The sequence below is a fragment of the Kitasatospora sp. NPDC101447 genome (assembly GCF_044767225.1).
Taxonomy (GTDB): Bacteria; Actinomycetota; Actinomycetes; order Streptomycetales; family Streptomycetaceae; genus Kitasatospora.
Genome location: NZ_JBIWNL010000014.1, coordinates 84,474 through 140,564, shown reverse-complemented (window position 1 = coordinate 140,564; position 56,091 = coordinate 84,474). Strand labels below are relative to the sequence as shown.

General features: G+C 72.5%; 56 protein-coding genes (1 of these 56 cut by a window edge). 29 read left to right on the top strand and 27 right to left on the bottom strand.

The genetic code is table 11. The features are described from left to right. Positions 1–494, bottom strand: partial view of an alpha/beta hydrolase gene (locus tag ACIRST_RS21560; protein WP_402803611.1) — the 5' portion only. It extends 103 nt beyond the left edge of the window; the window shows 494 of its 597 coding nt (coding positions 1–494); it begins with the start codon at positions 492–494; its stop codon lies beyond the left edge, outside the window. Positions 495–643: 149 nt separating this feature from the next. On the opposite strand from ACIRST_RS21560, the gene ACIRST_RS21555 reads away from it, so the two are divergent. From ACIRST_RS21555 to ACIRST_RS21545, 3 genes are all read left to right on the top strand, one after another. Further along, positions 644–1,126 carry a MarR family transcriptional regulator gene (locus tag ACIRST_RS21555; RefSeq protein WP_350523929.1) on the top strand — a complete coding sequence of 161 codons (483 nt, stop codon included), beginning with the start codon at positions 644–646 and terminating at the stop codon, positions 1,124–1,126. Next, positions 1,123–1,623 (top strand): MarR family transcriptional regulator, encoded by a 501-nt coding sequence (locus ACIRST_RS21550; protein ID WP_402803609.1) that lies wholly within the window; start codon positions 1,123–1,125, stop codon positions 1,621–1,623. The genes ACIRST_RS21555 and ACIRST_RS21550 overlap by 4 nt, the downstream gene beginning before the upstream one ends. 107 nt (positions 1,624–1,730) lie before the next feature. Continuing rightward, positions 1,731–1,964 carry a hypothetical protein gene (locus ACIRST_RS21545; RefSeq protein WP_402803607.1) on the top strand — a complete coding sequence of 78 codons (234 nt, stop codon included), beginning with the start codon at positions 1,731–1,733 and terminating at the stop codon, positions 1,962–1,964. 39 nt (positions 1,965–2,003) lie between these two features. Here ACIRST_RS21545 and ACIRST_RS21540 read toward each other — a convergent pair whose 3' ends face one another. Both ACIRST_RS21540 and ACIRST_RS21535 read right to left on the bottom strand, forming a co-directional pair. Further along, complete coding sequence (locus ACIRST_RS21540) at positions 2,004–3,131, bottom strand: serine hydrolase domain-containing protein (protein WP_402803694.1); 1,128 nt, start codon at positions 3,129–3,131, stop codon at positions 2,004–2,006. 151 nt (positions 3,132–3,282) lie between these two features. Beyond that, positions 3,283–3,729 carry an Lrp/AsnC family transcriptional regulator gene (locus ACIRST_RS21535; protein ID WP_350523926.1) on the bottom strand — a complete coding sequence of 149 codons (447 nt, stop codon included), beginning with the start codon at positions 3,727–3,729 and terminating at the stop codon, positions 3,283–3,285. Between the two features lie 93 nt (positions 3,730–3,822). Here ACIRST_RS21535 and ACIRST_RS21530 point away from each other — a divergent pair, with 93 nt between their 5' ends. The 6 genes from ACIRST_RS21530 to ACIRST_RS21505 all read left to right on the top strand — a co-directional run bounded on the left by ACIRST_RS21530 (position 3,823) and on the right by ACIRST_RS21505 (position 9,281). Continuing rightward, a complete protein-coding gene (locus ACIRST_RS21530) occupies positions 3,823–4,632 on the top strand; it encodes an LLM class flavin-dependent oxidoreductase (protein WP_402803605.1) in 810 nt (269 codons plus the stop codon). Further along, positions 4,629–5,063 carry a nucleoside deaminase gene (locus tag ACIRST_RS21525; RefSeq protein ID WP_402803603.1) on the top strand — a complete coding sequence of 145 codons (435 nt, stop codon included), beginning with the start codon at positions 4,629–4,631 and terminating at the stop codon, positions 5,061–5,063. Before ACIRST_RS21530 ends, ACIRST_RS21525 begins: the two co-directional genes overlap by 4 nt. Positions 5,064–5,114: 51 nt before the next feature. Next, on the top strand, positions 5,115–6,221 hold the full coding sequence (locus tag ACIRST_RS21520; protein ID WP_402803601.1) for a threonine aldolase family protein: 1,107 nt from the start codon (positions 5,115–5,117) through the stop codon (positions 6,219–6,221). 110 nt (positions 6,222–6,331) lie between these two features. Next, positions 6,332–6,910 (top strand): NADAR family protein, encoded by a 579-nt coding sequence (locus ACIRST_RS21515; protein WP_402803600.1) that lies wholly within the window; start codon positions 6,332–6,334, stop codon positions 6,908–6,910. After that, positions 6,907–8,028, top strand: coding sequence for a hypothetical protein (locus tag ACIRST_RS21510; RefSeq protein ID WP_402803598.1), 1,122 nt, complete (start codon positions 6,907–6,909; stop codon positions 8,026–8,028). Before ACIRST_RS21515 ends, ACIRST_RS21510 begins: the two co-directional genes overlap by 4 nt. Positions 8,029–8,096: 68 nt before the next feature. Next, the gene (locus tag ACIRST_RS21505; RefSeq protein ID WP_402803596.1) at positions 8,097–9,281 is read left to right on the top strand and encodes a hypothetical protein; all 1,185 of its coding nucleotides are present in this window, start codon (positions 8,097–8,099) and stop codon (positions 9,279–9,281) included. 166 nt (positions 9,282–9,447) lie between these two features. Here ACIRST_RS21505 and ACIRST_RS21500 read toward each other — a convergent pair whose 3' ends face one another. Then, positions 9,448–10,830, bottom strand: a complete 1,383-nt coding sequence (locus ACIRST_RS21500; protein WP_030233601.1) for a glycine--tRNA ligase — start codon at positions 10,828–10,830, stop codon at positions 9,448–9,450. 191 nt (positions 10,831–11,021) lie between these two features. On the opposite strand from ACIRST_RS21500, the gene ACIRST_RS21495 reads away from it, so the two are divergent. The 4 genes from ACIRST_RS21495 to ACIRST_RS21480 are packed head-to-tail and all read left to right on the top strand — an operon-like array spanning position 11,022 to position 14,198. Further along, positions 11,022–12,044: a metal ABC transporter substrate-binding protein gene (locus ACIRST_RS21495; RefSeq protein ID WP_402803594.1), complete on the top strand. Its 1,023-nt coding sequence runs from the start codon at positions 11,022–11,024 to the stop codon at positions 12,042–12,044. A 14-nt stretch (positions 12,045–12,058) separates the two neighbouring features. Further along, positions 12,059–12,823: a metal ABC transporter ATP-binding protein gene (locus ACIRST_RS21490; protein WP_350523919.1), complete on the top strand. Its 765-nt coding sequence runs from the start codon at positions 12,059–12,061 to the stop codon at positions 12,821–12,823. Then, a complete protein-coding gene (locus tag ACIRST_RS21485) occupies positions 12,820–13,752 on the top strand; it encodes a metal ABC transporter permease (protein ID WP_350523918.1) in 933 nt (310 codons plus the stop codon). The genes ACIRST_RS21490 and ACIRST_RS21485 overlap by 4 nt, the downstream gene beginning before the upstream one ends. Positions 13,753–13,787: 35 nt before the next feature. Then, positions 13,788–14,198 (top strand): Fur family transcriptional regulator, encoded by a 411-nt coding sequence (locus tag ACIRST_RS21480; protein ID WP_350523917.1) that lies wholly within the window; start codon positions 13,788–13,790, stop codon positions 14,196–14,198. Positions 14,199–14,304: 106 nt separating this feature from the next. On the opposite strand, the gene ACIRST_RS21475 is transcribed toward ACIRST_RS21480, so the two are convergent. From ACIRST_RS21475 to leuA, 4 genes are all read right to left on the bottom strand, one after another. Continuing rightward, positions 14,305–15,138 carry an isoprenyl transferase gene (locus ACIRST_RS21475; protein WP_350523916.1) on the bottom strand — a complete coding sequence of 278 codons (834 nt, stop codon included), beginning with the start codon at positions 15,136–15,138 and terminating at the stop codon, positions 14,305–14,307. 4 nt (positions 15,139–15,142) lie between these two features. Beyond that, positions 15,143–15,889, bottom strand: a complete 747-nt coding sequence (recO, locus tag ACIRST_RS21470) for a DNA repair protein RecO (protein WP_350523915.1) — start codon at positions 15,887–15,889, stop codon at positions 15,143–15,145. Positions 15,890–16,219: 330 nt separating this feature from the next. After that, positions 16,220–16,885: a TerB family tellurite resistance protein gene (locus ACIRST_RS21465; RefSeq protein ID WP_350523914.1), complete on the bottom strand. Its 666-nt coding sequence runs from the start codon at positions 16,883–16,885 to the stop codon at positions 16,220–16,222. Between the two features lie 237 nt (positions 16,886–17,122). After that, positions 17,123–18,919 carry a 2-isopropylmalate synthase gene (gene leuA / locus ACIRST_RS21460; protein ID WP_402803589.1) on the bottom strand — a complete coding sequence of 599 codons (1,797 nt, stop codon included), beginning with the start codon at positions 18,917–18,919 and terminating at the stop codon, positions 17,123–17,125. Between the two features lie 331 nt (positions 18,920–19,250). On the opposite strand from leuA, the gene ACIRST_RS21455 reads away from it, so the two are divergent. Both ACIRST_RS21455 and ACIRST_RS21450 read left to right on the top strand, forming a co-directional pair. Continuing rightward, positions 19,251–20,273 (top strand): M4 family metallopeptidase, encoded by a 1,023-nt coding sequence (locus tag ACIRST_RS21455; RefSeq protein WP_402803587.1) that lies wholly within the window; start codon positions 19,251–19,253, stop codon positions 20,271–20,273. Positions 20,274–20,401: 128 nt separating this feature from the next. Next, positions 20,402–20,668, top strand: coding sequence for a protealysin inhibitor emfourin (locus ACIRST_RS21450; RefSeq protein WP_350523911.1), 267 nt, complete (start codon positions 20,402–20,404; stop codon positions 20,666–20,668). Positions 20,669–20,812: 144 nt separating this feature from the next. Here the strand turns inward: ACIRST_RS21450 and era are convergent, their stop codons facing one another. The 15 genes from era to hrcA all read right to left on the bottom strand — a co-directional run bounded on the left by era (position 20,813) and on the right by hrcA (position 35,396). Further along, positions 20,813–21,742: a GTPase Era gene (gene era, locus ACIRST_RS21445; protein ID WP_350523910.1), complete on the bottom strand. Its 930-nt coding sequence runs from the start codon at positions 21,740–21,742 to the stop codon at positions 20,813–20,815. A 57-nt stretch (positions 21,743–21,799) separates the two neighbouring features. Beyond that, positions 21,800–21,967 (bottom strand): hypothetical protein, encoded by a 168-nt coding sequence (locus ACIRST_RS21440; RefSeq protein WP_402803585.1) that lies wholly within the window; start codon positions 21,965–21,967, stop codon positions 21,800–21,802. Between the two features lie 126 nt (positions 21,968–22,093). Further along, positions 22,094–22,447, bottom strand: a complete 354-nt coding sequence (locus ACIRST_RS21435; RefSeq protein WP_350523908.1) for a cytidine deaminase — start codon at positions 22,445–22,447, stop codon at positions 22,094–22,096. Positions 22,448–22,475: 28 nt separating this feature from the next. Beyond that, a complete protein-coding gene (locus tag ACIRST_RS21430; protein WP_350523907.1) occupies positions 22,476–23,021 on the bottom strand; it encodes a DUF4383 domain-containing protein in 546 nt (181 codons plus the stop codon). A gap of 26 nt (positions 23,022–23,047) precedes the next feature. Then, on the bottom strand, positions 23,048–23,284 hold the full coding sequence (locus ACIRST_RS21425; RefSeq protein ID WP_350523906.1) for a hypothetical protein: 237 nt from the start codon (positions 23,282–23,284) through the stop codon (positions 23,048–23,050). A 33-nt stretch (positions 23,285–23,317) separates the two neighbouring features. Further along, positions 23,318–24,643, bottom strand: a complete 1,326-nt coding sequence (locus ACIRST_RS21420; protein ID WP_350523905.1) for a hemolysin family protein — start codon at positions 24,641–24,643, stop codon at positions 23,318–23,320. A gap of 19 nt (positions 24,644–24,662) precedes the next feature. Beyond that, the gene (gene ybeY / locus ACIRST_RS21415; RefSeq protein WP_189917985.1) at positions 24,663–25,157 is read right to left on the bottom strand and encodes an rRNA maturation RNase YbeY; all 495 of its coding nucleotides are present in this window, start codon (positions 25,155–25,157) and stop codon (positions 24,663–24,665) included. A 14-nt stretch (positions 25,158–25,171) separates the two neighbouring features. Beyond that, positions 25,172–26,203 (bottom strand): PhoH family protein, encoded by a 1,032-nt coding sequence (locus tag ACIRST_RS21410; RefSeq protein ID WP_350523987.1) that lies wholly within the window; start codon positions 26,201–26,203, stop codon positions 25,172–25,174. A 410-nt stretch (positions 26,204–26,613) separates the two neighbouring features. Then, complete coding sequence (locus ACIRST_RS21405; RefSeq protein ID WP_402803583.1) at positions 26,614–27,537, bottom strand: ribonuclease Z; 924 nt, start codon at positions 27,535–27,537, stop codon at positions 26,614–26,616. A gap of 6 nt (positions 27,538–27,543) precedes the next feature. Beyond that, complete coding sequence (locus ACIRST_RS21400) at positions 27,544–27,897, bottom strand: histidine triad nucleotide-binding protein (RefSeq protein ID WP_350523903.1); 354 nt, start codon at positions 27,895–27,897, stop codon at positions 27,544–27,546. Between the two features lie 52 nt (positions 27,898–27,949). Next, on the bottom strand, positions 27,950–28,714 hold the full coding sequence (locus tag ACIRST_RS21395; RefSeq protein WP_402803581.1) for an RDD family protein: 765 nt from the start codon (positions 28,712–28,714) through the stop codon (positions 27,950–27,952). A gap of 205 nt (positions 28,715–28,919) precedes the next feature. Next, positions 28,920–32,186: a S41 family peptidase gene (locus ACIRST_RS21390; RefSeq protein WP_402803579.1), complete on the bottom strand. Its 3,267-nt coding sequence runs from the start codon at positions 32,184–32,186 to the stop codon at positions 28,920–28,922. A 132-nt stretch (positions 32,187–32,318) separates the two neighbouring features. After that, complete coding sequence (locus ACIRST_RS21385) at positions 32,319–33,068, bottom strand: 16S rRNA (uracil(1498)-N(3))-methyltransferase (RefSeq protein WP_402803577.1); 750 nt, start codon at positions 33,066–33,068, stop codon at positions 32,319–32,321. A 78-nt stretch (positions 33,069–33,146) separates the two neighbouring features. Next, entirely contained in the window at positions 33,147–34,289 is a 1,143-nt protein-coding gene (gene dnaJ, locus ACIRST_RS21380; RefSeq protein WP_350523899.1) for a molecular chaperone DnaJ, read from the bottom strand. 72 nt (positions 34,290–34,361) lie between these two features. Further along, on the bottom strand, positions 34,362–35,396 hold the full coding sequence (gene hrcA / locus ACIRST_RS21375) for a heat-inducible transcriptional repressor HrcA (protein WP_350523898.1): 1,035 nt from the start codon (positions 35,394–35,396) through the stop codon (positions 34,362–34,364). A 302-nt stretch (positions 35,397–35,698) separates the two neighbouring features. Here hrcA and htpX point away from each other — a divergent pair, with 302 nt between their 5' ends. The 5 genes from htpX to ACIRST_RS21350 all read left to right on the top strand — a co-directional run bounded on the left by htpX (position 35,699) and on the right by ACIRST_RS21350 (position 38,808). Continuing rightward, positions 35,699–36,619 carry a zinc metalloprotease HtpX gene (gene htpX, locus ACIRST_RS21370; protein WP_350523897.1) on the top strand — a complete coding sequence of 307 codons (921 nt, stop codon included), beginning with the start codon at positions 35,699–35,701 and terminating at the stop codon, positions 36,617–36,619. 34 nt (positions 36,620–36,653) lie between these two features. Continuing rightward, complete coding sequence (locus tag ACIRST_RS21365) at positions 36,654–37,238, top strand: hypothetical protein (protein ID WP_350523896.1); 585 nt, start codon at positions 36,654–36,656, stop codon at positions 37,236–37,238. A gap of 31 nt (positions 37,239–37,269) precedes the next feature. Further along, positions 37,270–38,097, top strand: a complete 828-nt coding sequence (locus ACIRST_RS21360) for a DUF3097 domain-containing protein (RefSeq protein WP_402803574.1) — start codon at positions 37,270–37,272, stop codon at positions 38,095–38,097. A gap of 79 nt (positions 38,098–38,176) precedes the next feature. After that, positions 38,177–38,410, top strand: a complete 234-nt coding sequence (locus ACIRST_RS21355) for a type II toxin-antitoxin system VapB family antitoxin (RefSeq protein WP_350523894.1) — start codon at positions 38,177–38,179, stop codon at positions 38,408–38,410. Further along, positions 38,407–38,808, top strand: coding sequence for a PIN domain nuclease (locus ACIRST_RS21350; protein WP_350523893.1), 402 nt, complete (start codon positions 38,407–38,409; stop codon positions 38,806–38,808). The genes ACIRST_RS21355 and ACIRST_RS21350 overlap by 4 nt, the downstream gene beginning before the upstream one ends. Here the strand turns inward: ACIRST_RS21350 and hemW are convergent. After that, the gene (gene hemW, locus ACIRST_RS21345) at positions 38,805–40,034 is read right to left on the bottom strand and encodes a radical SAM family heme chaperone HemW (RefSeq protein WP_402803571.1); all 1,230 of its coding nucleotides are present in this window, start codon (positions 40,032–40,034) and stop codon (positions 38,805–38,807) included. The genes ACIRST_RS21350 and hemW overlap by 4 nt on opposite strands. 78 nt (positions 40,035–40,112) lie before the next feature. Continuing rightward, the gene (locus ACIRST_RS21340; protein WP_350523891.1) at positions 40,113–42,035 is read right to left on the bottom strand and encodes an AMP-dependent synthetase/ligase; all 1,923 of its coding nucleotides are present in this window, start codon (positions 42,033–42,035) and stop codon (positions 40,113–40,115) included. Between the two features lie 356 nt (positions 42,036–42,391). Here ACIRST_RS21340 and ACIRST_RS21335 point away from each other — a divergent pair, with 356 nt between their 5' ends. The 4 genes from ACIRST_RS21335 (at position 42,392) to ACIRST_RS21320 (ending at position 48,433) form a co-directional block, all read left to right on the top strand. Next, entirely contained in the window at positions 42,392–44,125 is a 1,734-nt protein-coding gene (locus tag ACIRST_RS21335; RefSeq protein WP_402803569.1) for an ABC transporter ATP-binding protein, read from the top strand. Positions 44,126–44,259: 134 nt separating this feature from the next. Beyond that, positions 44,260–46,158, top strand: a complete 1,899-nt coding sequence (locus ACIRST_RS21330) for an ABC transporter ATP-binding protein (RefSeq protein WP_350523986.1) — start codon at positions 44,260–44,262, stop codon at positions 46,156–46,158. Positions 46,159–46,268: 110 nt separating this feature from the next. Next, entirely contained in the window at positions 46,269–47,180 is a 912-nt protein-coding gene (gene sigJ, locus ACIRST_RS21325; RefSeq protein WP_350523889.1) for an RNA polymerase sigma factor SigJ, read from the top strand. A 170-nt stretch (positions 47,181–47,350) separates the two neighbouring features. Continuing rightward, positions 47,351–48,433, top strand: coding sequence for an NAD(P)/FAD-dependent oxidoreductase (locus ACIRST_RS21320; protein WP_402803567.1), 1,083 nt, complete (start codon positions 47,351–47,353; stop codon positions 48,431–48,433). Positions 48,434–48,595: 162 nt separating this feature from the next. Here ACIRST_RS21320 and lepA read toward each other — a convergent pair whose 3' ends face one another. Next, positions 48,596–50,464 (bottom strand): translation elongation factor 4, encoded by a 1,869-nt coding sequence (gene lepA, locus ACIRST_RS21315; protein ID WP_350523887.1) that lies wholly within the window; start codon positions 50,462–50,464, stop codon positions 48,596–48,598. Positions 50,465–50,771: 307 nt separating this feature from the next. On the opposite strand from lepA, the gene ACIRST_RS21310 reads away from it, so the two are divergent. The 4 genes from ACIRST_RS21310 to ACIRST_RS21295 all read left to right on the top strand — a co-directional run bounded on the left by ACIRST_RS21310 (position 50,772) and on the right by ACIRST_RS21295 (position 54,368). Continuing rightward, positions 50,772–51,077, top strand: coding sequence for an antibiotic biosynthesis monooxygenase (locus ACIRST_RS21310; protein WP_350523886.1), 306 nt, complete (start codon positions 50,772–50,774; stop codon positions 51,075–51,077). A 174-nt stretch (positions 51,078–51,251) separates the two neighbouring features. Further along, the gene (locus ACIRST_RS21305; RefSeq protein WP_350523885.1) at positions 51,252–52,670 is read left to right on the top strand and encodes an acyltransferase; all 1,419 of its coding nucleotides are present in this window, start codon (positions 51,252–51,254) and stop codon (positions 52,668–52,670) included. A 189-nt stretch (positions 52,671–52,859) separates the two neighbouring features. Then, on the top strand, positions 52,860–53,129 hold the full coding sequence (gene rpsT, locus ACIRST_RS21300) for a 30S ribosomal protein S20 (RefSeq protein ID WP_329931122.1): 270 nt from the start codon (positions 52,860–52,862) through the stop codon (positions 53,127–53,129). Positions 53,130–53,702: 573 nt separating this feature from the next. After that, positions 53,703–54,368 (top strand): hypothetical protein, encoded by a 666-nt coding sequence (locus tag ACIRST_RS21295; RefSeq protein WP_350523884.1) that lies wholly within the window; start codon positions 53,703–53,705, stop codon positions 54,366–54,368. 112 nt (positions 54,369–54,480) lie between these two features. On the opposite strand, the gene holA is transcribed toward ACIRST_RS21295, so the two are convergent. Next, complete coding sequence (holA, locus tag ACIRST_RS21290) at positions 54,481–55,479, bottom strand: DNA polymerase III subunit delta (RefSeq protein ID WP_350523883.1); 999 nt, start codon at positions 55,477–55,479, stop codon at positions 54,481–54,483. Between the two features lie 135 nt (positions 55,480–55,614). Between holA and ACIRST_RS21285 the strand changes: the two genes are divergently transcribed. Beyond that, a complete protein-coding gene (locus tag ACIRST_RS21285; protein WP_402803692.1) occupies positions 55,615–55,851 on the top strand; it encodes a hypothetical protein in 237 nt (78 codons plus the stop codon). Positions 55,852–56,091: the final 240 nt, after the last annotated feature.

Below are 56,091 nucleotides of genomic sequence, written 5' to 3'. Positions count from 1 at the left end.
TGGCCCGCGCCGGGCACCTCCAGGACCTCGTGTCCGCTCGATTCGGCGATCCGGCGGTCCCACACCCGGTCGGCGCCGCCGCCGACCAGGAGGGTCGGGGCCTCGGTGCGGTGGAGGGCCCGGGCGACCGGCTCGAAGGTCAGGACGGGGGTCAGCCAGGCCGCCGCCAGGCCGCGGTCGGCCGCGAGGCCGCAGGCGAAGGAGGCCAGGGACTTGCCGACGAGCAGGCGGCAGGCGCCGCCCTCGGCGTCGACGGCCCGGGCGACCTCCCGCTCCACCCAGGCGATCCGCTCCTGCGGCCCGAACTCGCCGAATTCGTCCGGGACTTCCCACCACACTTCCTGGACCGTCCAGCCCTGCTGCTGGAGCACCGAACCGGCGAAGTGGAGCAGCGGCCTGGCCGGCGTGTACCCGACGCCCGGGAGGACGAGGGCGACGCGGTCGGGGGCGCCCTCGAAACGGGTGGGTATGGCGAGCGGGGAGGGAGTCGGCATAGGCGAAGGCTACGCGCCGACTCGATGATGCGGTGTCAATCACGAACCGATGCCGAGGACTTCGCCCGCCTCCCGATAGGGCGGGCAGGCTCCACTGGGCGCACCCAAAATAGTAGCCATGGACATAGTAGCCATGTACTGTATCTGTCGTGAGTTCACCAACCGAGGGCGCGACAGCGGGTTTCCTGGTCTGGCGCCTGTCGACGAAGTGGCGGGTGGCCGTCGACCGGGCGGTCGCACCGCTGGGCCTGACCCACGCCCAGTACGCGGTGATGGCGTCGCTGTACGGCATGTCGCGCTCCGGGCTGCGCCCCAGCCAACGCCGGCTCGCCGACCACACGGGACTGGAGGCGCTGTACGTCTCCAAGCTCGCCCGCGCCCTGGAGGCCAACGGGCTCGTCGCCCGCACCCGGGACCCGGACGACCCGCGCGCCGTACAGCTGTCGCTCACCGAGCAGGGACGCGAGGTCACCCGTCGCGCGATCACGGTGGTCCAGGGCCTCCTGGACCGGCTGCTGGAGCCGCTCGGCGGCCAGGACAGCCCGCGCGCCCGGCAGTTCACGAGCGAACTGGCCGCCCTGCTCGACGCACCTCTTGATCCGCCCACCGAGAACGACGAGGAGCAACCATGACCACCGCCACCACCGCACAGGCCGCCCCCACCGCAGTCGACGGCCGGGTCATCGCCCTGGCGCACTACGCCGCGCGCGCCCTCCTGGAGGGCGTGCTGGACCGGCACGGCGCCACCTTCCACCACAGCGTGACGCTCCGGGTCGTCGCCGTCGCGGGCGGCTCCATCGCCCGGGACGCGCTGGTCCGCGACGTCACCGGCTCACTGAAGGCCGACGAGTCGGTCGTGGAGGGCGTGGTCGAGGAGCTGACGGCGGCACACCTGCTGGAGTCGGAGGATGCGGAGGTGGCGGAGGACGAGGCGGCAGCGGGCACGTCCCGGCTCCGACTCACCGACGCCGGCCGCGCGCTGTACGAGCGCACCACCACCGAGACCGCCGGGATCACCGCCCGTCTCTACGCCGACATCCCGGCCGAGGACCTCGCCGTCGCGGGCCGCGTGCTGGCCCTGGTCACGCAGCGCGCGAACGCGGAACTGGCCGCGGCCCGGGACGCCTGAGCCCCGCCCCACCCCTCCCCTGGCTGGGCCGGATCCCCGGCACCGGTGATCCGATCGACTCTCCCGAACACGTTGGAATCCTTCGTATGCAGGGGGAGGATGGCCTCATGATCTTCGTCCTGGTGTTCCTGCTCGCGCTCGTCGCCGCCATCGTCGGCATCACCCTGCACCTGGTGCTCCGGGAGCGGGCGAGGCGGCTCCACGCGGACAGCGCGGAGGGGATGCTGATCGAACAGCAGCGGACGGTCCAGGCCGCGCGGATGCGGATGGCGTACACGAGTGCGTCCCTCCACCACGGCACCGGCCTGGTGACCGACGAGGTCTACCGCCACCACTCCTGAGGCGCCACCGGGGCCGCGCCCGGGGCCGGACCGGCCGGCTCAGCGGCACAGGGCCGTGTCCACGACGCCCTCCAGCCGCCGGGTCACCTCGTAGTCGGCCGGAACCGTCGTCACCGCGATCGTGACGGCGCGGCCGTCCTCGGTGACGCCGCCCCGGGTCTCGTACCCGGGGATGTCGCCGCCGTGGCCCCAGTAGACCCCGCCGCAGGACAGCGGCCGGCGGAAGATCCCCAGGCCGGAGGCCATGCCGGTGGTCCCGACCGGGACGGTGGTGCGCATCTGGGCGAGCTGGGCCGGCGGGAGGAGGTGTCCGGCGAGCAGCTCGGAGAAGAACCGGTTGAGGTCGGAGTCGGTGGAGATCATCTGCCCGGCCGCCCAGCCCGCCGAGGGGTCCAGCTCCGTGAAGTCCTGCAGCGGGCCCGCGGTGTCCTTGCGGTAGCCCTTGGGGTGGGGCTCCCGGATCGTCCGGTCGCCCACGGCGGGGAAGTAGGTGTGCCGCAGTCCGAGCGGCCGGACGACGCGCCGGTCGATCTCCTCGGCGAGCGGCCGACCGGTGACCCGCTGAACGACCAGGCCGGCCAGCACGTAACCGGTGCTGCTGTAGCCGAACCTCTCCCCGGGGGCGAACTGCTGCTTCTGCCGGAGGGCGATGTCCAGGAGATCGCGCGGCTCGAAGTACCGGTCCCGGAGGGAGGCTTCGTCGATCAGCCCCTCGTAGTCCGGCAACCCGCTGGTGTGCTGCAGGAGTTGGCGTACGGTGATGCGCCGCCCGTCGATGCCGTCACCACGGACCAGACCGGGGAGGTAGGTGTCGACCGGGGCGTCGAGGTCGACCTTCCCCTCCCCTACCAGCTGCAGCACCACCACGGCGGTGAAGGTCTTGGTGTTGCTGCCGATCCGCACCTGCCCGTCGACCGGGACCCGCGCCCCGGTGGCCAGGTCCGCCACCCCTGCCGTGTAGTGGCGGACACCGCCGTCCCGGCCCCGCACGGTCGCGAGGGCGGCGGGCACGCCGTCCGTGCGCACCAGCGCGTCCAGCCCCTGCTGCACGAGGTTCCGTCGCACGAGGTCCGGCCGCGCGGGGTCCGGCCGGCCGGTGCCGGAGGCGGCGGGTGCCGCCAGGACACCGAGGGCGACCGCGGTCGCGGCCGAGAGGGACAGTGCCATGTGGCGGATCCGCTGGCGCACGGCTCAACTCCTTTGGAATCGCGGGATCGTGGAATCGCGGCCGGGAGGGGGCGAGCACCTCCCCGGCCACGACCGCCAGTCTGGCCCTACGGTTCGCGGACGACCTCCCCCGATCGAGGGACGGCAGGCCTCAGGGCCGGGCGGGCCCGCGCAGCGGCAGCGTCCGGCTGTAGACGACGCTCGTGGTCGTACTGCCGAAGCCGGCCAACTCGTCGACCAGGGTCTCCAGGTGCTCCATGGAGGTGGCCGCGACCTTCAGGGTGTAGCAGTCGTCGCCGGTGGTGCGCAGGCACTCCAGGATCTCGCGCCGCTCCGCGAGCAGGCGGCGCAGCGGCTCGTGCCGGTTGCCCGGGTACTTCAGCCGGACGACGGCGAGGACGGGGTAGCCGACCTTCGCGAGGTCCACCGTCGCGTGGTAGCCGCTGATGACGCCCTGCGACTCCAGGTTCCGGACGCGTTCGGTGGTGGCGGACGCGCTGAGGCTCACCCGCCGCCCCAGCTCGCTGAGGGAGATGCGGGCCTCGCGCTGCAGCTGCTCGATGATCGCCCAGTCGGTGTCGTCCAGATTCACGGCCATACGGCGAATCTACCGGGAGAACCACGGGAAACCACCCCGCATGGCGGAAGGATCGGGTTCCGTACGCCATGATCACGGGGATAGCCTCGAAGCATGCAACTTGGCGTCAACGTACCGAACTTCGGCCCGGGAACGGATCCCGGCGTGCTGCGCGCATGGGCCCGGACCGTGGAGGCGCTCGGCTTCGACCTCCTCATGGTGTCGGACCACGTGGCGGTGACCCCGGACGTGGCCGAGCGGTACCCGGAACCGTTCCACGAGCCGTTCACCACGCTGTCCTGGCTCGCCGGGATCACCACCGGCCTGCGACTGGGCACGACCGTGCTCGTCCTGCCCTACCGCAACCCCCTGCTGGTGGCCCGGATGGCCGGCACCCTCGACCGGCTCAGCGGCGGCCGGTTCGTCCTCGGCGTGGGGGTCGGCTGGGCCCGGCAGGAGTTCGACGCGCTCGGCGTGCCGTTCGGCGCGCGCGGCCAGCTGACCGACGAGTACCTGGGCACGCTGCGGGAGGCCTGGAAGGAGCAGGGCCTGTCCGTGCCGGTCTGGGTCGGCGGCCACAGCGGGGCGGCGCTGCGCCGCGCGGTCCGGTTCGGCGACGCCTGGCACCCGCTGCGGCTGCCGCTCGCCCGGATGCGGTCGGTGCTGGCCGAGCGCCCGATGCCCGGCTTCGCGCCCCGCATCGCCCTGCGGTTGACCGACGCCCCCGTCGACGACCCCGAGAGGCCGGCCGGCGTCGGCACCGTCGAGCAAGTCCTCGACGACCTGCGGCAGTTGCGCGACCTCGGCGCGCAGAGCGTCGTGTTCGACCCCTATCACGGCGATCCGGAGGAAACGCGCCGGCCGCAGTCGGCGTGGCAGGCTCTCAGCACCGTCGCCACCCACTGGAAGGCAGCCCGTTCGTGATCACCGAAGCCGACGAGACCCTCCTGCGTCGCGCCGTCGCCGTCGCCGCCCGGGCGATCGACCTGGGCGACGCCCCGTACGGCTCCCTGCTGGCCGGACCGGACGGCGGGATCCTCGCCGAGGCCCACAACACCGTACGGCGCGACGACGACATCACGGCGCACCCGGAGCTCAAGCTCGCCCGCTGGGCGGCCCGCGAACTCGCCCCGGACACGGCCGCGCGCACCACGATGTACACCAGCTGCCAGCCGTGCGGGATGTGCCGCGGCGCCATCGTCCGGTCGGGCATCGGCCGGGTCGTGTACGCGCTGTCGACCGACCAACTCGTCGCGCTCAACCCGCAGTCGGGCGCCTGGCCGACGGTGCCCGAGGACGGCCCGGCGCTGCACGAGGAGGCCCGCGCCCCGATCGAGGCGTACTACCGGCCGTAGCGCCGGGAAATGCAGTTGGTCCGACCGCGTCACCGGTCCGACAATCACCGGATGACCGATGACCAGAGCGAGTTCCACCGGCGGCGCGCGGCCCGCACGTCCTGCAAGCGGTTCCTCTCCGGCGACCGCCTCCCCACCATCCGCGAGCGCCTCACCCGACTCGCCGCCCTGGACGGCCTGGACGTCTGCCCCGACTTCTACGGCACCGACGGCCCGGTGCGGCAGCTGGAGGAACGGACGGCGGCCCTGCTCGGCAAGGAGGACGCGGTCTTCTTCCCCACCGGCACCATGGCGCAGCAGGTCGCCCTGCGCCACCACGCGGAGCGCACCGGGAACCCGGCCGTCGCCCTCCACCCGCTCAGCCACATCGAGCGCCATGAGCGGCACGCCCACACCCAGCTCACCGGCCTGCGCGGCCTCTGGCCGACCACCGAGCAGCGCCAGCCCACCCCGGCCGAACTCAGGGCGCTCGGCGAGCCGTTCGGCACCCTGACCGTCGAACTCCCGCTGCGCGACCCGGGCTACCTCCTCCCCACCTGGGAGGAGCTCACCGCGCTCGTCGCCGCGGCCCGCGAGCTCGGCGCCCGGGTGCACTTCGACGGCGCGCGCCTGTGGAACACCACGGTCCACTTCGGCCGGCCGCTCGACGAGATCGCCGCCCTCGCCGACAGCGTCTACGTCTCCTACTACAAGGACCTCGGCGGCATGAGCGGGGCCGCCCTCGCCGGGGACGCCGCCCTCACCGCCTACGCCCGCACCTGGCTGCACCGCTACGGCGGCCGGCTCTTCCAGCAGTGGCCGGCCGCCCTCGCCGCACTCGACGGCCTGGACACCGTCCTGCCCCACCTCGCCGACCACACCCGCCACGCCGCGACTCTCGCCCCGGCCCTGGCCGCACTCCCGGGTGCCCGCCTCCACCCGGCGGTCCCGCCGACCCACGAGTTCCAGCTCTGGCTCCCCCACCCGGCGAAGGCCCTCAACGCCGCCCACCTGACGCTCGCCGAGCAGGAGGGCACCTGGTTCGTCTCCCACTGGGAGGACGCCGCCCCCGGCCTCGCCATGGCCGAGGTCAGCCTCACCGGGCCGGCCCGTGCCTGGACGGCGGCCGAGGTCACCGAAGTCGGCCTGCGTTTCCTGGAACTCGCGGCGAACGGCTGACGACTGACGGCCGACGGCCGACGACTGACGGCCGAAAGCACCTGTCGGCGGCCGCCCGGAGGGATCCAAACGGTTCGCGACCACCACCCCCTTTGTGTCAGACTGACGATATGAGCGAGATGCACGTGGGGGACCCCGCCGCCGTCCGCAGCCGCGAGCAGCTGGCGGCGCTGATGGCCGACGGGGTGCACCCGAAGTGGGTGATGTTCTGGGGCCACACGGCCCGCAAGGGCGGCGGCACCCGGCAGGAGTGCCTGAGCCAGTGGTGGCCCGGGGAGTTCACCGTCGACGGGGTGACGTACGCGTCCGCCGAGCACTGGATGATGGCCGGCAAGGCCCGGATGTTCGGGGACGAGGCCATCGAGCAGCAGGTGCTGGCCGCCCGCACGCCGGCCGAGGCGAAGAAGCTGGGGCGGCTGGTCGAGCGCTTCGACGACCGGACCTGGGCCGACGGGCGGTTCGAGCTGGTCGTCGCGGGCAACGTGGCGAAGTTCGGGCAGGACGAGGCACTGCGCGAGTACCTGCTGGGCACCGGCAGCCGGGTGCTGGTCGAGGCCAGCCCGGTGGACCGGATCTGGGGCATCGGGCTCGCGGCCGACGACATCCGGGCCCAGCAGCCCGCCGAGTGGCGCGGGCTGAACCTGCTGGGCTTCGCGCTGATGGAGGCGCGGGCGCGGCTGGCCGCATGAGCACGGTCGCTCCGCTGCTGGACGGGACGGTGGTGGCTTCGGCCGCCACCGCCCTGGTCGTGGCGCCGCGGGTGCTGCGCGCCGGGGCACGGCCGCCGGGCCGCGGGCGCACGATCGGGCCGGAGGCACCGCTGGCGGCCGTCGTCGCGCTGATCCTCCTCAACCAGGTCCTGGTCGCCGTCTACGTGAACCGCGTGCACGGCGGGGACCCGTCCTTCATCGCCCGCTACCTGCCCCCGGGCTGGTTCGACGTCCCCCGGCTCGACGCCCTCGCCGCCCACGTCCCGGCGCCGGAACTGCTGGCCCCGTCCGTGCTGCGGGTCCAGGCCTTCCTCGAACTGCCGCTCGTGCTCCTGGCGTTCGTGTCGGTCGTCCGGCGGCTGGACGGCGCACTGTACGTCCGGCTGGCCCGGTCGCCGCTGCTCCCGCTCGCCGCCGTCTCGTACACCGCGGCGTTCTGCGCCGTCGAGTGGGACCTGCGGAACCCGTACACCGTGGACGACCTCGTCCTGCGGGTGCTCTCGGCCGCCGTCACCCCGCCGCTGATCGCCTGGACGGCCGGGCGCGAACCCGCCTCGGACACTGCCGCTCCGGCCCGCGGCAACCCGTTCCTCTTCGCACTCGACCTGTGGGCGTACGGCCAGTTGATGCTGGTGCTGTACGACACCGCGCTGCTCTACAACCTCGCCCGGCTCGGCGACCACCTCCTCCCCGCCGCGGCCGCCACGGCGGTCCTCGTCGCCACCCGCCTCGCCGCGCGTTCCGCGGCCCCGCGGACCGGCCCGCACACCGCCGCCCTCACCGCGACCATCGGCCGGGCGCTCGCCCTCCTCCTCGTCCCCGCCCTCGCGATCCGCTACGCGGAGTCCTTCGGCACGCCCCGACTCGCCGTGCTCGCCGGCGTCCTGGTGATCGGGGCGGCCCTTCGACGCGACGCCCCGCGCCTGCTGCTGCCCGCCGTCGCCGGTGCGGCGGTCGGCTACCTCACCGCGGTCCTCGTCCCGGGCCCCTACTACGAGGCGACCCTCCTCCGGAGCGCGACCGGCGCACTTCTTGCCGCGACCGCCCTCTGCGCGCTCCTTGACACCACTCGGGCACGACTGGTCGTGCGCTCTTAACTCCCTCGCCACATACCGACGCCAGGATGTCCTGCAGTCAGGGTCTGGATGGACAGGTTGGGGCGATCATGCGCATGCGGCCGACGGCACAATCCGCAGGCCAGCAGCTGGAGGGCGAGCAACAGGCCGCCGAACTCCGCGCAGAGCTGGACGAGTTACTCCGCGCGAGCCGCTACGCGAGTCAGCGCGAACGGCGGCTGAACGAGGCGATCCGGGCGACCCCGGGCCGCCAACGGCCGGAGGGCGAGCTGTTGCGGCAGCTCGCCCAGGCCCGCACCCTCCGTGAGGGGCTGGGGATCCGGTGTCGCCAACTCAGCGACCAGTTGGAGGCGTTGGAGATGCGCCTCAGACACGTACAGCAGGAACCACGGCAGCAGGACCCGGAACAGCAGGACCTGGGACAGCAGGAGCCACGGCACCAGGAACCACTGCGACCGGGCCCGCGGCGGCCGGAACCACGACAGCAGCACCGGCGAGCGGAGCCCGCACCCCCGCCGACGCCCGCCCGTCCCGACATCGGCGCCCTCACCGAGCGGATCACCACCCTCCACCGCTCCGGCGCCCGCACCGAGGCCACCGAGCTGATCGACCAGGCGGCCGCCCGCCTCGCCCCCGCCGACACCGCGCTCCTGGTCGGCATGCTCGCCCGGTACGGCCCGACGGGCGCCTCCCTCCGACTCGCCCGCGGCACGGCGCGGTCCGCCCCCGAACACGCCGTCGCCGTCCTGGCCGAACTGCGCGAACTGGGCCTGGCCGAGGAGGCCGCCGAGCTGTTCCACGCCTTCTGGTCCTACCCCGCCGCCTCCGTCCCCGGGCTCCTCTCCGCACTGGAGCGGGCCGGGCAGAACGCGGACGGCGCGACGCTCCTGTGGGAGTGGGGATCGGCACCGACCGCCGAGCTGACCTCCCTCGCCGCCTGCCTCCAGCAGCACGACCGCCCCGGCGACGTCCGGACCCTGCTGCGCCAGGCCGCCGGCCGCCCCACCGCGGACCTCGCCGCGCTCTCCACCGAGCTGCCGCCCGCCCTCGCCACGGCCCTGCTGCGCGAACTCGCGGCGCTCCGCCCGCCCGTGGAGATCGTCCGCCTGGCGGCCGCGTTGGACAGCACCGGCAGCCGGGAGCTGTACGGACAGCTGCTGGCCGCCCTGCTCGCCGACGAGGCCCGGCACCGCACCACCCTCGCCGCCCTCCGCGCGGCCGGCCTGCCGACCACCCCGCCCGCGGCCCCCCGCTCCCGCTGGGGACGGCGGTGACCCCCGTGGGGCGGTGAGCCCCGTACGGCGGTGAGCCCCGTGGGGCGGTGAGCCCCTTCGCCGACGGCGGCGACACGCACCCCGCACAGCAACCCCCGCACACGGCAAGGAGCCCCCGCCCGCCCCGAAAGGGCGGACGGGGGCTCCCCGCACGAAGGACCCGGCTCTAGCAGCCGATCAGGCGCGCACCGAGGTACGCCTTGACCTGGTCCAGCGAGACGCGCTCCTGCGACATGGTGTCGCGGTCGCGGACGGTCACCGCGTTGTCCTCAAGGGTGTCGAAGTCGACCGTGACGCAGAACGGCGTGCCGATCTCGTCCTGGCGGCGGTAGCGCTTGCCGATCGCGCCGGCGTCGTCGAACTCGACGTTCCAGGCGGTGCGCAGGTCGGCGGCCAGGCCGCGGGCCTTCGGGGAGAGGTCGGCGTTGCGCGACAGCGGCAGGACCGCGACCTTGACCGGGGCCAGGCGCGGGTCGAGCCGCATGCCGACGCGCTTCTCCATGACGCCCTTGGCGTTGGGCGCCTCGTCCTCGAAGTAGGCGTCGATCAGGAAGGCCAGCATGGCGCGGTTGAGGCCAGCCGCCGGCTCGATGACGTACGGGAAGTAGCGCTCGCCGGACTCCTGGTCGAAGTACTTCAGGTCCTGGCCGGACGCCTCGCTGTGCACCCGCAGGTCGTAGTCCGTGCGGTTGGCGACGCCCTCAAGCTCGGAGAACTCGCTGCCACCGAAGTTGAAGCGGTACTCGATGTCCACCGTGCGCTTGGCGTAGTGGGAGAGCTTCTCCTTCGGGTGCTCGAAGAAGCGCATGTTCTCGGTGCGCAGGCCGAGGCCGACGTACCAGTCCCAGCGCTGCTGGAGCCAGTACTCGTGCCACTGCTCGTCCTCGCCCGGCTTGACGAAGAACTCCATCTCCATCTGCTCGAACTCGCGGGTCCGGAAGATGAAGTTGCCGGGGGTGATCTCGTTGCGGAAGCTCTTGCCGGTCTGGGCGATGCCGAACGGCGGCTTCTTGCGCGACGTGGTCTGGACGGCCTTGAAGTTGGTGAAGATGCCCTGGGCGGTCTCGGGGCGCAGGAACGCCAGGCCGCTGGCCTCCTCGGTGACACCGAGGTGGGTCTTCAGCATGCCCGAGAAGTCCTTGGGCTCGGTGAACTGGCCCTTGGTGCCGCAGTCGGGGCAGTTGACGTCCTTGAGGCCGTTCGGCGGCGGGAAGCCGTGCTTGGCCTCGTACTTCTCCTCAAGGTGGTCGGCCCGGTGGCGCTTGTGGCAGGAGAGGCACTCGGTCAGCGGGTCGTTGAAGGTGGCGACGTGGCCGGAGGCCTCCCACACCTCGCGGGCGAGGATCACCGAGGAGTCGAGGCCGACGACGTCCTCGCGGGCCTGGACCATCGCGCGCCACCACTGGCGCTTGATGTTCTCCTTGAGCTCCACACCCAGCGGCCCGTAGTCCCAGGCGGCACGCGTGCCGCCGTAGATCTCGCTGCAGGGGTAGACGAAGCCACGGCGCTTGCTCAGGCTGACGATCGTGTCGATCTTGTCGGCGGCCACAGTGCTCTCTTCAGTACGTACGGCACGGTCAGGGCACGGCTGGTTACGCGTACCCGAATACCTCAGGTTACCGGCCATACGGGTACGTGATTCAAATCGGTATCGTCCGGCCGCCCCCACTCCTCGTCATCTGCCGTTCACCCGTCCGAGTGAGTTGACAATCATTTCCATGTGAGATGAGAATGATTGTCATGATGATCGGACTGCTTCGTCGACGGACCCGCCGTTCCATAGCCATCGCCGCCACCGCACTCACCGCCTCCCTCGCCCTCACCGCCTGCGGAGGCAGCAGCAGCGCCGACAGCGGGAACGGCAAGCTGAAGGTCGTCGCCTCCTTCTACCCGATGGAGTTCCTCGCCCGGCAGATCGGCCAGGAGCACGTCGCGGTCACCGATCTCACCGCCGCCGGCGTCGAGCCGCACGACCTGGAACTCACCGCCAAGCAGGTCGGCACCGTCCAGAAGGCCGACGCGATCCTCTACCTCAAGGGCCTGCAGCCCACCGTCGACCAGGCCGTCGCGCAGTCGTCCGGCAAGCACAAGATCGACGCCACCGCCGCGAGCCCGCTGGTCGACCACCACCTCGACGAAGGCGCGGAGGAGCCCGGGAGCGGCCACAAGCACGAGGGCCCGGCCGGCGACCCGCACATCTGGCTCGACCCGACCCGCTACGCGGCGATCGCCCGGAGCGTCGGCGACGAGTTCGCGAAGGCCGACCCGACCCACGCCGAGGACTACCGCAGGAACACCGACGAACTGGTCACCAAGCTCACCGCACTCGACCAGGAGTTCCAGGACGGGCTGAGGTCCACCGGGACCAGGACCTTCGTCACCAGCCACGCCGCCTTCGGCTACCTCGCCGACCACTACGGCCTCACCCAGGTCGCCATCAACGGCGTCGACCCGGAGTCCGAGCCCACCCCGGCCCGCCTCGCCGCCGTGCAGAAGGCCGCCAAGGACAACGGCGTCACCACGATCTTCTTCGAGACCCTGGTCAGCCCCAAGCTCGCCGACACCGTCGCCAAGGACCTCGGCCTCAAGACCGCCGTCCTGGACCCGCTGGAAGGCGTCAAGGACCCCGCCAAGGACGACTACCTCACCGTCATGAAGCAGAACCTGGCCAACCTCCGGACCGCCCTCGGCGCCACGGCCGGCCAGACCGCCCCCGCCGCGACGCCCACCCCCGACGCCACCACCCCTGCCGCCACCAGCTGACGGGACGGAACACCATGACCCACCCGATACCCCAGGCCGTCCGCCTCCGTGACGCCGTCGCCTCGCGCGGCGGCCGGCCGGTGCTGCGCGGCGTCGACCTCACCGTCCGGCCCGGCGAGGTCGTCGCCCTGCTGGGCGCCAACGGCTCCGGCAAGTCGACCACCGTCAAGACCGTGATCGGCTCCGTCCCCCTGGAGCGCGGCACCCTGGAGCTGTTCGGCACCCCGCACGGCTCCTTCCGCGCCTGGCACCGCATCGGGTACGTCCCGCAGCGCACCACCGCCGCCTCCGGCGTCCCGGCCACCGTGCGCGAGGTGGTCTCCACCGGACGGCTGCCGCAGCACCGCCTGCTGCCGTTCCGCCGCAAGGACCGCGAGGCGGTGGACCGCGCACTGGCCGCCGTCGGCATGCTGGAGCGGGCCGGGGACGGCGTGGCCGACCTGTCCGGCGGCCAGCAGCAGCGGGTCCTGATCGCCCGCGCCCTGGTCGGCTCCCCCGACCTGCTGATCATGGACGAGCCGATGGCCGGGGTGGACGCCGCCAGCCAGCAGGTGCTCGCCGACACCCTGCGCGCCGAGGTCGGCCGCGGCGCCGCCGTCCTCCTCGTCCTGCACGAACTCGGGCCGCTGGAGCCGCTGATCGACCGCGCCGTCGTCCTGCGGGACGGCTGCGTCGCACACGACGGCCCGCCCGTGCCCAACACCGGCCTGCACGCACTGCCCGGCCACGACCACGTCCACCCGCACGCCGACCTGACCCCGCCGAGGCTGCTCGCATGACCGAGATGCTGTCCTACGACTTCATGCAGCGCGCCCTGCTCGCCGCCGTCCTGGTCGGGATCACCGCCCCCGCCGTCGGCATCTACCTGGTGCAGCGCCGCCAGGCCCTGATGGGCGACGGCATGGGCCACGTCGCGATGACCGGCGTCGGACTCGGCTTCATCTTCCAGACCAGCCCGGTCTGGATGGCCGTCCTGGTCTGCGTGCTCGGCGCCGTCACCATGGAACTCGTCCGCTCCCGCGGCAACCAGCGCGGCGACATCGCCCTCGCCATGCTCTTCTACGGCGGCATGGCCTGCGGCAAGCTGCTCGTCTCGCTCTCCGCCGAAGCCGGCTCCGGCTCGCTGGAGAGCTACCTGTGGGGCTCGATCCTCACCGTCGCCCCCGCCGACCTGGCCGCCATCGCGGTGCTCGGCGCCGTGGTCATCGCCGTCACCGTCGGCCTGCGCCGCCAGCTGTTCGCGATCTGCCAGGACGAGGACTTCGCCCGGGTCACCGGCCTGCCGGTGCGCACCCTCAACCTGCTGCTCGCCGTGATGGCCGCCGTCACCGTCACCGTCGCCATGCGGGTGGTCGGACTGCTGCTGGTCAGCGCCCTGATGGTGGTCCCGGTGGTCGCCGCCCAGCAGCTCACCCGCTCCTTCGCCGCCACCCAGGCCGCCTCGATCGCACTCGGCGTGGTGGTCTCCCTCGCCGGGGTCACCGGCTCCTACGAGCTCGACGTGCCCTCCGGCCCGGCCATCGTGCTGCTCGCCATCGCGGTCTTCGCGGTGTTCAGCGCGCTCGCCGCGCCGCTCGCCCGGCGCCGCCACCGCGGCGACACCGAGCACGGGCCCAAGATCTGCGACGTCCGACTGCCCGCCCAGACACCGGAACGGACTTCCCCCGACACGACCACTCCGGAGGGGCGGGCGGGGCTGGCACAATGATGTGCGAGACGCCCACGACCCCAGGAGGACCCACGGTGACCACCGCAGGCCCGTCGCCGCGCGCCCGATCGACCCGGCAGCGTGCCGCCGTCTCGGCGGCCCTGGACGAGATCGCGGACTTCCGCAGCGCGCAGGAACTCCACGACCTGCTGAAGCACCGCGGGGACTCCGTCGGTCTGACCACGGTCTACCGCACCCTGCAGTCGCTCGCCGACGCCGGCGAGGTGGACGTGCTGCGCACCGCCGACGGCGAGGCCGTCTACCGCCGGTGCAGCAGCGGACACCACCACCACCTGGTCTGCCGGCACTGCGGCGCCACCGTCGAGGTGGAGGGCCCCGCGGTGGAGCGCTGGGCCAGCTCGGTCGCCGTCGAGCACGGCTTCAGCGACATCGCGCACACGCTGGAGATCTTCGGCACCTGCGCGGAGTGCGCCAAGAAGGCCTGAGCCCCGCCGCTCGTCCGCGGCGCGCCGCACGACGGAAAGGACCCACCGGGATCAGCCCGGTGGGTCCTTTCCGTCGTAGCCGCGAAGGCGCGGCGGCGCCCCGGCCTCAGTGCCCGGACGGCCGCGGCGCGGGCAGCTCGTTCGGGATCGCCCCGCCGAAGCGCCGGTCGCGCATCGCGTACTGCTCGCAGGCGCGCCACAGGTCGCGGCGGTCGAAGTCCGGCCAGAGCACGTCCTGGAACACGAACTCGGCGTAAGCCGACTGCCAGGGCAGGAAGTTGGAGGTGCGCTGCTCGCCGCTGGGGCGCAGGAAGAGGTCCACGTCCGGCATGTCCGGGTGGTACATGTACTTGGCGAGGGTCTTCTCGTTGACCTTCTTCGGGTCCAGCTTGCCGGCCGCGACGTCGCGGGCGATGCCCTGCGCCGCGTCCGCCAGCTCGGCCCGGCCGCCGTAGTTGACGCACATGTAGAGCGTCACGGCGTCGTTGTCCTTGGTGTGCTCCTCGGCGACCTGGAGCTCCTGGACGACGCTCTTCCACAGCTTGGGCATCCGGCCGGCCCAGCGGATCCGTACGCCCATCTTGCCCATCTCGTCGCGGCGGCGGGCGATGACGTCCCGGTTGAAGTTCATCAGGAACTTCACCTCGTCGGGCGAGCGCTTCCAGTTCTCGGTGGAGAAGGCGTACAGCGAGATGTTCTTGACCCCGAGCTCGATGGCGCCGGCGAGGACGTCCAGCACGACGGACTCGCCGACCTTGTGGCCCTCGGTGCGGGGCAGCCCGCGCTCCTTGGCCCAGCGGCCGTTGCCGTCCATCACGATGGCGACGTGCTCGGGCACCAGCTCGCCGGGGATCTTCGGGGGCTGTGCACCGCTGGGGTGCGGGGTCGGAGGCGCGTACGCCCGCTGCTTGCCGCCGCCGAAGAGCCGTCGCGCTGCCATGTGCTCACTTCTCCACGTATCTCATCGAGCGGATGCCCCGCTCCAGGTGCCACTGCAGATAGGCCGCGACCAGGCCGCTGCCCTCCCGCCAGTACCGCGGCTCGCAGGCGTCGGCCGTCTGCCAGTCCCCTGACAGCAGCGCCCCGAGCAGTACCAGTGTCTCAGGGGAGGGTACGGCACATCCGGGCACTCGGCAGTCCGCGCAGAGCACCCCGCCCGCCGGGAGCGAGAAGAAACGGTTCGGCCCCTCCAGGCCGCACTTGGCGCAGTCCGTGAAGCTCGCGCCGTACCCGTTCACCGCGAGCGAGCGCAGCAGGAAGGCGTCCAGCACCAGGTGCGACTCGTGGCTCCCCGCCGCCAGCGTCCGCAGCCCGCCCACCAGCAGCAGGTACTGCTGGACGGCGGGCTCGCCCTCGTTCTCGGCGAAGCGCTCGGCCGTCTCCAGCATCGCGGTGCCGGCGGTGTAGCGGCCGTAGTCCGTGACGATCGAACCGCCGTACGGCGCGATGGTCTCCACCTGGGTGCACAGCGGCAACCCGCGGCCGACCAGCTCACTCCCCCGACTGAAGAACTGCACGTCCACGTGCGAGAACGGCTCCAGACGGGCACCGAACTTGGACTTCGTCTTCCGCACCCCGCGCGCCACCGCCCGCACCTTGCCGTGCTGGCGGGTCAGCAGGGTGATGATCCGATCGGCCTCGCCGAGCTTCTGCGCCCGCAACACGACGCCGTCGTCCCGGAAAAGACTCATGCCGACCATTCTCCCCCAGCCGCCGACAACGCCGGACAGCCGTGTTGCCCGCACCGGGGCCGTGGGGGAGGACCACTTCGGTGCGGGTCACGGCGGGCCCGGAGGGGGTCGGGCCCGTTTGTGGGGGATTCGGGATGGTCGACGGGTGGTCCACAGGGTGACGACAAGGAGAGGAACGACGGGGTGACGACGGACAGGGGACGACGGGGGTGACGACGGGGCCACGGCCTGCTGCGCGTCCGGGCCGACCGCCCCACCGCGCCCCGGCCTGCCGTGTGCCGGAACTCGACCACGTGTACGGCGCCCGGACCGGCCGCGCGCCCCGAACGACTACTTGTACGGCGCCCTGGTCGCCGCCTCCAGCAGCGCCCCGACCCGCGCCTGCGCCAGGTCCAGGCAGCGCCCGACCGCGGCCAGCGCCTCGCGCTCCTGCGGCAGGTAGCGCCCGTCGGCCAGGGCGATCGCCGCGCCCTGCAGCAGCAGCCGCTCGCGGCCCTGGTGGGCCAGGTGCGGGGTGAGCGGTTCGAGCACCGCGTGCAGCTCCACGGCCAGGCCGCCGGACATCCCGTGGGCGTCGTGGAGCTCGCCGCCGAGCCCGGAGAGCGCGGCGAGCGCGGCCAGCACCTGGGCCTCGCCGCAGTCCTCGAACCCGGCTTCGCGCACCGCCGCGCAGGCCGCCTCGCGGGCCGCCCGGTGGGCGGTGCCACCGGCCGCGAGCAGGGCCAGCGCCACGGTGTACTGGGCGTCGCGCAGCATCGCGCCGAGGCGCACGCAGGTCGGCTGCTCCAGGCTCTCGACGCCGTACCGGCCGTGGCAGCTGGTGCACTGCACGCTGCCGATCACCGGTCCGAGCGGGAGCACCGGGGTGCCCAGCAACCGCAGCCACCGCCGGCCGTGCTGCCGACGGTAGTTGCGGTCCCCGCCGCAGCCCGGGCAGAAGAAGTCACCGAGAACGTCAGTCCGCCACCGCGGGCGAACACCCCACAACCTGGTCACGGCGCCACTCCCCAGACATGGCAGGCGGCCTGCTCGACGATGGGCAGGTCACGCGACCGGACACCGAGCCGTCCCACCGACCCGGCTTTCCGGTGGATCGATGTTGCCACGGTTACCGGCACGTGTCAGTACCTCGAACGGCTTCCGATCCCAAAAAATGTGGCGCAGGCCACAATCGGCCGCCGACACGGCGAAGGGCCGCCCGCAGGACGGCCCTTCGCACACCACCCGTACGAACTACCCCCGCTGCGAGCGGTTGACGGCGCTGATCATCGCCTTCAGCGAGGCCAGCACCGTGTTGCCGTCGATGCCCACACCCCACAGCACCTTGCCGTCCACCGCGCACTCGACGTACGCGGCCGCCTGGGCGTCGCCGCCCTCGCTCAGCGCGTGCTCGGCGTAGTCCAGGACGCGCACGTCGAAGCCGATCCGGGCCAGCGCGTCCCCGAAGGCCGACACCGGGCCGTTGCCGGTACCGCTCAGCGCCACCGGCACGCCGTCCACCAGCGCCTCGGCGGTCAGCGCGTCCCGGCCGTCCTCGGTGGTCAGGGTGCGCGAGCCGCTCAGCGACAGCCGGCCCCACGGGTTGCCGGTGGTCGGCAGGTACTCGTCCTCGAAGACCCGCCAGATCTCCGCCGGGGTGACCTCGCCGCCCTCGGCGTCGGTCTTCGCCTGGATGATCCGGGAGAACTCGATCTGCATCCGGCGCGGCAGGTCCAGCTTGTGGTCGTTCTTCAGGACGTACGCCACACCGCCCTTGCCGGACTGGCTGTTGACCCGGATGACCGCCTCGTAGGTGCGGCCGACGTCCTTCGGGTCGATCGGCAGGTACGGCACGCCCCAGGTGTGCTCCTCCACCGGCACGCCCGCCGCCTTCGCGTCCGCCTCCAGGGCGTCGAAGCCCTTCTTGATGGCGTCCTGGTGCGAGCCCGAGAAGGAGGTGTACACCAGGTCGCCGGCGTACGGGTGGCGCGGGTGCACCTCCATCTGGTTGCAGTACTCGGCGGTGCGGCGCACCTCGTCGATGTCGGAGAAGTCGATCTGCGGGTCGACGCCCTGCGAGAACAGGTTCATCCCCAGCGTCACCAGGTCGACGTTGCCGGTCCGCTCGCCCTGCCCGAACAGGCAGCCCTCGATGCGGTCGGCGCCCGCCATGTAGGCCAGCTCGGCGGAGGCGACGGCGGTGCCGCGGTCGTTGTGCGGGTGCACCGACAGGCAGACGAACTCGCGGCGCGACAGGTTGCGCGACATCCACTCGAACTGGTCGGCCTGGACGTTCGGGGTGGCCCGCTCGATGGTGGCCGGCAGGTTCAGGATGATCTCGCGGCCCTCGCCCGGCTGCCAGACGTCCATGACCGCCTCGCAGACCTCCAGCGCGAAGTCCAGCTCGGTGTCGACGAAGATCTCCGGCGAGTACTGGTAGCCGAAGACGGTGTCCTCGCCCAGCAGCTTCTCCGCGTACTCCATCACCAGCCGGGTGCCCTCGGTGGCGATCGCCTTGGTGGCGGCCTTGTCGTTGCGGAACACCACCCGGCGGAACAGCGGCGCGGTCGCGTTGTACAGGTGGACGGTCGCGCGCGGCGCGCCGACCAGCGACTCGACGGTCTTCTCGATCAGCTCCTCGCGGGCCTGCGTCAGCACCGAGATGGTGACGTCCTCCGGAATCGCCCCCTCCTCGATCAGCGACCGTACGAAGGCGTGGTCGGTGGCGCCGGAGGAGGGGAAGCCGACCTCGATCTCCTTGTAGCCCATCGCGACCAGCAGGTCGAACATCTTGCGCTTGCGGGCCGGGGACATCGGGTCGATCAGCGCCTGGTTGCCGTCCCGCAGGTCGGTCGAGAGCCAGCGCGGCGCCTTGGTGATCACGGCGTCCGGCCAGGTGCGGTCCGGCAGGTCCACGGTGCCGAACGGCAGGTAGCGCCCATACCGCATGCCGGACGGCTGCTGGCGTACCGCGGCGGCGGTGATCGGGGTGGGCCGGTCGACGAAGGCGCGAGCGGCGGGGATGGACGCGGCGGAGGTCTGCTCGGTCATGGAGGTGACTCTCGGCTTCCTGTGGATGCGTGGGTGCGGGCGGTCGGGATCAACACCGACTGGCCGGCCTCTGCTGCCGCTCGCGACCCGCCGTTGGATCGCCGATTGCGCGCACAGCTCGTTCCCCGCGGCGAGGGAGCCGGCCCCTGTGGACTACAGGCCCTCGACGCGGCAGCTAAGAAGAAGCAGCCCGTTGCGCATGATGGAACCCAGCGTAACCCAGCGCCGCGCGCCCCCGAAGTGATCCGGGCTTCCGTTCCACCCCTTGAGACGCCGACCGGTCATGTCAAGAGTGGTGACAACCGGTCATGCAGGCCTCACCCTGGGCCACATGACTGCAGCAGTACCGATCTGCACGATCGTCCCGCCGTACGTCCTCGACCGCCTCGCCGAGGCCGGTCACGAAGCCGCCGTCCACTCCCTCGCGCTCGACGCCGCGCACCGCGCGGCCCGCCTCTCCCCGCCCCGGCCCACCGGCGGCGCCCCCGGCCTCAACCGGGTGATCTCCGACGCCGCCCACAGCCAGCGGCTGCCCGGCCGCACCGCCAGAACCGAGGGCCAGGCGGCCGTCTCCGACGCCTCCGTCAACCACGCCTACGACGGCCTCGGCGCCACCTTCGCGCTCTACGCCGACGCCTTCGGCCGGCACTCCATCGACGACCACGACCTGCGGCTGGACGCCACCGTCCACTACGGCCGCAAGTACGACAACGCCTTCTGGAACGGCCACCAGATGGTCTTCGGCGACGGCGACGGCGAGATCTTCGGCGACTTCACCGCCTGCATCGACGTCATCGGCCACGAACTCACCCACGGCGTCACCCAGTTCACCGCCGGACTGGACTACCAGGACCAGCCCGGCGCGCTCAACGAGTCGGTCTCCGACGTCTTCGGCTCGCTCGTCAAGCAGTACGCGCTGCGCCAGAGCGCCGCCGACGCCGACTGGCTGATCGGCGCCGGACTGCTGGCCCCCGGCATCCAGGGCGTCGCGCTGCGCTCGATGAAGGCACCCGGCACCGCCTACGACGACCCCCGGCTCGGCAAGGACCCGCAGCCCGCGCACATGCGGGACTACGTGGACACCGCCGAGGACAACGGCGGCGTGCACATCAACTCCGGCATCCCCAACCACGCGTTCTACCTGCTGGCCACCGCGCTCGGCGGCTCGGCCTGGGAGCGCGCCGGGCGGATCTGGTACGACGCGCTGACCGGGCGCACGCTGCCCGCCGACGCCGACTTCACCGCCTTCGCGCGGGCCACCGTGGCCGCCGCCAAGGCCCGCTACGCCGACCAGTCCTCGGTCGCGGACACCGTCACGGCCTCCTGGGCGCAGGTCGGGGTCAGCCCGGGGTGACCCGCCGGCGGGCCCGGGCGCGGGCGCCGGACGACGCGAGAGTGGTTGAGACCGGGTTGAGGTGCGCTTAAGGTCACGGTCCGGGAAAAGTGCCGCAAAAGCCTTCCCTGGGTAGCACCATGGACACCATGCGTATCCAGGTGACCCGGACCGGCGGCTTCGCCGGAATCGTCCGCCACGCGGAGCTCGACACCGCCGAGCGCACGGACGCCCCGCACGTCCACGCCCTCGCCCGCGAGGCCGTCGCGGGCGGGCTGCGCGCCCCCTCGTACGGGGTGCCGGACGGTTTCCACTACGAGATCACCGTCGACAACCGGACGGTGTACTGCGCCGACCCCAAGCTCACCGACTCGCAGCGGGAGCTGGTGTCGCTGGTGCTGCGCGAGGGCGCGTGACGCCACCCCCCGGCTCCCGGGTGCACAACTCCTCGGCGCCGCGGCCCTGCTGACGCCGGGCCCGGCCGGGTGCGACGAGGGCCCGTCCGGACGCAACGGCGTCCGGACGGGCCCCGGGCGTCCCCGCGGGCTCGAACTCCCCTGTCAGAAGCCGAGCTTGCGCAGCTGCTTCGGGTCGCGCTGCCAGTCCTTGGCGACCTTGACGTGCAGGTCGAGGTAGACCGGCGTGCCGAGCAGCGCCTCGATGTGCTTGCGGGCGGTCGTGCCGACGTGCTTGAGCCGCGAGCCCTTGGCGCCGATCACGATCGCCTTCTGGCTCTGCCGCTCGATGTAGACGTTGGCGTGGATGTCCAGCAGCGGACGGTCCGCCGGGCGGCCCTCGCGCGGGAGCATCTCCTCGACCACGACGGCCAGCGAGTGCGGCAGCTCGTCCCGCACGCCTTCGAGCGCGGCCTCGCGGATCAGCTCGGCGACCATGATCTGCTCGGGCTCGTCGGTGAGGTCGCCGTCCGGGTAGAGCTGGTCGCCCTCCGGCAGCAGCTTGGTGAGGAGGTCGGCGACCAGTTCCACCTGCTTGTCGCCGACCGCGGAGACCGGGATGATCTCGGCCCACTCGAAGCCCAGCTCGATGCCGAGCTGGTGGATGGCGATCAGCTGCTCGGCCAGGCGCTTGGAGTCGACCAGGTCGGTCTTGGTGACGATGGCGACCTTCGGGGTCTTCTTGATCCCGGCGATCTCCTTGGCGATGAACTTGTCGCCGGGGCCGATCTTCTGGTCGGCGGGCAGGCAGAAACCGATCACGTCGACCTCCGCCCAGGTCGTGCGGACCAGGTCGTTGAGGCGCTCGCCGAGCAGGGTGCGCGGCTTGTGCAGACCGGGGGTGTCGACCAGCACGAGCTGGGCGTCGGGGCGGTGCACGATGCCGCGCACGGTGTGCCGGGTGGTCTGCGGGCGGTCGGAGGTGATCGCGACCTTCGTCCCCACCAGGGCGTTGGTCAGGGTCGACTTGCCCGCGTTGGGCCGGCCGACGAAGCACGCGAACCCGGAGCGGTACGAGGAGGAAGGGGCATTCATGGGCTCCATTCTCCCTGATCAACGGAGCCCCGCCGTCCGGGGTCACCCCCCGGGGGGTCAGCCCTTCTTTCCGCCCTTGCCGTTCCCCGGGATCAACGAGACCACCACCAGCACCAACAGGAAGCCCAGCGAGCCGAACAACCAGGCCGCCGAACCGGTCTCCTGCCACTTCCCGAGCCCCATCACGAACAGCAGCAGCCCGGCGAAGAACGCCACCGCCCCCATGCCCCAGCCCCCTCACCGAGTCCACCCTCCCGGTGAGATTATCTGCAGAACCCATGGGGGCAACCGCGCCGGGCCACCCCACCCGGGAACGGCCGCCCCGAGGTCCTTGCGGCCCCTCGGAGCGCCTCAGCGCGCCTCGGCCGCCACCCGCAGCACGCCGTCCGGACCGGCCAGCAGCACCGGCGTCCCGGCCCCGCCCAGGTCCCGCACGGCCGCCAGATCGGCCTCGGCCGGCTGCTCCGCCTCGCTCACCACGGCCGCCGCCTCCAGCGACTTGGCGCCGCTGGCCACCGCCATCGCCACCGCCGTCTGCAGCGCGCTCAGCCGCAGCGACTCCAGGGCGACCGTCCCGGCCACGTAGGTGCGACCGGTCTCGTCACGCACCGCGGCCCCCTCGGGGACGCCGTTGCGGGCGCGGGCCGAGCGGGCCAGGGTGATGATCTTCTTGTCTTCGGGATCGAGCTCGACGATGTCACTCATGCCGCCGAGCATAGGCACCGCTCCCGCGTCAGTGGCCGACCGGGTGGGTGCGGCCCGGGTTCGGGTTCATGACCTTGACGAAGGTCTTCGGGCCGGACGGCATCGGCACCTCGCGCTCGGCGCGCTCACGCCAGTACGGGTTGTCGTGCGGCAGGTGGCTGCTCACCCGTCCGTACATCCCGAAGGTCGTCAGGACGACCCCGAAGATGAACGCGAACAGCACGTTCGACATCCGGAAGTTGAGGATGTTGGCGTCCGGCCGCCCGAGCACCGTCAGGCCGTAGAAGCCGGACAGCACGAACAGCACGCCCACCACCATGTTCAGGTTCGCGGCGAAGTTCCCGCCGATCACCGCCCCGACCACCAGGATCGCGCCCGCCACGATGGACAGGACGGCCAGCGCGCCGTTGGTCGACAGCCCCACGATCTGGTCACCCCTGGTGTCGAGGAACCCCGGGTGGTCGGCGAGCCCCAGGGCCCCGAACACGATCAGGAAGATCCCCCCGAGCCCCGCCCCGATCCGCCAGACCGTGACGAGCTTGTGGTCGACGGGCAGTTCGTCTTGCAGCTTCATGGCGACCTCCAGAGCTCAGCCACGGCCTAGCTGTAGGGGTTGGTCCCCTGCATGTGCGGCGTCTCGTGCATGTAGAGCGAGCCGCACTGCTGGCAGCAGCGCAACCCGGTGCCCCACTCCTGCTCGGGCCGCGTCTCTGCGTCGTCGGGCATGGTCCGGCCGCAGAGCGCCGTCGACAGGTCCTCGTCCCGCACCACGTGCCAGGACTTGACTCCGCCGGCCGCCCCCTGCGGGCCGTACTCCGCGCGAAGTTTGTGCGTCATGCCCTCCATGGTCGCTCGGCGACCGTCCCGCCGCTACTCGCCCGCCGGTACCCCGGGTTCGTCCGTGGCGCGGACCGGGGAGGCGACCATCGAGCCGATCCGGTTGCGGCGGCCGGCCGAGGACTCGGCGGTCAGCAGGATGCCGGTCAGGCCGCCGTCGACCGGGTCCGGCAGCGGGATCTCGCAGGCGGAGCCGGGGATCGGCACCCGGCCGAGGTGCTTGGCCAGCAGGCCGCCGACGGTCTCGACGTCCTCGTCCTCCAGCTCGATGCCGAACAGCTCGCCCAGGTCCTCCACCAGCAGGCGGGCGGTGATCCGGTACGAGCCGTCGCCGAGGTCCTCGATCGGCGCGATCTCCCGGTCGTACTCGTCGGTGATCTCGCCGACGATCTCCTCCAGGATGTCCTCGATGGTGACGAGGCCCGCCGTGCCGCCGTACTCGTCGATCACGATCGCCACGTGCGAGCGGCGCTGCTGCATCTCGCGCAGCAGGTCGCCGGCCGGCTTGGAGTCGGGGACGAAGACGGCCGGGCGCATCACCGCGCCGACCTCCTCGGCCTCGGCCTCCCGGTTGATGTGGGTGCGCCGCACCAGGTCCTTGAGGTAGACGATGCCGACCACGTCGTCCTCGTTGTCGCCGACCACCGGGATCCGCGAGAAACCCGAACGCAGCGCCAGGGTGAGCGCCTGCCGGACGGTCTTGTGCCGCTCGATCATCACCAGGTCGGTGCGCGGCACCATCACCTCGCGCACGATGGTGTCGCCCAGTTCGAAGACCGAGTGCACCATCCGGCGCTCCTCGTCCTCGATCAGGTCGTCCTTCTCGGCGAGGTCCACCAGGGCCCGCAGTTCCGCCTCGGAGGCGAACGGCCCCTCGCGGTAGCCCTTGCCCGGGGTGAGCGCGTTGCCGAGCAGGATCAGCAGCCGCGGGATCGGGCCGAGCACGGCGGCCAGCGGCAGCAGCACGAAGGAGGAGGCGGTCGCCGTGGTGAGCGGGTGCTGGCGGCCGATCGTGCGCGGAGAGACCCCCATCGCGACGAAGGACACCAGCACCATCACGCCGAACGCCAGCAGCACGGCCTGCCAGGTCGGCGTGACGTTGCGCACGCACACCACGGTGACCAGGACGGCCGCCGCCATCTCGCTGGCGACCCGGATCAGGGTCGCCAGGTTGAGGTAGCGGATCGGGTCGGAGGCGAGGGTCAGCAGGCGTGCCGAGCCGCGCCGGCCGACCCGCACCGCCTCCTCCGCCCGGAACCGGGAGACCCGGGAGATGCCCGCCTCGGCGCACGCGGCCAGCCAGCCGAGCACGACGAGCAGCACGGCACCCAGGATGAAGCTCGTACTCTCACCACTCACAGGGGTTCGGGCTCCGCGCTCAGTGGGTGGTGGGGGCCGGGGAGATGCCGCCGAGGCCGCGGCCCGCCCGCCAGTCGTCCAGGATGCGCTTCTGGAGGGCGAACATCTCCTCCTCCTCGTCGGGCTCCTCGTGGTCGTAGCCGAGGACGTGCAGCACGCCGTGGACGGTGAGCAGCTGCAGCTCCTCGTCCATCGAGTGCTTCGAGGGAGCGGCCTTGCCCTGCTGCTCGGCGACCTCGGGGCAGAGCACGATGTCGCCGAGCAGGCCCTGCGGAAGCTCCTCGCCCTCCTTGCCGGGACGCAGCTCGTCCATCGGGAAGGACATCACGTCGGTGGGTCCGGGGAGGTCCATCCACTGGATGTGCAGCTCCTCCATCGCCGCACCGTCCACCAGGATCACGGACAGTTCGGACTGCGGGTGGATCCGCATCTTGTCCAGTGCGAAGCGGGCGACGTCGAGGATGGCTTCCTCATCGGCGTCCCAACCGGACTCGTTGGCGATGTCGATCGACATGACGGGCTGTGTGCTCAGCTTTCGGTGCGATGGGACTGTCGGGGTGCTCGGGGCGCCGTGGCCTTGCCCGGGCGCCGCTGGGCGGGCTTGCGGGGAGCGGTGCCGCTCTCCTCGGCCTCCTGGCGGGCGTCCCAGCGCTCGTAGGCGTCCACGATCCGGCCGACCAGCTTGTGGCGGACCACGTCGGTGCTGGTGAGGACGGAGAAGTGGATGTCGGGCACGTCGGCCAGGATCTCCTGGACGACCTTGAGCCCGCTCCTGGTGCCGCCCGGGAGGTCGATCTGGCTGGTGTCGCCGGTGACGACCACCCGGGAGTTGAACCCGAGGCGGGTGAGGAACATCTTCATCTGCTCGGGCGAGGTGTTCTGGGCCTCGTCGAGGATGATGAAGGCGTCGTTGAGGGTGCGGCCGCGCATGTACGCCAGCGGCGCGACCTCGATGGTGCCGGCCGCCATCAGGCGCGGGATGGAGTCCGGGTCCATCATGTCGTGCAGCGCGTCGTACAGCGGGCGCAGGTACGGGTCGATCTTCTCGTAGAGGGTGCCGGGCAGGAAGCCCAGCCGCTCCCCCGCCTCGACCGCCGGGCGGGTCAGGATGATCCGGTTGACCTCCTTGGCCTGCAGGGCCTGCACGGCCTTGGCCATCGCCAGGTAGGTCTTGCCGGTGCCGGCCGGGCCGAGGCCGAAGACGATCGTGTGCCTGTCGATCGCCTCGACGTAGCGCTGCTGGTTGAGGGTCTTGGGGCGGATCGTACGACCGCGGTTGGACAGGATGTTCGCGGTGAACACCTGGGACGGCGCCGGGCTGTCCGGGTCCTGCTCCTGGCCGCGGAGCATGGCGATGGAGCGCTCCACGGAGTCCTCCGTCAAGGGCTGGCCGGTGCGCAGCACCAGCATCATCTCGTTGAAGAGCTTCTGGACGAGGGCCACCTCGGCGCGTTCCCCGGTGGCGGTCACCTCGTTGCCGCGGACGTGGATGTCGGCGGCGGGGAAGCCGTGCTCGATCACGCGCAGCAGCGAGTCCGCCGTGCCGAGCAGGGTGACCATCGGGTGCTTCTCGGGGATGACGATCCGGGCGCTGACACGGCCGTCGTCGGCCGGTTCGGGGCGCGACTGTCCGTTGGTACGGGTCTGCGATGTGTCACTCATAGGTCGGCGCTGGGGCCTGCCTCATCCCATCCGTGGTGTCGTGTGCCGCTCGGTGTCTCCGGGGCACCAGGGTACGCCGCAGGCGTGATCGCTGCGGCGGGCGGCGGGGCCGCACCCGTCGATGCTGCGGCAGTTCGCGGGACGGCGCGAGCCCTTTTTCCGCGGCTGCCCGGCGCGGGCCCGTCCACGACCGGCGCGGGCGCCTTCCCTGCCGGCGCCGGAGGGTCCACGACCGGCGCCGGAGGGCGCAGGAGGGGCACCGGAGGGTCCACCGCCGGCGGCGGGTTCCACGGCCGGCGCGGGCGGGTTCACGGCTGACGGCGGGCGGGGACGGGCACCCGGGCGAGGTCGGCGGCCAGCACCAGCTCCCCGTCGAAGTGCTTGCGGGCGTCGGCCAGGTGCTGGCCGAGGTCCGGGTAGCGCTGGGAGAAGTGGGTCAGCACCAGGGTGCGCGCGCCGGCCTCGGCGGCGACCTTGGCGGCCTGCCCGGCGGTGAGGTGGCCGTGCTCCTCGGCGAGGCGGGCGTCGGCGTCGCTGAAGGTGGCCTCCACGACCAGCAGGTCGGTGCCCTCCGCGAGGGCGTGCACGCCCTCGCAGAGCCGGGTGTCCATCACGAAGGCGAACTTCTGGCCCGGCCGGGGGTCGCTGACCTCGTCCAGGGTCACCCGCCGGCCGTCCACCTCGACCGCGCCCTCGTGCTGCAGCCGGCCCACCGCCGGACCGTGGACGCCCAGGGCGGCGAGCCGTTCGGGCACCAGACGGCGGCCGTCCGGCTCGGACAGCCGGTACCCGAAGGACTCCACCGGGTGGTCCAGCCGCACGGCGTCCAGCGCGAAGCGGGCGCCGGGCGCGGGCAGCGGGCCCGGCTCGTCGATCGGCCGGGGCCGCAGCACCGCGGTCTCGTGGTACGCGGTGGCGTGCCGCAGCCGCTCGAAGTAGACCTCGCCGGACGCCGGGAAGTAGACGTCCACCGGGTGCGGGACGCGGTCCAGGTTGATCCGCTGGATCACCCCCGCGAGGCCCAGGCAGTGGTCACCGTGGAAGTGGGTGACGGCGATCCGGGTGATCTGGGTGGCCGTGACCCCGGCGTGCAGCATCTGTCGCTGGGTGCCCTCGCCGGGGTCGAACAGCAGCCCCTCGCCGTCCCAGCGCAGCAGGTAGCCGTTGTGGTTGCGGTGCCGGGTGGGCACCTGGCTGGCGGTGCCGAGGACGACGAGTTCGCGCTGGGACACCTGGGATCAGACCATGCTCTCGGTCATCCGCGTGCCGCCGAGCACGTGGACGTGGGCGTGGAAGACGGTCTGCCCGGCGCCCGCACCGGTGTTGAAGATCAGTCGGTAGTCCGTGATGCCCTCGTCCTCGGCCACCCGGCCCGCCTCCGCGAGCAGTTCGCCGGCGATCTCCGGCTCGGCGGCGGCCAGCGCGGCGGCGTTCGGGTAGTGGACGTGCGGGATGACCAGGACGTGCACGGGGGCCTTGGGGGCGATGTCGCGGAAGGCGAGGGTGCGCTCGGTCTTGCGCACCACGGTCGCCGGGATCTCGCCCGCCACGATCTTGCAGAACAGGCAGTCGGGCTGCGGCTCGCCGGCCATCGGCTACTCCTCGGGATCGGTACGTCGGGTGGTGGGGCCGTACGGGCGCAGCCTAGCCGAGCCCGGCCACGGCCTGCCGGTACTCCTGCAGGTGCTTCCAGCGCACCGCGCGCATGCCGACGATGTCGCCGTCGTCCAGGTCGAAGTCCTCGGAGATGAGCGCCACCGCGAGGAAGACGAAGCCGAGCAGCCAGCGCCTGGTGAGCCGCCAGGTGTTGGGCCGCATCACGCGCTTGGTGCGCACCAGCCGCATCGCCAGGACCGCCTTGCCGACGCTGAAGCCGGTGAGCCGGGCGAGCACCACCTGGTTGAGGAAGGACACGCCGAGGCCGACGACGAGCAGCGCCACGAAGTAGGGCACGGCCGGGCCGCCGCTCTGGACGGCGTGGCCGGCCACGTGCCGGACCTTCGGGCGGCTCGCGGCGTTGGCGGCGACGAAGCCGAGGCCGACGGCGAGGAAGAAGTCGAGCACGATCGCCAGGAAGCGCCGGCCGCCGCCCGCCTCCTTGGGGCACGGCGGCAGCGCCGCCGACCGCTGCGACTGCTGCGGCTGCTGCGGCTGCTGCGGGTAGGGGTTGGGGTAGGGATCGGGCTGCCCGTACGGCTGCGCCGGCGGCTGCTCGGCGTACTGCTGCTGCCCGTACTGCGGCGGCGGCTGCTGCCCGTACGGCTGCTGCGGCGGCTGCGGGTGCCCCTGCGGTGCGTACCCCTGCGGCGGGTACGGCTGCGGTTGCTGCTGGTAGGGCGGGTACGGCTGCGGCTGCGGCGGTCCGTAAGGGTTCTGGTCGTACTGCGGCGGCGGGTAGCCCTGCGCCATGGTGGTTCCCCCGAAAGCTGTGGATCAAGAAACAGCCCCGCATCCTACCCACGCCCCGGAGCGGGAAGTCGGCTCTTGCGACTTCCCGCTCCGGCCGCGCCCACCGAAAGCGCGCCCGGAGCGGGAAGTCGGCTCTTGCGACTTCCCGCTCCGGCCGCGCCCACCGAAAGCGCGCCCGCGCCCGGACCGGAGGGCCGCGCCGGTGCTACCGCCAGGGCAGCGGCGGCGCCGTGCGGGCCGGGCTCCCGGCGAGCGCGGCCAGGGCGATCCGGACGCCCTCGGCGAGCTGCGGGTCCTCGCCGGCCGCCCAGTGGTGCGGGGCGATCGGCACCTCGACGTCCGGGTCGACGCCGTGGTTCTCCACGCCCCAGCCGTAGTTCTCCAGCCAGAACGCGTACTTGGGCTGGGTGACCAGGGTGCCGTCGACGAGCCGGTAGCGGCTGTCGATGCCGATCACCCCGCCCCAGGTGCGGGTGCCGACGACCGGGCCGATCCCGAGCGCCTGGATGGCGGCGTTGACGATGTCGCCGTCCGAGCCGGAGTCCTGGTCGGCGAGCGCGACGACCGGCCCGCGCGGGGCATCGCCCGGGTACGGCACCGGGCTGTCGGTGTCCCGGCTGACGTTCCAGCCGACGATCCGGCGGGCGAGCTTCTCGATCACCAGCTGCGAGGTGTGGCCGCCGCGGTTCTCCCGGATGTCGACGATCACGCCCTCCCTGGCCATCTCCGAGCGCAGGTCGCGGTGGATCTGGGCCCAGCCGGTGGTCTGCATGTCGGGGACGTGCAGGTAGCCGAGCCGGCCGTCGGACAGTTCACGCACGGCGGCCCGCCGGCCGGCCACCCAGTCGTGGTAGCGCAGCGCCTCGTCGTCGGCGAGCGGGACGACCACCGGGTGGCGCCGGTCGGTGCCGTCCTTGCCGGCCACGGTCAGTTCCACCGGCTGCCCGGCGGTGCCGGCCAGCAGCGGGGCGGGGCCGGTGACCGGGTCCACCGGGCGGCCGTTGACCGCCAGGACCGCGTCGCCCGGGCGGATCGCCGCGCCGGGCGCGGCCAGCGGCGAGCGGGCCCGCGGGTCGGAGGACTCGCCGGGCAGGATCCGGGCGATCCGCCACTGCTCGCCGTCCTTCACGAGGTCCGCGCCGAGCAGGCCCTGGCGCCGGGCGGGCTCGGTGTGCGAACCGTAGGGCACCACGTGGGCGTGCGAGGTGCCGAGTTCGCCGTGCACCTCCCAGAGCAGGTCGACCAGGTCGTCGTGCGAGCCGACCCGCTCCACCAGCGGCCGGTAGCGCTCCAGGACGCCGGCCCAGTCCACGCCGGCGAGGTCGGGGCGCCAGAAGTTGTCCCGCATCAGCCGGCCGTTCTCGGCGAACATCTGGCGCCACTCGGCGGCCGGGTCGACGGTGACGCGCAGCCGGGCGAGGTCCACGGCGGTCTCGTCGTCCTCGCCGGCCGCCTTGTGGTCGGCCGGGACGATCCGCAGCTCGCCCTCGTCGAGCACGGCGACCCGGCTGCCGTCCCCGCTGACCGCGAAGCCGTCGACGTCGTGCACCAGTTGCTCGACCCGGCGCTTCTTCAGGTCGAAGCGCTCCAGCACCGGCCGCGGCCGTTCGTCCTCCAACGAGGCTGCCTCGTCGCCGAGTTCGCCGAGCAGCGGGACCCTCGTCCACAGCACGCCGTCCTTGGCGGCCCGCAGGGTGCCGAACAGGCCGCCCTCGACCGGGAAGGGGACGATCCGGTCGGCGATGCCGTCCAGGTCCACCCTGGTCACCGGCGCCGAGTCGGTGCCGCCCTCCTCGCCGTCCGCCTTCTTGGCCCGGGGCTCGTCCTCCTCCCCGCCGAGCGGGCGCCCGGCCCGCTGCGGCCCGAACGGGGACGGCGTGTCGGCGGCCAGGGTGATCAGGTACGGGCGGCAGCCGTTGGGGAACGACAGGTCGAAGACGTGCGAGTCGTAGACCGGGTCGAAGTTGCGCACCGACAGGAACGCCAGGTACCGGCCGTCCGCGGTGAAGGCCGGCGAGGTGTCGATGAAGCGCTGCTGGGTGGCCTCGCTGACGGTGCGGGTGGCCAGGTTGGCCAGCACGATCTGGCGCAGCGAGAACGGCCCCAGCCCCGGCACCGGCCGCGACCAGGCCAGCCAGGCGGAGTCCGGGCTGAAGACCAGCCCGCCGACCTCGCCGTCGGTGCTGCGGTCCAGCTCGTGCACGGTGCCGTCGGCGAGCGCCACCAGCAGCACCCGGCCGTCGTGCACGCCGAGCGCGGCCTGCTTGCCGTCCGGGGAGACGGCCAGCGAGTTGACCCGGCCGAGCTGTCCGGCGGCCAGCCGGCGGCGCTCGGCGCCGTGCACGGCGGGCGCGAACTCCAGGGCGTCCTCGCCCTCGGCGTCGGACACCCACAGCACGCCCTGGGCGCCGTCCTCGCCGGGCACCACCCGGACCAGTCGCCCGCGCACGCCCGGCGTCTCGTCCAGCACCCGGGCCGGGCCCTCCCGGTGGGTCAGCCAGTGCACGCTGCCGCGCACCACGACGGCGCTGGCCCGGCCGGTGCGGTCGGGGGCGACGGACTCCAGCCAGTGCGCGGCGGGCACCGGCCGCGGGCGCAGGCCGGTGCGCGGGCCGGCCAGCCGGACCTCCAGGCGGCGCGGCTCGGCGCCCTCCAGGTCGTCCAGCAGCCAGACGTCGCCGGCCCGGTGGAACACCACCCGGGTGCCGTCGGTGGCGGCGTTGCGGGCGTAGAAGCCGTCCGGGTCGGCGGTGTGGCGGCGCAGGTCGGAGCCGTCCGGGAGGCTGGACCACAGCTCGCCGACGCCCTCGTGGTCGGACAGGAACGCGATCCTCCCTCCTTGCCCGCCATCGGGCAGGAGGGGCCCAGCGACCCACAGCGGCGAGGACAGCTGGCCGTCCAGCTCCTCGTGGACGCGGACGAACTCGTCCCGGCCGATCCACAGCTTGCCGGCCCGCCCGCCCCGGTAGCGCTTCCACCAGGCCGGTTCGCGGATCGCCGCGCTCGCCAGCAGCACCCGGTCGCCGCCCGGTTCGAAGGCGATCCCGCCGATCGGCCCGTACGGCAGCCGGGCGGGCTCGCCGCCGTCCAGCGGCACGGCGTGCGCCCAGGTGCGGCGCAGGGTGGCCTGGCCGGCGGTGGTGGTGGCGATCGGGCGGCCGTCTTCCGTCCAGCCCTGCACCCGGGTCTGGCCGCTGCCCCAGTGGGTGAGCCGGCGCGACGGGCCGCCGTCCACCGGCACCACGTGCACCTCGGGCGCGCCGTCCCGGGCGGAGGTGAAGGCGATGTGCCGCCCGTCCGGGGAGAACCGGGGGTCGTGGACCGGCAGGTGGTCGGCCGTCAGCCGCCAGGCCCGGCCGCCCTCCAGCGGGGCGAGCCACAGGTCGTTCTCGGCGACGAAGGTGACCAGGTCGCCGTGCAGGTGGGGGTGGCGCAGGTAGGCGCCCGCGGGGGTGCTCAGGAAGTCCGTCACGCGGCCAGCGTAGGCACGTGCGCGTACGAGCCGCCGGGCTTTTCGGCAGAGTCGGGCCGGTCGGGCGAGCCCGCTGGACGCCGCCGCGGGGTCGTAGTACGGGCCCCGGCCGGGTGCGGGGCCGGACGGGCCTCAGGCCCAGCGGCCGGTGCGCCCGAGCAGCAGCGCGCCGGCGGCCACCCCGGCGGTGGAGGTGCGCAGCACCGAGGGCCCCAGCCGGTACGGCCGGGCGCCCGCCTCGGCGAACGCGGCCAGCTCCTCCGGGGAGACCCCGCCCTCCGGGCCGACGACGAGCACGAGGTCGCCGCTGCCGGGCAGCGCGGCGTGCGCCAGCGGCTCGGCGCCCTCCTCGTGCAGCACGGCGGCGAACGCGGCCCGCGCCAGGACGGGAGCCAGCTGCCTGGTGGTCATCGGGTCGTGCACCTCGGGGAAGCGCAGCCGGCGGGACTGCTTGCCCGCCTCGCGGGCGGTGGCCCGCCACTTGGCGAGCGCCTTGGCGCCGCGCTCGCCCTTCCACTGGGTGATGCAGCGCGAGGCCGCCCACGGGATCACCGCGTCCACGCCGACCTCGGTCATGGTCTCGACGGCCAGCTCGCCGCGGTCGCCCTTGGGCAGCGCCTGGACGACGACGATCCGCGGCGCGGGCTCCGGCTCGCGGCGCACCGCGGTGACGGCCACGTCGATCGCGTCCTTGCCGAGCACCTCGGCGACCGTCCCGTCCACGCCGAGTCCCAGCCCGTCGGCGAGGGTCACCGCCTCGCCGGCCGTCAGCCGCTTCACGGCGGCCGCGTGCCGGCCCTCCGGGCCGTCCAGGCGCACCAGGGTGCCGGGCGCGGCAGTGGTGATCCGCTCGGTCTCGACGACGAAGACGGGCGCGGTCATGCGGGGAACCTCCGGGAGGGGGTGGATCGGGCACGCGAAAGGGGTGCCGGGTGGTCCCCGGCACCCCTCCGCGGACGGCTACCGGCCGTTGAAGGCGTCCTTCAGGCGGGAGAACAGGCCCTGCTGGCCCGGCGCGAACTGGCCGGACGGCCGCTCCTCGCCGCGCAGCACCGCGAGGCGGCGCAGCAGCTCCTCCTGCTCGGCGTCGAGCTTGGTGGGCGTCTTCACCTCGACGTGCACTATCAGGTCGCCCCGGCCGCCCCCGCGCAGGTGGGTGATGCCGCGGCCGTGCAGCGGGATCGACTGGCCGGACTGGGTGCCGGGCCGGATGTCGACCTCCTCCAGGCCGTCCAGGGTCTGCAGCGGCACCTGGGTGCCGAGTGAGGCCGCCGTCATCGGGATGGTGACGGTGCAGTGCAGGTCGTCCCCGCGCCGCTGGAAGATGGCGTGGGTGGTCTCGGCGATCTCGACGTAGAGGTCGCCGGCCGGGCCGCCGCCGGGGCCGACCTCGCCCTCGCCGGCCAGCTGGATCCGGGTGCCGTTGTCGACACCGGCCGGGATCTTGACGGTCAGCGTGCGGCGGGCGCGGACCCGGCCGTCGCCGGCGCACTCCGGGCACGGGGTCGGCACGACGGTGCCGAAGCCCTGGCACTGCGGGCAGGGGCGGGAGGTCATGACCTGGCCCAGGAAGGACCGGGTGACCTGGGAGACCTCGCCCTTGCCGCGACACATGTCACAGGTCTGCGCGGTGGTGCCGGGGGCCGCGCCCTCGCCGCTGCAGGTGGTGCAGGTGACGGCGGTGTCGACCTGGAGTTCCTTGGTGGTGCCGAAGGCGGCCTCCTCCAGGGTGATCTCCAGCCGGATCATGGCGTCCTGGCCGCGGCGGGTGCGCGAGCGCGGGCCGCGCTGGCCGGCCGCGGCGCCGAAGAAGGCGTCCATGATGTCGGAGAAGCCGAAGCCCGCCGCGCCGGCGCCGAAGCCGCCCGCGCCGCCACCGCCGCCCGGGGACAGCGGGTCGCCGCCGAGGTCGTAGACCTGACGCTTCTGCGGGTCGGAGAGCACCTCGTAGGCGGCGTTGATCTCCTTGAACCGCTCCTGCGTCTTCGGGTCCGGGTTGACGTCCGGGTGCAGTTCGCGTGCCAGGCGCCGGAACGCCTTCTTGATCTCGTCCTGCCCCGCATCCCGTCGGACGCCGAGTACCGCGTAGTAGTCCGTGGCCACCAAATGCTCCGCTTGTTCCGCCTGTAGTAGTGCTGCGACTGGACGCCGTTGGTCGTCCAACGGCGACGTTTGCTACGACTCGGCCAGGATCTGACCCACGTACCGCGCTACCGCCCGCACCGCCCCCATTGTGCCTGGGTAGTCCATCCGGGTCGGACCGATCACACCCAGTTTGGCCACGCTCTCGTCGCCCGAACCGTAACCGACGGACACGACCGAGGTGGAATTCAGCCCTTCGTAGGCGTTCTCCCGCCCGATCCGGACCGTCATCGCGGCGTCATTGGTCTCACCCAGGAGGCGGAGCAGGATGACCTGCTCCTCCAGGGCCTCCAGCACCGGCTGGATGGTGAGGGGGAAGTCGTGGCCGAAGCGGGTCAGGTTGGCCGTGCCGGCCAGCATGATCCGCTCCTCGTTCTGTTCCGCGAGCGTCTCGAACAGGGTCGCCAGGACCGTGCTGACGGTCGGCCGGTCGGCCGGCTCGAACATCGCCGGGAGTTCCTCCAGCACGCCCGGGACCTCCGGGAGGCGGCGGCCGGCGGCTCCGGTGTTGAGCGCCGTCCGCAGGTCCGCCAGGACGGTCTCGCCGACCGTGCCCGGGCAGTCGACCATCCGCTGCTCGACCCGGCCGGTGTTGGTGATCAGCACCAGCATCACCTTGGCCGGGGCCAGCGCCACCAGCTCGATGTGCCGGACGGTCGAGCGCGTCAGCGACGGGTACTGCACCACCGCGACCTGCCGGGTCAGCTGGGCGAGCAGCCGCACGGTGCGCGCGACCACGTCGTCCAGGTCGACCGCGCCGTCCAGGAAGTGCCGGATCGCCCGGCGCTCGGGGGCGCTCATCGGCTTGATCTCGGCGAGCTTGTCGACGAAGAGGCGGTACCCCTTGTCGGTCGGGATGCGGCCGGCGCTGGTGTGCGGCTGGTGGATGTAGCCCTCCTCCTCCAGCGCCGCCATGTCGTTGCGGACGGTCGCCGGCGAGACCCCGAGGTTGTGCCGCTCCACCAGGGCCTTGGAGCCGACCGGCTCCTCGGTGCCCACGTAGTCCTGCACGATCGCGCGGAGCACGGCGAGCTTGCGTTCGTCCAGCTGGCGGACCTCACCGGCCATGGGGCACGCACCTCCGTCTTCGCACGTTGTCCGTCTGTGTCCCTGTGTGTCCCTGTGTGCTGCAGCGGGCCGCTCCGGGAGGCCCCGGTTTTGGCACTCTGAACACACGAGTGCCAAAACCGTACCTGCCAGTGTAAGGCCCGGGTCCTACGGCAGGAACGGCTTGACCGGCGTGATCCTGCCCGCAGTTCCGGGTACGGCCCGCGGGGCCCCGCCCGTTCACGGGTCACCGGCGCGCGGGTGGTGCCCCGGGGCCGTCCGGGTGGGAGCATCGGAAGCGACGGCGAATGGAGGAGCAAGCGATGTCGAGCTCGGGCCAGCACACCCGTTTCGCGCCCGACCGCGGCCTGACCGGCCGCATGGTCGCGACGATGTTCGTGATCGGGCTGCTGTACGTCGGTTTCACCGGCCTGCTGATCGCGCTGCTGCGCGGCGCCTGGCCGCTGATCGTCCTGATCTCCGGCGGGCTGTTCGTGGCCCAGTTCTGGTTCAGCGACAAGATCACCGAACGGGCCATGGGCGCCCACCAGGTGACCCCGGAGGAGTTCCCCCAACTGCACGGCACGATCGACCGGCTCTGCGCCCTGGCCGACATGCCCAAACCGCGCGTGGCGGTCGCCGACAACGACATGCCCAACGCCTTCGCCACCGGCCGCAACCCGCAGAACGCGGTGGTCTGCGTGACCACCGGCCTGCTGCGCCGGTTGGAGCCGGAGGAGCTGGAGGGCGTCCTCGCGCACGAGCTGTCGCACGTCGCCCACCGGGACGTCGCGGTGATGACGATCGCCGGCTTCCTCGGCGTGCTCGCCGGCGCGATGACCCGGATCGCCGTGTACGGCGGGTTCATGGGCGGCGGGCGCAACAACAACGACCAGAACGCGGCCATCGTGGCCCTGATCATCCCGCTGGTCTCGATGCTCGTCTACGCGATCAGCTTCCTGCTCACCCGGCTGCTGTCCCGCTACCGCGAGCTGGCGGCCGACCGCGCCGCCGCGCAGCTCACCGGCCGGCCCAGCGCGCTCGCTTCGGCCCTGACCAAGGTGACGGGGCAGATCGCGGCCATCCCCAGCAAGGACCTGCGCCAGGCGCAGCCGTACAACGCCTTCTACTTCGCCCCCGCGCTGAGCGCGCGGGAGGCGGCCTCGCAGCTGTTCTCCACCCACCCGTCGCTGGAGAAGCGGCTGGCGCAGCTGGCGAAGATCACCGAGCAGCTGGGCCGCTGAGCCCGCGCCCGCCGTTCGACACGAGAGGACCGCCGTGGGAATCCTGGACGCCCTGTTCGGCCGCACCAAGCCCGTCAAGCCCGACCTGGACCAGCTGTTCGGCGTGCCGTCCGCGGCGCTGACCCTGGAGGCCGGCGCCGGGTTCACCCCCACCGGGCTCGGCTCGGTCTGCTTCGCGGCGGTCGAGGGCGCGGCCTTCGTGCAGGTCGAGCAGCAGGTGCGGGCGCTGCTGGACGCGGACACCGAGCGCGGCGGCGTGCCGGTGGAGGCCTCCAAGGACGACTACGGCTACTCCTGGCTGCTGGCCCGGCACTCCCCGCAGGAGCTGCCGGAGCTGGTGAACGACCTGCACGCGGTCAACAGCGAGCTGGAGGCGAACGGCTTCGGGCCGCAGCTGCTCTGCTCGCTGGTGGGCTTCCGCAACCCGCAGGGGCAGTCCTTGGCCCTGGTCTACCTCTACAAGCGCGGCACCTTCTACCCGTTCGCCCCGATGCCCGGCGGCGGGGAGAAGCGCAACAGCCCGCTGGAGCTGCAGGTCAACGCGATGCTGGGGAACGACCTGCGGCTGGAGAAGGACCTCAGCCGCTGGTTCCCCGTCTGGGGCGCGCCAGGCCTCTGACGGCCCGTCCGGCGTCCCTATGATCACCCGTATGCGCAGCCGCCAGTACGGACCCGACCTGACCCCGCCGTGGAAGAAGCAGACCCCCGCCCCGGAGGTGCCCGCCGAGCCGGACCTCGTGGTCGAGGAGGCGGCGACCGGCTTCTGCGGGGCGGTGGTGCGCTGCGAGAAGACCGCCGAGGGGTTCACCGTCACCCTGGAGGACCGTTTCGGCAAGCACCGGGTGTTCCCGCTGGTCCCGCGCGGCTTCCTGCTGGAGGGCAGGGTCGTCACCCTGGTCCGCCCCACCGCCCCGGCGGCGCCCCGCACGCCCGGCCGCACCGCCTCCGGCTCCGTCGCCGTCCCCGGCGCGCGCGCCCGGGTCGCCCGCGAGTCGCGGATCTACGTCGAGGGCCGGCACGACGCCGAGCTGGTCGAGCGGGTCTGGGGCGACGACCTGCGGATCGAGGGCGTCGTGGTGGAGTACCTGCGCGGCATCGACGACCTGCCGGCGATCGTCGCCGACTTCGCCCCGGGCCCCGGCCGCCGCCTCGGCGTGCTGGTCGACCACCTGCTCCCGGGGACGAAGGAGCACCGCATCGCCGCCCGGGTCACCGGCGAGTCCGTCCTGGTCGTCGGCCACCCCTACATCGACGTCTGGCAGGCCGTGAAGCCCGCCTCCGTGGGCATCCCCGCCTGGCCCGCCGTGCCCCGCGGCGAGGACTGGAAGGAGGGCACCTGCCGCCGCCTCGGCTGGCCCGTCGACACCCCGGCGGCGTGGAAGCACATCCTGTCGAAGGTGGACAGCTACAAGGACCTGGAGCCCGAACTCCTGGGCCGGGTGGAGGAACTGATCGACTTCGTGACCCTGCCCGAGTAGCCCCCGGACAGATCGCCCGCGTTCGCGAACGCGGATATCCTGTTTCGAGAACGGATATACGCCGCCCCGGGAGGTCCCGATGTCCCGCACCGTGATCGATCTCGACGACGAGGCGCTCGCCGACGCGGCGCGCTACCTCGGCACCACCACCAAGAAGGACACCGTCAACGCCGCACTTCGGGAGATAGCGGACCGGAGACGGCGCGCCGCAGCGCTGGCCCGGATGCGCGAGATGGCGGCCGAGGGCGAGATCGACTTCTCCACCATCGGCTATCCGGACGAACCGAGCGCACCAGCGAGGCCTGCCGCGTGAACGAGGAGTTCCTGATCGACACCAGCGCGCTGGTCCGGCTTGTGCGCGGCCAGACCGGCGCGGCCTGGGACGAAGCCGTCACCGCCGGGCTGGTCCTGTTGTGCGAACCGGTCCGGCAGGAGTACTTGCGTGCCGTCGGCGGCCGAGCCGCGTACTTCGAGGCAGCTGGACTACTGCGGGAGCTCTTCCCGTATCAGCACCTGCGGGACAACGCCTGGCAGGAGGCCGCCGAGCTGCAGGAGCGGCTGGCACAGTCGAGTCGCCACCAGTGCGCCAGCCCGGTCGACCTCCTGGTGGCCGTCACCGCTGCGCAACACAAGCTCACGGTCCTCCACCAGGACGCCGACTTCGAGACCATCGCCGGACTCACCGGCCAGCCGGTGCGCCGGATCTGCTAGTCCACCAGGTCACGCACGACGGCGTCCGCCAGCAGCCTGCCCTGCAGGGTGAGGGCGGCGCGGCCGTCCGCGTACGGCCCGGCGGCGAGGAGGCCGTCCGCGAGGGCCCGGTCGGCGGCCTTGCGGCCGGTGTCGGTGAGCAGGTCCAGGGCGACGCCGTCGACCAGGCGCAGCTCCAGCAGGATGCGCTCGACGCGGCGGTCCTCGTCCGCCAGGACCTCGCGGCCCAGCGCCGGGGTGCGGCCCTCGGCCAGGGCCTGCGCGTAGGCGGCGGGGTGCTTGGCGTTCCACCAGCGGACGCCGCCGACGTGGCTGTGGGCGCCGGGGCCGGCGCCCCACCAGTCGGCGCCCGTCCAGTAGAGCTCGTTGTGGCGGCAGCGGCCCTCGGGGGTGGTGGCCCAGTTGGAGACCTCGTACCAGTGGTACCCGGCGGAGGCGAGCGCCTCCTCGGCGATCAGGTAGCGGTCGGCGTGCACGTCGTCGTCGATCATCGGCAGTTCGCCGCGCTTGACCCGGGCGGCGAGCCGGGTGCCCTCCTCGACGATCAGGGAGTACGCCGAGACGTGGTCGGGCCCGGCGCCGATGGCGGCGTCCAGCGAGGCCCGCCAGTCGTCGTCGGACTCGCCCGGGGTGCCGTAGATCAGGTCGAGGTTGACGTGCTCGAACCCGGCCGCGCGGGCCTCGGCCACACAGGCCTCCGGGCGGCCCGGGGTGTGGTGGCGGTCGAGCAGCTGCAGCACGTGCGGGCGGGCGCTCTGCATGCCGAAGGAGATCCGGTTGTAGCCGCCCTCGCGCAGCTCCGCCAGGTACGCCGGGCCGACGGACTCCGGGTTGGCCTCGGTGGTGACCTCGGCGTCGTCGGCGAGCCCGAACTCCTCGCGGATCGCGGCGAGCATCTTCACCAGGTCGCGGGCGGGCAGCAGGGTGGGGGTGCCGCCGCCGAGGAAGACGGTGCGCACCGGCAGCTGCGCGTCCCCCAGCACCCGCCGGGCCAGCCGGATCTCGGCGACCACGTTGTCCGCGTACGTCTCCTGCGAGGCGACCGCCCCGGAGGAGCGCAGCTCGGTGGCGGTGTAGGTGTTGAAGTCGCAGTAGCCGCAGCGGCTGGCGCAGTACGGCACGTGCAGGTAGAAGCCGAACGGCCGGCTGCCGAGCCCGTCCAGGGCGGGCGCGGGCAGGGAACCGTCGGACGGCACCGGTTCGCCGTCGGGGAGTGCGGAGGGCATGCCCCCATTGTCCCGTACGGCCGGCGAAGCTCCCGTACGGCCCGCGACACCCGCGCGGACCGTACGGGAGCGGCCGGGTCAGGCCTCGTTGGCGCCCGCGTACATCGCGGTGACCGCGTCCGCGTAGGTCCGCTCCACCACCGGGCGCTTGATCTTCAGGCTCGGGGTGAGCTCGCCGTGCTCCACGTCCAGGTCGCGCGGCAGCAGGTGGAACTTCTTGATCGTCTGCCAGCGCTGCAGCCCGCCGTTGAGCCGCTTCACGAAGCCCTCGATCAGCTCGTGCACGGCCGGCTCGACCGCCAGCTCGGCGTACGACTTGCCGGCCAGGCCGTGCTCGGCCGCCCACGGCATGAGGACCGCCTCGTCCAGGCCGATCAGCGCGGTGCAGAAGTTGCGGCCGTTGCCGATCACCAGGATGTTGCTGACGAACGGGCAGACCGCCTTGAACTTGCCCTCGACCTCGCTGGGCGCCACGTACTTGCCGCCCGACGTCTTGAACAGGTCCTTCTTGCGGTCGGTGATCCGCAGGAAGCCGTCCGGGCTGAGCTCGCCGATGTCCTCGGTGTGGAACCAGCCGTCCGCCTCCAGCACCTCCGCGGTCTTCTCCGGCAGGTTGTGGTAGCCGCGCATGATGCCCGGGCCGCGCAGCAGGATCTCGCCGTCCTCGGCGATCCGCACCTCGGTGCCGGGCAGCGGGCGGCCCACCGTGCCGATCCGCACGTCCTCCTCGCGGTTGACGCAGGAACCGGCGCTGGTCTCGCTCAGGCCGTAGCCCTCCAGGATCGGCACCCCGGCGCCCAGGAAGAAGTAGCCGATCTCCGGGGCCAGCGCGGCACTGCCGGAGACCGCGCCGCGCAGCCGCCCGCCGAACGCCGCCCGGATCTTCGCGTACACCAGCTTGTCCGCCAGCGCGTGCTGCACCCGCAGGCCCAGCGGGGCCGTGCCGGCACCGGTGGCGATCCGGCTCTCCTGGACGGCCCGGGCGTGCTCGCGGGCGACCTTGGCCGCCCACATGAAGATCTTGTACTTGGCGCCGCCCTCGGCCCGGGCCTTGCCCGCGATGCCGTTGTAGACCTTCTCGAAGATCCGCGGCGCCGACGCCATCACGGTCGGCCGGATCACCGGCAGGTTGTGGATGATCCGGTCCACCCGGCCGTCCACCGCCATCACGTGCCCGGTGGCGATCTGCCCGGAGATCAGCGTCTTGCCGAACACGTGCGACAGCGGCAGCCACATGAACTGGACGTCGTCGGCCCGCAGCAGCCCGCTGGCCTCCTGCGCCCGGCCCTCGTACGCCCAGCAGTCGTGCACCAGCCGCACGCCCTTGGGGCGGCCCGTGGTGCCCGAGGTGTAGATCAGGGTCGCCAGCTGCTCCTTGTCGAGCCCGGCGACGGCCTTCTCCACCGCGTCCGGCTGCCGCTCCAGGTGCTCGGCGCCGCGCCGCTCCAGCTCCGCCAGGGTGATCACGTCGAGGCCGGCCGCCTCCGGGGCCTCCTCCGGGGCGTCGAACAGGATGACGGTGCGCAGCTCGGGCAGCTGGTCGAGCTGCGCGACGGCCTTCGCCAGCTGGGCGGCGTTCTCCGCGAACAGCGCGCGCGAGCCCGAGTCGGACAGGATGAACGCGGTCTCGTCCGCGTTGGTGCTCGGGTAGACCGTCGTGATCGCGGCGCCCGCGCACATGGCGCCGAGGTCCGCGATGATCCACTCGATCCGGGTGGACGACGCCAGGGCGACCCGGTCCTCCGGCTGGATGCCCAGCGCCATCAGACCGGCCGCCACCGCCTTGACCCGGGTCGCGGTCTGCGCCCAGGTCAGCGAACGCCACTGCTCCGCGCCGGGCGCGCCGTCCGCGGCGTGCTCGTCGACCGGGGCCGGGTGGCGGTAGGCCTCGCCGTTCGGGGTCGCGGCGACCCGCTCCAGGAACAGGTGGGCGACGGAGGCGGGACGCCCGGCGACGAGGTCGGGCCTGCCGGAGTCGATCAGGGACTGCGCGGAACTCAACGAGACCTCCGGGGGCGGGTGGCCGTCTGAGGGATTGTCGCGACGGCCGTGGGGGCGGTCGCCGGGCCCCGGTTAACCTGAGCGGTACCGGTCAGTAACAAGGGGGCAACCAGCAGCCTAGGGGGAAACCGGTCATTCCGTAAGAGGGTGGATCCAGCTGGCACGCCCCCGCAGCCCCGGTGACCGCACCGCACCGCAGCGGCGCACCCGGCGAGGTGACCAACGAGCGAACCCGCCGGACCGTTCGGCAAAAGCCCGGCAAACCCCCGGTTCCCGCACGCCGAATGGCCTGTACGACGCTACAGAACAACGAGAATTGGGGTGCGAACCCGACCCGCGACGACAAGAGTGTTCAAGTGCTGATCAGACTACTGCGGGCGTACCTGCGCCCCTACTCCCGACCGATCACCCTCCTGGTGATCCTCCAGCTGGTGTCCACCCTCGCGGCGCTCTACCTGCCGACCCTCAACGCCGACATCATCGACGACGGCGTCGTCAAGGGCGACACCGGCTACATCCTGCGCGTCGGCGGGGTGATGATCGGCGTGACCCTCGTCCAGGCAGCCTGCTCCATCGGCGCCGTCCTCATCGGCGCCCGCGTCGCCATGGCCTTCGGCCGGGACGTCCGCGCCGCCGTCTTCGACCGCGTACAGACCTTCTCCGCCCGCGAGGTCGGCCAGTTCGGCGCCCCCTCCCTGATCACCCGCACCACCAACGACGTCCAGCAGATCCAGATGCTCGCCCTCATGAGCTTCACGCTCATGGTCGCCGCACCGATCATGTGCGTCGGCGGCATCATCATGGCCCTCAACCAGGACGTCCCGCTGTCCGGCCTGCTGCTCGCCGTCATCCCCGCCCTCGCCGTCGTCGTCATCCTGCTCGTCCGCGCGCTGCGCCCCCAGTTCCGCAGCATGCAGCAGAAGATCGACACCGTGAACCGGATCCTGCGCGAACAGATCACCGGCATCCGGGTCATCCGCGCCTTCGTCAAGGACGACCAGGAACAGGCCCGCTTCGCCGGCGCCAACGAGGACCTCACCGACGTCGCCCGCCACGTCGGCCGCCTGATGTCCGTCATGTTCCCGGCCGTCATGCTCGTCGTGAACGTCTCCAGCGTCGCCGTGCTCTGGTTCGGCGCCCACCGCATCGACAGCGGCGACATGGAGATCGGCGCCCTCACCGCCTTCCTCTCCTACCTGCTGCAGATCCTGATGAGCGTCATGATGGCCACCTTCATGTTCATGATGGTGCCCCGCGCCGAGGTCTGCGCCGAACGCGTCCAGGAAGTCCTCGACACCGACTCCAGCGTCGCCCCGCCCGCCGACCCCGTCACCGACCCCACCCGCCTCGGCCACCTCGAACTGCGCGAGGTCGACTTCCGCTACCCCGGCGCCGAAGCCTCCGTCCTGCGCGGCATCGACATCACCGCCCGCCCCGGCGAGACCACCGCCATCATCGGCTCCACCGGCAGCGGCAAGTCCACCCTGCTCGGCCTCGTCCCCCGCCTCTTCGACGTCACCTCCGGCCAGGTCCTGCTCGACGGCGTCGACGTCCGCGACCTCGCCGCCGACGCGATCGCCGAAAGCGTCGGCATCGTCCCCCAGAAGCCCTACCTCTTCACCGGCACCGTCGCCAGCAACCTCCGCTACGGCCGACCCGACGCCACCGACGAGGAACTCTGGCACGCCCTGGAGATCGCCCAGGCCAAGGACTTCGTCGAGAAACTCCCCGAAGGCCTCGACGCCCCCATCTCCCAAGGCGGCAGCAACGTCTCCGGCGGCCAGCGCCAACGCCTCGCCATCGCCCGCGCCCTGGTCCGCAAACCCGCCGTCTACCTCTTCGACGACTCCTTCTCCGCCCTCGACTACGCCACCGACGCCAAACTGCGCAAGGCCCTCACCCGCGAGACCTCCGACGCCACCGTCCTGATCGTCGCCCAACGCGTGTCCACCATCCGCGACGCCGACCGGATCATCGTCCTCGACGAAGGCGCCGTCGTCGGCACCGGCACCCACCACGAACTGATGGCCGACAACCCGACGTACCGGGAGATCGTGCTCTCCCAGCTCACCGAGCAGGAGGCGGCGTGACCAGCCCCGGCAAGCCCACGACGAAGCAGGACCCCGACACCGGGAAAGCCGACCTGACCAAGGCCGACACCCACCTCCCCGGCGACTCCCAGGCCGCCGCCGCCCGCCGCGGCCCCGCCGGACCCGGCCGCTTCATGGGCGGCCAGGGCGCCGAGAAGTCCATGGACTTCAAGGGCTCCGGCAAACGCGTCCTCGGCCTGCTGCGCCCCGAACGCAACCTCCTCCTCGGCGTCCTCCTCCTCGGCGTCCTCGGCGTCGGCTGCGCCGTCATCGGCCCCAAGATCCTCGGCAACGCCACCGACCTGATCTTCGCCGGCGTCGTCGGCGCCCGCTTCGCACCCGGCACCTCCAAGGCCCAGGTCATCGACGGCCTGCGCGCCCACGGCCAGAGCGGCGTCGCCGACCTGCTCTCCGCCGTCGACTTCACCCCCGGCCAGGGCATGGACTTCCACGCCATCGGCACCGTCCTGCTCTGGGTCCTCGGCATCTACGTCACCTCCGCCGTCTTCGGCATCTTCCAGGGCCGACTCGCCACCAAGGCGATCCAGCTCGCCAGCTACCGGCTGCGCCAGGACGTCGAAGCCAAACTGGCCCGACTCCCGCTCAGCTACTTCGACAAGCAGCCCCGCGGCGAAGTGCTCAGCCGCGTCACCAACGACATCGACAACATCGGCCAGTCCATGCAGCAGACCATGGGACAGGTCGTCAACTCGCTGCTCACCGTCGTCGGCGTGCTGGCCATGATGTTCTGGATCTCCCCGCTGCTCGCCCTGATCGCCCTGGTCTCGGTACCGGCCTCCGTCGTCGTCGCCACCAAGGTCGGCAAGCGGGCACAGCCGCAGTTCGTCCAGCAGTGGAAGTCCACCGGCCAACTCAACGCCCACATCGAGGAGATGTACACCGGCCACACCCTCGTCAAGGTGTTCGGCCGCCGGCGCGAAGCCGCCGAGACCTTCCGCGAGCACAACGAGGCGCTCTACGAGGCCAGCTACAAGGCCCAGTTCATCTCCGGCATCATCCAGCCCGCGATGATGCTGATCGGCAACCTGCAGTACGTGCTCATCGCCGTCGTCGGCGGCCTGCGGGTCGCGAGCGGCGCACTGTCCATCGGCGACGTGCAGGCCTTCATCCAGTACTCCCGGCAGTTCAGCCAGCCGCTCACCCAGGTCGCCAGCATGGCCAACCTGGTGCAGTCCGGCGTCGCCTCCGCCGAGCGCGTCTTCGAACTGCTCGACGCCCCCGAGCAGAGCCCCGAACCCGCCATGCCCGAGAAGCCGGACACCGTCCGCGGCCGGGTCTCCTTCCAGGACGTCTCCTTCCGCTACGACCCCGACAAGCCCCTCATCGAGGACCTCTCGCTCAAGGTCGAACCCGGCCACACCGTCGCCATCGTCGGCCCCACCGGCGCCGGGAAGACCACCCTCGTCAACCTGCTGATGCGGTTCTACGAGGTCAGCTCCGGGCGGATCACCCTCGACGGCGTCGACATCTCCGCGATGTCCCGCGAGGACCTCCGCTCCGGCATCGGCATGGTCCTCCAGGACACCTGGCTGTTCGGCGGCACCATCGCCGACAACATCGCCTACGGCGCCCAGGGCGCCACCCGCGAAGAAGTCGTCGAAGCCGCCAAGGCCGCCCACGTCGACCGCTTCGTGCGCACCCTGCCCGACGGCTACGACACCGTCATCGACGACGAGGGCACCGGCGTCAGCACCGGCGAGAAGCAGCTCATCACCATCGCCCGCGCCTTCCTCGCCCAGCCGTCCATCCTGGTCCTGGACGAGGCCACCAGCTCCGTCGACACCCGCACCGAGGTGCTCATCCAGCGGGCCATGGCCCGGCTGCGCACCGGCCGCACCAGCTTCGTGATCGCCCACCGGCTCTCCACCATCCGGGACGCCGACGTGATCCTGGTGATGGAGAACGGCTCGATCGTGGAACAGGGCTCGCACGACGAACTGATCGCCGCCGGCGGCGCCTACGCCCGCCTCTACCAGGCGCAGTTCGCCGAAGCCGTGGCCGAGGTCGACTGACCCGGCACCACCCGGCGGGCCGGGGCGGAAACCCTCCGCCCCGGCCCACACCCGGCGCCCACCGCCACGGCGTCTTCGCAACGACCCTCCCCGGGCGCTACCTTGGGCCCGTGATCGACGACCAGCTCCCGGCCGCCCCGGACGCCTTCGAGGCGAACCGCCGCTACCTGGGCTCCGTCGCCTACCGGCTGCTCGGCTCCTTCACCGACGCCGAGGACGTCCTGCAGGACGCCTGGCTGCGCTGGCAGGCCACCGACCGCTCCGCCGTCACCGACCCGCGCGCCTTCCTGACCACCGTCGTCACCCGGCTCTGCTACGACCAGCTCGGCTCCGCCCGCGCCCGCCGGGAGTCCTACTACGGCGAGTGGCTGCCCGAACCGGCCGTCTCCTACACCGCCGGCCCGGACACCCCCGCCGAACTCGCCGAACGCGGCGAGTCCGTCTCGCTCGCCCTGCTCGCCGTCCTGGAACAGCTCTCCCCGGCCGAACGGGCCGCCTTCGTGCTCCACGACGTCTTCGCGGTCGGCTTCGAGGAGATCGGCACCTCGCTGGACCGCTCCCCCGACGCCGCCCGCCAACTCGCCTCCCGCGCCCGCCGCCGGGTCAAGGACGGCAGCCGGCGCGCCGGCGGCACCGACCCGGCCGAGCACCGCCAGGCCGTCGAGGCCTTCGCCGCCGCCAGCACCCGGGGCGACATCCTCGGCCTGATGGAGGTCCTCGACCCGGACGTGGTGTGGCACTCCGACGGCGGCGGCATCATCCGCGCCGGCGTCCGCCCGATCCACGGCGCCGACCGGGTGGCCCGCCTGGTGACCGGCATGATCGCCAAGTGGTTCACCCCCGAGGTGGCGACCGGCCACGCCGTGGTCAACGGCGAGCCGGGGCTGGTCTGGTACGACCGGGCCACCGGCACCGTCGGCGGTGTGCTCGCCTTCACCGTGACCGACGGACGCATCACCGAGGCGTACGTCGTGGTCAACCCCGAGAAGCTCGGCCGGATCAGCCCGGTCACGGCCGCCTGACGGGACGGGCCCACAGCCCCCCCCCTGGCGCCCCCCGCCCCCGGGCACCCCCGGCACCCCCGGCAACCCCGCGGGGGATGTGACGCCGGTCACGGTCACACTCCGACCGGCTGCGTCGTCCCCTTCCCGAACAGCGCTCCACCAGGGCGCACGGAACGGAGGCGGACGAGATGAGCACCACCACCAGCACCGGGAAGCGGATCGTCGTACTGGGCGCCGGGTACGCCGGACTCACCGCGGCCAAGGGCGCCGGGCGGCAGCACACCGTCACCCTGGTCGCCCCCGAGGAACGGCTCCTGCACCGCATCCGCCAGCACGAGACCGCCGCCGGACACGGCCGCGACTGGCCCGCCATCGGCGAACTCGCCCGCGGCCGCCGGATCCGGCACCAGCGGGCCCGGGCCGTCGAACTCGACCTCGCCGGACACAAGGTCCTGCTCGACGACGGCACCGACCTCGCGTACGACACCCTGGTCTACGCCCTCGGCAGCCGCACCGCCTGGCACGACGTCCCCGGCGCCGTCGAACACGCCTACTCGGCGGAGCGCGCCGCCGAGGTCCGCCGCCGGATCCGCGAGGCCGACCGCCCCGGCACCCTCGCCGTCGTCGGCGGCGGCGCCACCGGCATCGAACTGGCCACCGAACTCGCCGAGGCCCACCCCGACTGGCGGGTGCGGATCGTCGCGGCCGGCCAGGTCGGCGGCATCTACTCCCCCAAGGGCCGCGCCCACGTCCGACGCGTCCTCGACCGGCTCGGCGTCGCCGTCCACGAGAACACCACCGTCACCGGGGTCACCCCGGACGCCCTGCGCACCACCACCGGCCCGATCGACACCGACCTCACCGTCTGGGCCGCCTCGATGGAACCGCACCCGCTGGCCGCCGAGGCCGGCCTGGCCGTGGACGAACGCGGCCGCGCCCTGGTGGACGACCACCTGCGGTCGGTCTCGCACCCCGACGTCCACGTGATCGGCGACGCCGCCGCCGTCACCGTCCCCGGCGTCGGCACCCTGCGGATGGGCTGCGCCACCGCCCTGCCGCAGGGCCAGTACGTCGGCAAGCTGCTCGACGGGCGCACCGGGAAGCCGTTCTCGTTCCGGTACGTCGTCCAGTGCGTGAGCCTCGGCCGGCGGGACGGGCTGCTCCAGCTGGTGCGCCCGGACGACTCGATGAAGCCCACCGTGTTCACCGGCACCGCGGGGCGACTGGCCAAGGCCGGAATCGTCGCCGCCGTCTTCAGCGCGCTGAAGTAGTCCTCTTTCGGGGCCTCCGGGAACGTCCTCGGGGGACTCCTGGGGGATCCTGGGGGATTCCTCGCAGGAGTCTTCGCGGGAGTCCTCGGGGGATGCCTCGCGGGAGTCCTCGGGGACGCGAAAGGGCCCGGGCGCGATGCCCGGGCCCTTCGGCGCGCTCGGTTACTTCTTTTCCTTCGGCGCCTCGGCATCGGTGGACAGCGCGGCGATGAAGGCCTCCTGCGGGACCTCCACGCGGCCGACCATCTTCATCCGCTTCTTGCCTTCCTTCTGCTTCTCCAGCAGCTTCCGCTTGCGGGAGATGTCACCGCCGTAGCACTTGGCGAGGACGTCCTTGCGGATCGCGCGGACGGTCTCACGGGCGATGACGCGCGAGCCGATCGCGGCCTGGATCGGCACCTCGAACTGCTGGCGGGGGATCAGCTTCTGCAGCTTGCCCGCCATCATCACGCCGTAGCCGTAGGCCTTGTCCTTGTGGACGATCGCGGAGAAGGCGTCCACCGCGTCACCGTGCAGCAGGATGTCGACCTTGACCAGGTCGGCGGTCTGCTCGCCGATGGGCTCGTAGTCGAGCGAGGCGTAGCCGCGGGTCTTGGACTTCAGCTGGTCGAAGAAGTCGAAGACGATCTCCGCGAGCGGGAGGGTGTAGCGCAGCTCGACCCGGTCCTCGGACAGGTAGTCCATGCCCTGCAGGCTGCCGCGGCGGGACTGGCAGAGCTCCATGATCGCGCCGACGAACTCGTTGGGCGCCAGGATGGTGCCGCGCACCACCGGCTCGTACACCTCGGCGATCTTGCCGACGGGGAACTCGCTCGGGTTGGTGACGGTGTGCTCGCTGCCGTCCTCCATGATCACGCGGTAGACCACGTTGGGGGCGGTGGAGATCAGGTCGAGGTTGAACTCGCGCTCCAGGCGCTCCCGGATGATCTCCAGGTGCAGCAGGCCGAGGAAGCCGCAGCGGTAGCCGAAGCCGAGCGCGACCGAGGTCTCCGGCTCGTACACCAGGGCGGCGTCGTTGAGCCGCAGCTTGTCCAGGGCGTCGCGCAGCAGCGGGTAGTCCGAGCCGTCCAGCGGGTAGAGGCCGGAGAACACCATCGGACGCGGGTCCTTGTAGCCGCCGAGCGGCTCGGTCGCACCCTTGTGCATCGAGGTGATCGTGTCACCGACCTTGGACTGACGGACGTCCTTCACGCCGGTGATGATGTAGCCCACCTCGCCGACGCCGAGGCCGTCGGCGACCTTCGGCTCGGGCGAGATGACGCCGATCTCCAGCAGCTCGTGGGTCGCGCCGGTGGACATCATCGCGATGCGCTCGCGCTTGGTGAGCTGGCCGTCCACGACACGGACGTAGGTGACCACGCCGCGGTAGGAGTCGTACACCGAGTCGAAGATCATCGCGCGGGCCGGGGCGTCCTTGACGCCGACCGGGGCCGGGATGGTGTTGACGATGTGGTCCAGCAGGTCCTCGACGCCGAGGCCGGTCTTGGCGCTGACCTGCAGCACGTCCGACGGGTCGCAGCCGATGATGTGCGCGATCTCCGCGGCGTACTTCTCCGGCTGGGCGGCCGGCAGGTCGATCTTGTTCAGCACCGGGACGATCGTGAGGTCGTTCTCCAGCGCCAGGTACAGGTTGGCGAGGGTCTGCGCCTCGATGCCCTGGGCCGCGTCGACCACCAGGATGGTGCCCTCGCACGCGGCGAGGGAGCGGGACACCTCGTACGTGAAGTCCACGTGACCCGGGGTGTCGATCATGTTGAGGATGTGCGTCGTCCCGGCGTTCGGACCGGTCTTCGGCGCCCACGGGAGGCGGACCGCCTGCGACTTGATGGTGATGCCGCGCTCACGCTCGATGTCCATCCGGTCGAGGTACTGGGCGCGCATCTGCCGGGGGTCGACGACGCCGGTGATCTGCAGCATCCGGTCTGCGAGCGTCGACTTGCCGTGGTCGATGTGGGCGATGATGCAGAAGTTGCGGATCAGCGCCGGGTCGGTACGGCTGGGCTCTGGCACATTGCTGGGGGTCGCGGGCACCTTGGTCCGATTCTCCGTTGGTCCGGGGCCGGGGGTGTCCGGGTCATCGCTGACCGGCTTCCCGGGGACCGGACAGTCTCGTCCGATCGAAATAGTTCCTCCCATCTTCCCACGACCGCGGGCCGTGCTGCCGTTCGGGCACCGTCCGTCCTTCCGCAGGCCTTCCGCCGGCCTTCCGCCGGCCCGCTGCGGGCCGTCCGTCGGGCTTCCGTCGGCCGTGTGCCGGCTCCCCGTCGGGCTTCCGCCGGCCGCATGCAGCCCCCGTCGGGCTTCCGCCTGCCGCCCCGGGGCGGCAGGATGGCCTGCCGTGATCCTCGAAAGCGCCCTGCTCGACGTCCTGCCCGGCCGGGAGGACGAGTTCCTCGCCGCCTTCGCCGAGGCCCGCCCGCTGATCAGCGTCCAGCGGGGCTTCCGCTCGCTGCGGCTACGGCGCTGCCTCGACGAGGGGCGCGGCTCGCGCTTCCTCCTCCAGGTCGAATGGGAGACGCTCGCCGACCACACGGAAGGGTTCCGCCGCTCCCCCGAGTACCAGCGCTGGCGCGCCCTGCTGCACCACTTCTACCGCCCGTTCCCGGAGGTCGAGCACTACGGCGAACCCCTGGTCGACGCCTAGGTCGCCGCACGACGGCCGTGCCCGCGCCCGACCGCCCGGAGCCGCCCGGAGCCCCCGTCCCGGTCGGGCCCGGCGTCGGGCCCACCCGCGGATATGCCGTGTCACACGATCCGTAAGCTAATCTGCCCAGCCGTGAGACGCATCGAACTGAGCCGCGTGCCCCGCGGAGCGCGGATGAAACGGCAAGGCAAGGCCGAGGCGGCCCCGGCGAGGCTCGGCTGGCTGGACGCACTGCGCGGGCTCGCCGCCCTCGCCGTGGCGATGCACCACTTCGGACTGCGGTACTTCATCCCGCACGGCGCGGCAGTGACCCACCGCTTCGACCTCGGCCTGTTCGGGGTGATGCTGTTCTTCCTGGTCAGCGGCTACATCGTGCCCGCCTCCCTGGAGCGCCGCGGCGACATGCAGGCGTTCTGGGTCGGCCGGGTCTTCCGGATCTACCCGGCGCTCGTCGTCGGACTCGTCGCGGCGCTGGTGATCCTCCCGGCCGGGCACAACATGATGATCGACCGGTCCGTCTTCGACCGGCCGCTGCTCTCGTTCGGGGCCAACAGCCTGCTGCTCCAGGACCTGCTGGGCGTGCCCAACGCCATCGGCATCATGTGGAGCCTCACCTACGAGATGGTGTTCTACTACTTCGTCTCCGCCCTGTTCGTGCTCCGCAAGCACCGCCAGAGCGGGCCGATCGCGGTGGGCTTCGCCGCCTGCGCGGTCCTGCTCGGCGGGGTGCTCTCCCCGGCGAACCTGGCCAAGCAGGGACTCTCGACCGAGAACCTCGTCCTGGCCACCGGCCTCGTCGCGGTCATGGGCCTGCTCTGCGCCATCAGCGGCAACTCCCAGCTCACCCGCACCGGGGCCCTGCTGCTCGGCGTGCTCGGCTTCGTGCTCGCGTTCGGCAGCAGCCGGTCCGCGATGTTCGAAACGATGATGATCTTCGCGACCATGTTCGCCGGGACCGTCATCTACCGCGCGGAACACGGCCAGATCGACCGCATCCAGGCCGTCGCCTACTGCGGCTTCGTCTTCCTCGCCGGGGTGCTCGGCGGACGCATGTACAACCACGGGGACGCCCTGTGGCGGACCTGGACCACCAGCTGGATGGCGTGGTCCTTCGCCTACGCCGGGGCCTGGATCGTGCTGTTCCTCGGCATGACGCTGAAGAAGCGCCGCTTCCCGAAGGCGCTCACCTGGCTGGGCACCGTCAGCTACTCGGTCTACCTGCTGCACTGGCTGGTCATCGACGGCATGGACTGGCTCTACGGCATGCCGTGGCTGTTCCAGGGGGCGCCGGCGCCGAAGTCCGCCAAGTTCGCGATCGTCTTCACGCTCACCTTCCTGGCCGTCACGCTCGCGGTCAGCTACCTGATGTACCGGCTGGTCGAGGTGCCGTTCCAGAAGCTCGGCCGACGGTTCCTCGCCTGGCTCAAGCGGCACACCGGGGGCCCGGCCGACACCCGGGGGGCCGGCGCTCCGGTCCCCGCCCAGGGCGGCGCTCCGGCTGCGGTGGCGGCCGGCGGCGCTCCGGTTGCCCCGGCTGCTCCGGCTGCTCCGGTGGGCGGCGTCCCCGCCGCCCCGGACCCCGTCCGGCGCTGACCGCGTACCGCCCCGGCCCCGTCCGGCCCCGACCCGTGCCCCGCGGCCGGGGCGGGCGGCCGGTTTGGGGCGGGCGGCGGCCCCTGGTAGCGTGGTCAGCTGCACCTGGCCTCGGCATGCCCTCTCAGCTGGACCGACGGCCGCCGGTGTGATCCCGTTCAAACCTTTCAGACAGACTGAGGCTCCTTCGTGGCGAACATCAAGTCCCAGATCAAGCGCAACAAGACCAACGAGAAGGCGCGCCTGCGCAACAAGGCCGTCAAGTCCTCGCTGAAGACCGCTCTGCGCAAGGCCCGTGAGGCCGCTGCCGCCGGCGAGACCGAGAAGGCCGTCGTGCTGGCCCGCGCCGCCTCCAAGGCGCTGGACAAGGCCGTGAGCAAGGGCGTCATCCACGCCAACCAGGCCGCCAACAAGAAGTCGGCCATCACCAAGCGCGTCAACACCGCCGCCCAGGCCTGACGCCACCCGGGGGTGTGAACCCCCGACCGCCTCGGGACGACCCGGCCCTCTACCCGGACTCCTGAGGCGTGCGAGACTCGCACCGCACGCGGCCTGCGTTCGCCACGCGGGTGCGGTGCACGAAGCAGTACGACAGGCGTCGCAGTCCGCCTCCTCCCCGGAGGCCACTGCGGCGCCTGTCGCGTTCCCTGGTCCGGCCGCTATGGTCGGTCAGGTGCGATCGAGGTGCGGGGGAGCGCCCCGACGCCGTGCTCGGGGGGAGAGAACCACATGACGACGCCACCGCCACCGCCGCCGTCGGCACCGAACGGGCCGGGGTACGGCTTCCCGCAGCAGACGCCGGGCGCCGGAGCGCAGCCCGTCCCGGGGGCGCAGCCGGTCCCGGGGGCGCAGCCGGTCCCGGGGGCGCAGCCGGTCCCGGGGGCAGCGCATGTTCCGGGGGCAGGGCCGGTCCCGGGGGCGCCGGGCGCTTCGGGGTTCGGGCCGCCGCCCGGGTTGCCCGCTGCCCCGGGGATGCCCGCATCGTCCGGGATACCCGCGCCGGCCGGGATGCCGACCGCTCCCGGGATGCCGATGACGCCGGGAGGCCGCGCGCCGGGCTCCGGCGGGAACCTGCGGCGCAACGCCGTCTGGGCCTTCGTCGGCGCCATCCTCGCCTCGGCCGGCTGGACCGCCGCCGTGATGGTCGTCCCCGGCCTGGTCAGCAGCAACTCGTCGCCGCGCAGCCTCGGCAGCTACCACCTCTCGGACGACTTCTGCACCACCGGGAAGCCCACCAAGCTGCTGCAGACGTACTCCGTCTCGGACACCTCCGCGCCGACCCACCACACCGACCGGAACCCGGCCCTGGACAGCATGAACTGCTCGATGAGCCTCAAGCGGACCGGTGGCAACAGCGACAGCGAGTACGCCTCGGTGTACCTTCGCGCCGACCTGCACAAGGCGGTCAACCCGGCGCCCGAGCTGGATGCCAACAAGGAGCTCTACCGGGCCCGCGGCTACCAGGTCACCGACATCTCCGGGATCGGCGAGGAGGCGTACTTCCTGTACAAGGACGACGGCTCGGACAAGTACCACAGCGTCTACGCCGAGCTGGACATCCGCGACGGCGGGATGACCTACTACATCAACTACAGCGCCAGCTACACCGAGGGGAAGGCCAAGCCGCCGTCCAAGGACGAGCTGCGGAGCATCCTGCAGTCCGACGGCCAGGACGCCGTCCGGGCCATGCGGAAGTAGGCCTCCGGCCGGGGCTCCGGCGTCCGCGGCCCGCCGGGCCCCGCCGCGACGGTGGGCCCGGCCGCGTCGGTGGGCCCGGCCGCGACGGTGGGCCCGGCCGCGTCGGTGGGCGTCAGTAGGCGGGGCGAGAGCCGGCCCGCGCGGCCCGGGCGACGGCGACCACCGCGCGCTCCAGGGCGAAGGCCGGGTCGTCGGAGCCGCCCTTGACGGCGGCGTCGGCCTGGGCGATCGCGGTCAGCGCGGTGGCCACGGCATCGCCCGTCCAGCCGCGCATCTGCTGCCGGACCCGGTCGACCTTCCACGGCGGCATGCCCAACTCGCGGGCCAGGTCGGCCGGGCGCATGTTCCGCCCGGTCGTCGCCAGCCGCCCGATGCTGCGCACGCCGGAGGCCAGCGCGTAGGTGATGCCGGTCGGCGGCTGGCCGACGGCCAGCGCCCAGCGCAGCCGCTCCAGCGCCTCGGCGGCCCGGCCGGTGACCGCGAGGTCGGCCACCTCGAAGCCGGTCGCCTCGGCCCGGCCGCTGTAGTAGCGGGCCACCACCGTCTCGTCGATCGCGCCCTCGACGTCCGAGGTCAGCTGGTTGCACGCGGCCGCCAGCTCCCGGAGGTCGCTGCCTAGCGCGTCCAGCAGCGCCTGGCAGGCCTCCGGGGTCGCCGAGCGGCCGAGCGCGCGGAACTCGCCCTTGACGAAGGCCAGCCGCTCGCTCGCCTTGGACAGCTTGGCGCAGGCGACCTCGCGGCCACCCGCCTTGCGCCCGGCGTCCAGCAGGCCCTTGCCCTTGGCGCCGCCGGCATGCACCAGCACCATGATCACTTCGTCGGCCGGCGCCTCGATGTAGGCCTTGACCTCCTTCACCGAGTCGGCGGAGAGGTCCTGGGCGGCCCGGACGACGATGACCTTGCGCTCGGCGAACAGCGACGGCGTGGTCAGCTCGGCCAGGCTGCCGGGCTGCAGCCCGCCGGGCGGCAAGTCCCGTACGTCGGTGTCCGGGTCCGCTGCCTTCGCGGCGGCCACCACCTGGGCGACCGCACGGTCCAGCAGCAGCTCCTCCTGGCCGACCGCGAGGGTCAGCGGGGCGAGCAGGTCGTCGGGTGCACTCTTCCTGGCCATCGCCTACCAGCATCCCACGGGCCGCGGACACTCCCTCCCGCCCGATCGGCCGGGCCGGGCGGCCTGGAGAATGGCCGGGTGACCGACAACCACGCCACCGCCCTCCCGGACGTCGACGACCCGCACGCCCGGCTACTGCTCGTCCTGCCCGACCGCGACGCCGCCGACGAAGCCGCCGAGGAGCTCGGCGCCACCCAACCCGATCTGGGCGAGGTGGAGATCGTGCGCGATGCGCTCGCGGGCGAGGACGACGCCGAGGACGCCCAGTGGCTCGTCGTGGTCGAAGCCCCGGACCGGGGCTGGACCCCCGACCTGCTGCGCGTGCTCGACGCCCTGGCCGCCGACCACGAGGGCTGGCGCGAGGAGGCCTGACCTGCCGGCCGGCGGGGCCGGGGCAGACTCTGACCCTGAGGGGTGAATTTTGGTCCCCCGGTTCAGTGTGGTGGTGCTTTGCGCGCCGGGGGCCGGGGGCCGGAGGCGGAGGGAATCCTTCTTCCGGGCCAATTTTGCTCCTGGCTTTTCTCGGCGCGGGGGGGGGCGGCCCCCGGCCGGCCCCGCCACCGTATAAGTGGGAGATGAAGGATCAGGAGGGGTGGTAGTAAATGGGGGGAA

Bases quoted from the DNA above. Each gene is read 5' to 3' on its own strand.
- ACIRST_RS21295 (WP_350523884.1), top strand. From the start codon at position 53,703: ATGACGCCGGGAGGCCGCGCGCCGGGCTCCGGCGGGAACCTGCGGCGC.
- ACIRST_RS21455 (WP_402803587.1), top strand. From the start codon at position 19,251: ATGACTGCAGCAGTACCGATCTGCACGATCGTCCCGCCGTACGTCCTC.
- ACIRST_RS21360 (WP_402803574.1), top strand. From the start codon at position 37,270: ATGCGCAGCCGCCAGTACGGACCCGACCTGACCCCGCCGTGGAAGAAG.
- ACIRST_RS21320 (WP_402803567.1), top strand. From the start codon at position 47,351: ATGAGCACCACCACCAGCACCGGGAAGCGGATCGTCGTACTGGGCGCC.
- ACIRST_RS21530 (WP_402803605.1), top strand. From the start codon at position 3,823: ATGCAACTTGGCGTCAACGTACCGAACTTCGGCCCGGGAACGGATCCC.
- ACIRST_RS21485 (WP_350523918.1), top strand. From the start codon at position 12,820: ATGACCGAGATGCTGTCCTACGACTTCATGCAGCGCGCCCTGCTCGCC.
- ACIRST_RS21535 (WP_350523926.1), bottom strand. From the start codon at position 3,729: ATGGCCGTGAATCTGGACGACACCGACTGGGCGATCATCGAGCAGCTG.
- era (WP_350523910.1), bottom strand. From the start codon at position 21,742: ATGAATGCCCCTTCCTCCTCGTACCGCTCCGGGTTCGCGTGCTTCGTC.
- ACIRST_RS21540 (WP_402803694.1), bottom strand. From the start codon at position 3,131: ATGGCACTGTCCCTCTCGGCCGCGACCGCGGTCGCCCTCGGTGTCCTG.
- ACIRST_RS21440 (WP_402803585.1), bottom strand. From the start codon at position 21,967: ATGGGGGCGGTGGCGTTCTTCGCCGGGCTGCTGCTGTTCGTGATGGGG.
- holA (WP_350523883.1), bottom strand. From the start codon at position 55,479: ATGGCCAGGAAGAGTGCACCCGACGACCTGCTCGCCCCGCTGACCCTC.
- ACIRST_RS21395 (WP_402803581.1), bottom strand. From the start codon at position 28,714: ATGGCGCAGGGCTACCCGCCGCCGCAGTACGACCAGAACCCTTACGGA.
- ACIRST_RS21385 (WP_402803577.1), bottom strand. From the start codon at position 33,068: ATGACCGCGCCCGTCTTCGTCGTCGAGACCGAGCGGATCACCACTGCC.
- ACIRST_RS21490 (WP_350523919.1), top strand. From the start codon at position 12,059: ATGACCCACCCGATACCCCAGGCCGTCCGCCTCCGTGACGCCGTCGCC.
- ybeY (WP_189917985.1), bottom strand. From the start codon at position 25,157: ATGTCGATCGACATCGCCAACGAGTCCGGTTGGGACGCCGATGAGGAA.
- ACIRST_RS21545 (WP_402803607.1), top strand. From the start codon at position 1,731: ATGATCTTCGTCCTGGTGTTCCTGCTCGCGCTCGTCGCCGCCATCGTC.
- ACIRST_RS21435 (WP_350523908.1), bottom strand. From the start codon at position 22,447: ATGAGTGACATCGTCGAGCTCGATCCCGAAGACAAGAAGATCATCACC.
- hrcA (WP_350523898.1), bottom strand. From the start codon at position 35,396: ATGGCCGGTGAGGTCCGCCAGCTGGACGAACGCAAGCTCGCCGTGCTC.
- leuA (WP_402803589.1), bottom strand. From the start codon at position 18,919: ATGACCGAGCAGACCTCCGCCGCGTCCATCCCCGCCGCTCGCGCCTTC.
- ACIRST_RS21475 (WP_350523916.1), bottom strand. From the start codon at position 15,138: ATGGCAGCGCGACGGCTCTTCGGCGGCGGCAAGCAGCGGGCGTACGCG.
- hemW (WP_402803571.1), bottom strand. From the start codon at position 40,034: ATGCCCTCCGCACTCCCCGACGGCGAACCGGTGCCGTCCGACGGTTCC.
- ACIRST_RS21425 (WP_350523906.1), bottom strand. From the start codon at position 23,284: ATGACGCACAAACTTCGCGCGGAGTACGGCCCGCAGGGGGCGGCCGGC.
- recO (WP_350523915.1), bottom strand. From the start codon at position 15,889: ATGAGTCTTTTCCGGGACGACGGCGTCGTGTTGCGGGCGCAGAAGCTC.
- ACIRST_RS21505 (WP_402803596.1), top strand. From the start codon at position 8,097: ATGCGCATGCGGCCGACGGCACAATCCGCAGGCCAGCAGCTGGAGGGC.
- ACIRST_RS21400 (WP_350523903.1), bottom strand. From the start codon at position 27,897: ATGGCCGGCGAGCCGCAGCCCGACTGCCTGTTCTGCAAGATCGTGGCG.
- ACIRST_RS21550 (WP_402803609.1), top strand. From the start codon at position 1,123: ATGACCACCGCCACCACCGCACAGGCCGCCCCCACCGCAGTCGACGGC.
- ACIRST_RS21330 (WP_350523986.1), top strand. From the start codon at position 44,260: ATGGGCGGCCAGGGCGCCGAGAAGTCCATGGACTTCAAGGGCTCCGGC.
- ACIRST_RS21520 (WP_402803601.1), top strand. From the start codon at position 5,115: ATGACCGATGACCAGAGCGAGTTCCACCGGCGGCGCGCGGCCCGCACG.
- ACIRST_RS21410 (WP_350523987.1), bottom strand. From the start codon at position 26,203: ATGGTCACCCTGCTCGGCACGGCGGACTCGCTGCTGCGCGTGATCGAG.
- ACIRST_RS21515 (WP_402803600.1), top strand. From the start codon at position 6,332: ATGAGCGAGATGCACGTGGGGGACCCCGCCGCCGTCCGCAGCCGCGAG.
- ACIRST_RS21430 (WP_350523907.1), bottom strand. From the start codon at position 23,021: ATGAAGCTGCAAGACGAACTGCCCGTCGACCACAAGCTCGTCACGGTC.
- htpX (WP_350523897.1), top strand. From the start codon at position 35,699: ATGTCGAGCTCGGGCCAGCACACCCGTTTCGCGCCCGACCGCGGCCTG.
- ACIRST_RS21510 (WP_402803598.1), top strand. From the start codon at position 6,907: ATGAGCACGGTCGCTCCGCTGCTGGACGGGACGGTGGTGGCTTCGGCC.
- ACIRST_RS21355 (WP_350523894.1), top strand. From the start codon at position 38,177: ATGTCCCGCACCGTGATCGATCTCGACGACGAGGCGCTCGCCGACGCG.
- ACIRST_RS21305 (WP_350523885.1), top strand. From the start codon at position 51,252: ATGAAACGGCAAGGCAAGGCCGAGGCGGCCCCGGCGAGGCTCGGCTGG.
- ACIRST_RS21450 (WP_350523911.1), top strand. From the start codon at position 20,402: ATGCGTATCCAGGTGACCCGGACCGGCGGCTTCGCCGGAATCGTCCGC.
- ACIRST_RS21495 (WP_402803594.1), top strand. From the start codon at position 11,022: ATGATGATCGGACTGCTTCGTCGACGGACCCGCCGTTCCATAGCCATC.